This window comes from Aeromicrobium sp. YIM 150415, from assembly GCF_016918125.1.
Lineage (GTDB): Bacteria > Actinomycetota > Actinomycetes > Propionibacteriales > Nocardioidaceae > Aeromicrobium > Aeromicrobium piscarium.
This window is the reverse complement of the sequence record NZ_JAERWM010000027.1, coordinates 1-55,187: the sequence shown is the minus strand read 5'-3', so window position 1 is coordinate 55,187 and position 55,187 is coordinate 1. Positions and strand designations below refer to the sequence as shown.

The following is a 55,187-nucleotide window of genomic DNA, read 5'->3' as shown; positions in this document are numbered from 1 at the left end:
GCGAGCGGGTTCGCTCAGAAGGGCTTGGCGTCGACGATCTCGACCGACAGGCTCTTGCCGTTCGGCGCCTCGTAGGTCGCGGTGTCGCCGACCTTCTTGCCCGAGATCGCCGCGCCGAGCGGCGAGGTGGGCGAGTAGATGTCGAGGTCGACACTGGAGTCCATGCTGAGCAGCTCACGCGAACCGAGCAGGAAGGTCTCGGTATCGGTGTCGCCCTCGAAGCGGATGGTGATCTTCATGCCGGGCTCGACGAGGCCGTCGTCCGCGGGGGCCTCGCCGACCTCGGCGCGACGCAGCATGTCCTCGAGCTGGCGGATGCGGGCCTCGGTCTTGCCCTGCTCCTCACGAGCGGCGTGGTAGCCGCCGTTCTCCTTCAGATCGCCTTCGTCGCGGGCGGCTGCGATCTTGGCCGTGATATCGGTGCGCACCTCGTTCTTGAGATGATCCAGCTCAGCCGACAAGCGGTCGTAGGCCTCCTGAGTGACCCAGATGGTGTCAGACTCGGTGGGCGTCATGATGCCTCCTCCACGTACGGAACCCCGGGTCACCACCCGGGGTTGAATAACCGACTCTACCAGGGATCAGGCCGGTTCACATGTCCGGATGACAGCCGTGGTGGCACGATGCTCGGTGATGATCTCCGCGGTCACCCTCGTGTTGCGGGGGGAGGCGGGCACCTCGACGACGGTCTCGCCGACGATCGCCTTGCTCTCGGCTTGCGCATAGACCTCGCACTCGAGGGCGACGTCCTCGCTGCGGTAGACATTGATCGTGATGGTGGTGAGGTCCTCGCCCTGCACCTCGTAGCCGAAGACCTCCGACTGATAGGGAGGGACATCGTCCCAGGCGGTCCAGGCCGCCCACGCGACACCGAGGCTGATGCCGACGACCGCGACGAGAGGCAGCACCCAGCGCGGCACCGTCCGCTTGCGGCCGTAGCGCTCGGTCAGGTCGGTCATGACTCCATTGTCACAAACGGCCCGCGAGACCGGGCCGCCGCCACCTGCGTGGAAGGATGGACCTCGTGGACGAACGACTTCGACTCATGCACGTGCACGCCCATCCCGACGACGAATCGAGCAAGGGCGCTGCGTCCACGGCCAAGTACGTGGCCGAGGGCGTCGATGTGCACGTCGCGACCTGCACGGGCGGTGAACGCGGTTCCATCCTCAACCCGGGATTCGAGCATCCGGGCATCGTCGAGAACCCCGAGCTCATCACGGAGATCCGTCGCGAGGAGATGGACCGCGCCCGCGAGATCCTCGGTGTGACTCAGGACTGGCTCGGCTTCGTCGACTCCGGCTGGCCCGATGGCGACCCCAAGCCTCCGCTTCCCGAAGGCTGCTTCGCCCTGGTGCCGATCGAGGAGGCGGCCGCGCCTCTCGTGCGCCTCATCCGCTCGTTCCGTCCGCACGTGATGACCACGTACGACGAGAACGGCGGCTACCCGCATCCCGATCACATCAAGTGCCACGAGATCAGCGTCTACGCCTTCGAGGCAGCGGCCGATCCCGAACGCTACCCCGAGCTGGGGGAGCCGTGGCAGGTCAAGAAGCTGTACTACCACTTCGGCTTCTCGCGGGCGCGTACCGAGGCGATCGACGCGGCCATGAAGAAGCACGGTCTGGAATCGCCCTATGCCGAGCGGCTGGCGCGCTCCTTCGACCCCGAGCGGGAGAAGCGGGTCACGACACGGGTGGAGTGCGCCGACTACTTCGACACCCGCGACGCCGCCCTCATCGCTCACGCGACGCAGATCGACCCCAACGGCTTCTGGTTCGCGGTGCCTCGCGAGATCGAGAAGGAGGCCTGGCCCACCGAGGACTACGAGCTCGTGAAGAGCTTCGTGGACTCGCCGCTGCCCGAGGACGACCTCTTCGCCGGCTTGCGCTGATCCCTCGGAGGTGGCGGTAGACCATCAACCTCACCTCGCGGGTCGAGGTACGTGGTCAACCTGATCGTGTCTCGATGACGTTGACCACGTACCGCCGACGAGGCGGAAAGGTTGATGACCTACCGCTCCGGCGGCCAGACGAGGTCGAAACGCTCGAAGACGACCTGCAGCGCGTCGACCTCCTGCTCGGTGAGTGCGCGGTCGGCCGTCCGCCGGAAGAACGCCCGGTGCTCGCGCAGCCAGTAGTCGCGGGAACGGTCGCCCTCGCCCTCGTCCCAGGCGAAGGCGTCGTCGACGCTGTCGAGGCGACCCACCCGGATCTCGCGCGTGCGTAGTACGGCACGTTCGCGCCCCTCGCCGTCGGTCATGATCCAGTGATCGCCCACGGCGGGAACCTCGCCCTCGGCCAGCCCTGCCGTCGCTCGCTTGCGTCCGTCGAGCACCAGCGAGAGCAGCTCGTCGGCCATAGCGGGCGAGTCCCCGAACTGGTCGACCGGGGGCGTCTCATCGGCGAACTCGGGATGAGCGGCGATGTAGTCGGACCAGACGCTCACGGGGTGTCGTCGTCGCGGGGCGGGTCGGTGTCCTCGTCGGTCTTCTCGTTCTCCCACGGCTCGCGAGCGCGCCGGGCCATGCGCACGAACGACCAGAGGAGGAGGCCGACGACGATGAAGAGCCCGATCGTGAAGATTCCCGCCGTCCAGCCGATCGCCTGGTTGCCCTCGGGATCGATCTCCTCGGCGAGCAGCACGGCCGCGGTCAATGCACTGACGTCCACCTGCTCAGCCTAGGCCGTGACCGTCGGTGGCGGGCGGACGGGGCTAACACCCGGCGGGACGGGAGGAGAGCGTTCTCGCCTGCCGAGACGACGTGGGCGGGGGAGCGCTGGGGTCTTCCATGGAGACATGCCCAGACGACGCATCACCGCACCCGCCCTCGACCTTCCCGCGTTGGTGGAGCTCGTCGAGTGTGTCGCCGATGAGGTCCGGGCCGGCGTCCACGAGGTGCACGCCGACCCGGACGAACGGTGGCATGTCCGTGTGCACGCCGACGATCAGGTGGATGTCTGGCTCATCTCCTGGACCCGGGACCAAGGCACTCAGCTGCACGATCACGGCGAATCGTCGGGAGCTTTCACTGTTGTGGAGGGGAGTCTCGACGAGGCGGTCTGGGAGGCCGGGACGCGACGATTGACCGAGACGGCGAGATCGGTGGGAGACTCGGTCGTGTTCGGCGAACGCTATGTTCACGATGTCCGCAATCGTCGTGAGGAGACGGCCGTGAGTGTCCATGCGTATTCACCTCCGCTGCGGCAGATGAGCTACTACGAGGTCCGCCGCCGGAGGTTGGTGACCCTGGCGCATTCGTGGACCGATGACCCGGAGGCGCCTCCTCCCGCGCACCTGCGGAGGGCGTCATGACGCAGTTCGTCTCGGTGGGGGCGCTGTTGGACGAGGCGCGCTCGCGGATCGAGAGACTGAGCCCGGCGGAGGCGCGGGAACGGCAACGGAGCGGCGAGCAGCTGGTCGATATCCGGCCCGCGTGGCAGCGAGAAGCGGATGGAGAGATCCCCGGCGCCCTCATCGTGGAGCGCAATCATCTCGAATGGCGACTGCATCCGGGCTCGGGAGCGTCCCTGGCGATGGCCGATGAGGTCGTCCGATGGATCGTCGTGTGCACCGAGGGGTACACGTCCTCACTCGCCGCGGCCGCGCTGTGCTCGCTCGGCATCGTGGCTGCCGATATCGACGGCGGCCTGCGGGCATGGGAGACGGCCGGTCTGCCGGTGTCGAGCACCGTGACGGCCGTGGAGGAGGTCGTGCCGGACCTCGCGGCCGGCTGAGAGTGCGAGGTCGGCGATCGCGCCTAGGATGGCGCGATGGGAGAGATGGCGTCGAAGGCCGATCGTGCGGGACGCCGAGCTGAGGACAGTCGCGGTCTCGATCACGCGGTCCGCTTCGGGCTCGTGGTCTACGGCATCGTCCACCTGACCTTCGGGTGGCTGGCGGTCCAGCTGGCCTTCGGAGACAGCTCGGGGGAGGCCAGCGGCACCGGCGCGCTGCAGGAGCTGGCGAAGCAGCCGCTGGGAGAGGTGGTCCTGTGGCTGATCGCCGCCGGGATGGTCCTGATGGTGTTCTGGCGCCTCCTCGATGCGGTGATGGGGCACCGTCGCGATGAGGGATTCTCGCTGTGGCGGCGCAGGATCTCCGATATCGGGATGGCGATCGTCTACGGCGTGCTCGCGTATTCGGCGGTCTCGACGGTGCTGGGCTCGTCGTCATCGAGTGAGGACAGCTCGGAGACGCTGACGGCGCGGGTCTTCGAGCTCCCGGGTGGCCAGTGGATCGTCGGAGCGATCGGGCTGGGGATCATCGCTGTCGCCATCGGCCTCGTCTGGCAGGGGTTGAGCGAGTCCTATATGGACCACCTCGATGCCGATGGGCAGCGGGGCCACGACGCGCGCGCCTACCGCATCCTCGGCAAGGTCGGCTACCTCGCCAAGGGAGCGACCATCGCGATCGTCGGCGTGCTCTTCCTCGTCTCGGCGATCCAGCACGAGCCGTCGGAGTCCGGCAGCACCGATCAGGCGCTGCGTCAATTGCTGGAGCAGCCCTTCGGCCCCTACCTGCTGATGGCGATGGCCGCCGGGATCGCCTCCTACGGCCTGTTCTGCTTCGCCCAGGCCAAGCACCTCTCGCGCTAGGGCTCAGCTCAGCCCGTCGAGTTCGTAGTCGGCGATGACGGGGCAGTGGTCGCTGAGGCGGGCATCGTAGGAGTCCTCGCGGGCCGACCAGGCGGCCGAGGCCTGGCGGGCCAGGTTCGGGGACGCCAGGTGGTAGTCGATCCGCCACCCCGAGTCGTTGGTGAAGGCCTGCCCTCGCCACGACCACCACGAGTAGGGGCCGTCCTGGTCCGGATGGAGGCTGCGGACGACGTCGATCATGCGGCGCGGGGAGATGACGCCGTCGAGCCACTCGCGCTCCTCGGGCAGGAATCCCTCCGACTTCTGGTTGGTGCGCCAGTTCTTCAGGTCCTGCTTGGTGTGGGCGATGTTGAAGTCGCCCATGATGAGGAACTCGCGCCCGTCCTGCGCCGCCTCGCGACGTGACGCGGTGATCTGCCGTGCCAGACCACGCAGGAAGCGCATCTTGCGGTCGTACTTGTCCCTGGAGTTCTCCTCGTACGGCCAGGCCGCCCCCTTGGGCAGATAGAGCGAGGCGACCCGCAGCGGCGCGTCGGCGAGGTCGACCTCCACGTAGCGGCCCTCGTCGCGGAAGGCCCCGAGGTCGCGGTTGACGATGCGGGTGACCGGCACCTGCTCGGGGCTGCCGTCGGGGGACACCGTGTGGGCGACATCATCCAGTGCGCGGACGCGCGCGGGAGCCTGGCGGGTGAGGACGGCAACGCCGTTGCGTCCCGCCTTCTGGCCGGCGTCCCACGTCGCGTGATAGGCACCGAAGGCACCGGCGGGAAGGTCCTCGACCTGGCACCGCACCTCCTGTAGGGCGATCACATCGGCCCCCGCATCAGCCCAGAAATCAGTGAATCCGCGCCGGAGCGCGGCGCGGATGCCGTTGACATTGTGAGTACCGATGCGCATGGTGCACCACGATATCGACCGGCACCGACAGGCCGGAGGGCCCGGACCGGTTCGACACCGGACCGGGCCCCCGGGCCCCGATCGTCAGACGGTGATGCCGTGCCTGCGGTGGCGCGCGATCGCGGTGCCCGCGGCGATGGCCGCTGCTGCCACGAGCAACAGGAGCAGTGTGATCGTGGCGCCGGTCATGGGCAGTGAGCCACCCTTGTCGCTCGGAGCCGGGCTCGCGCCGCCGTCGTCCTGTCCGTCGTCGCCACCGGGTCCGGCACCGCCTCCCGCCCCGTCGGTGACGACCACCGGCACCGAGAGCGAGGTGTCGGTCTGCGAGCCGGTGACGGCGACCGCAATCTCGCCCGGTTCGGTGGGCGCGGTGACGGTGTAGTCGACCGAGCCGTCGATGACGTCCTTCTGCCCCAGGTCGGCTTCGCCCGCCGTGGCCTCGGTGGTCCAGTCGGCCTTCAGGTTCTGGACGCTGACCGTGAACTCCTCGCCGGGGGCGACCTCGTCGGCCGAGCTGGTGATCGAGGCATCGGCGCTGAGCGCTGCCAGATCACGATTCAGCTGCAGCGCGCCGATGGAGGTGAAGAAGACATCGGTCTGATCGGTCAAGCCGACGACATTCGCCCCACCGGGGCCGTAGGCGGCGATCCGCACCTGCGAACCGGTGTGCTGCTGCGATCCGCCCGCGGGAGCGGTGCCGTAGGAGACGATCATCGACTGTCCCTCGTCGGTCTGCAGGTGGGCGCTGAGACCCGGGGGAGTGCTGCCGACGATCTGGCTGGTGTGCGCGTGGTCGGCTGTCACGATGACGAGCGTGTCGCCATCGGCCTTCGCGAAGTCCAGTGCTGCCTGGACGGCCTCGTCGAGATCGACCGTCTCGCCGATCTGTCCGCAGGCATCGGCGGCATGATCCTGCTTGTCGATGCTCGCGCCCTCGACCTGCAGGAAGAAGCCGTCACTGTTGTCGAGGAGGTCGACGGCCTTCGAGGTCAGTGACCCCAGGGAGAGGCCGGTGTCCAGCCTCTCGGGGTTCTCGCGGCACTGCTGCGCAGCCTGGTCGCCGCCGCCGATCGTGGCCTGCGGGCCCTGCCAGCGCACCGGGAAGTTCCCGTCGGTGAAGAGTCCGAGCAGTGGCCGGCTCTGATCGGCCGCGGTGACCGCGTCGAGTCCGTCGAGATCGTTCACGAGCTGGTAGCCGCGCTGCTCGGCCTGCGTGAACAGCGTCTCGCCCTCCCATGGTCCGGCCTTGGCGGACTGGGAGAAGCTCGCCGCACCACCGCCGAGCGTGACATCGGGCCGCAGGTTGAGCAGCTGCTCGCTGATGGAGCCGAGGCCACCGGACTCCAGCGCCTCGTCGGCGCACTTCGCGGACGTCTCCTCCGGGCCGTAGCAGCCGCGCTGGGAGATGTGCGACACCTGGGCGCCCGGGGTGGCGTCCTGGATCTCGGCGGTGGAGACATTGCCGGTCTTGCGGCCGTTCGCCTTGGCGATCTCCAAGAGGGTCGACTGGGCCGCGTTGTCGACATCGACACCGAGCCGTCCGTTCACGGTCTTGGTGCCGGTCGACCAGGCGGTCGCGGTCGAGGCGGACTCCGACGCGTAGTTCGGGCTACCGTCCTCGTTGACCGCCCACGTCGTGTAGGAGCCGGTCAACGGCAGCGCATCGATGCCGGCGAAGGTCCCGCCCGCGCCCTCGGCGTAGTTGCGGGCCACCGTGATCTCCGAGTCGCCCATGCCGTCGCCGATGATGAGGATGACGTTCTTGGCGGGCCCGTCGACGATCGAGTCCCTGATCGCCTGCGTCTGATCGCCGCTGAGCCGGGCGGCACCGCCGTTGTGCGTGTGATCCTCGGCCGCGGACGCCGGGGCGACCAGTCCAGAGCCCACGCCGATCGTCAAGGCGCCGACGGCGAGGCCGGCCGACCAGCGCGCTGCGGGAGCGCGTCGTGTTGACATGTGTAGTCCTTTGCTAGAGATCTTGAGCGTCTTCCGGCTCAGCGAATCCCGCGCACGTGACCAGGGTGCGACCCGCAGGTGTCGCACCGGTGACTCGAGCCTGGACAGGTGGCGAATGCGGGTCTGGGCGCACGCCACCTCACCAGTCGCCCGGGAGGATGGAGATATGAATCGTCTCGCTGCCGCCACGAGCCCGTATCTCCAGCAGCACGCTGACAATCCCGTCGACTGGTGGGAGTGGGGGCCGGAGGCGTTGGAGGTGGCGAGGACGCTCGACCGGCCGATCCTGCTGAGCGTCGGGTACGCGGCCTGCCACTGGTGCCACGTCATGGCCCACGAGTCCTTCGAGGACCCTGCCACCGCTGCGTTCATGAACGAGCACTTCGTCAACATCAAGGTCGACCGCGAGGAGCGGCCCGATGTCGACGCCATCTACATGCGCGCCACGCAGGCGATGACGGGCCAGGGCGGCTGGCCGATGACCTGCGTCATGACACCCGACGGTGTGCCCTTCTTCGCCGGCACCTACTTCCCGCCCGAGCCGCGCGGCGGGCATCCAGCCTTCACCCAGGTGCTGCAGGCGCTCACCGATGCCTGGCGGGAGCGTCGCGACGAGATCGAGCAGGCCGGCGAGCAGGTGCGCGAGTACCTCGCCGATACCGGCATCGCCCCGGGCGGCAGCCTCACACCGGACCATCTGAGCGCCGCGGCCACGACCCTCGGAAAGGACTTCGACGAGGAGGCGGCGGGCTTCGGTGCGGCACCCAAGTTCCCGCCGTCGATGGTGCTGGAGTTCCTGCTCCGTCATGCCGAGCGGACCGGCGACGACACCGCCCTGACCATGGTCGACCGCACCTGTGAGGCGATGGCCCGCGGCGGCATGTACGACCAACTCGGCGGCGGCTTCGCCCGCTACAGCGTCGACCGCTACTGGCGGGTGCCGCACTTCGAGAAGATGCTCTACGACAACGCCCTCCTCCTGCGGCTCTACACCCACTGGTGGCGGCAGACGGGCTCGGAGCTCGGGGAGCGCATCGCGCGGGAGACCGCGCGCTTCCTGCTCGACGAACTCCAGACCGCCGAAGGGGGTTTCGCCTCCGCCCTCGATGCCGACAGCGACGGACACGAGGGCACCTACTATGTCTGGAACCCCAACCAGCTCATGCGCACCCTCGGCGCCGCCGACGGTGCCTGGGCGTCGGGGCTCCTCGGCGTGACGGCGGCGGGCACCTTCGAGCGCGGCTTCTCCACCCTGCAACTGCCAGCGGACCCGGACGATCCCGAGCGCTGGGGCAGGGTTCGACGCGCACTGCTGGACGTCCGTTCCGAGCGGACGCGTCCCGCCCGCGACGACAAGATCGTCGCCTCCTGGAACGCCCTGACCATCACCGCGCTCGCCGAGGCCGGTGTGCTGTTCGAGGAGCCCGACCTCACCGACGCCGCGGTCCGGGCCGCCACCCTGCTCTGGGACGTCCACATCGCCGACGGCCGGCTCGTGCGGACGTCACGCGACGGCGTGGCCTCGCGCAACGCGGGCGTGCTGGACGACTATGCGCTGGTGGCCGAGGCCTTCGTCTCCGTCCTCGGCTTCACCGGCGATGCCGTCTGGCTGGAACGCGCGGTCGTACTCGGTGACCGCATCCTGGAGCACTTCGCCGACCCGGAGGGCGGCTGGTTCGACACCGCCGACGACGCCGAGCAGCTGCTCGTGCGCCCCAAGGACATCTCCGACAATGTCACCCCGTCGGGGACCTCGGCCGTCGCCCACGCGATGCTCGCCCTCGCAGCCGTGACGGGGGAGGACCGCTACCGAGACGCTGCCGAGCTGTCGGTCGACGCCGCCGGTCCGCTCGCGCGCCAGGTCCCGCGGTACGCCGGCTGGACGCTCGCTGCCGCCGAGGCGCTGCTGGCGGGTCCGGCCGAGATCGCGGTCGTCGGCGATGACGACGCGCTGCATCGGGCCGCGCTCGGACTCCCCAGCCCAGGGGCGGTGGTGGTGCGTGGCGAGGAGGGACTGCGGGTGCCGCTCTTCGAGGACAAGACGCGCCTCGACGGTGCGACCGCCGTCTACATCTGCCGCGACCACGTCTGTCAGCGCCCCGTCGCGAGTCCCGAAGACCTCTAGACCCCACCCTCCGCCCCTCCGGGCCCCACTTTTGCCGGGTTGTGGCCCCGACACGCCGAAGGCGAAGGGCCACAACCCGGCAAAAGCCGGCCCGGAGGGCGAAACAGGGCTAGCCGTAGACGAGGAGGCTGACGCCGACGTAGTGGACGATGAAGGCGGCGATCGTCAGGGTGTGGAAGACCTCGTGGAATCCGAACCAGCGCGGGAACGGGTCGGGCCACTTGAAACCGTAGACCAGCGCGCCGAGGGTGTAGAGGCCGCCGCCGACGATCATCAGCACTAACACGGCGGTCGGCGCGGCATTGACGAACTCGGGCCAGTAGAGGACGGCCGCCCAGCCCAGCACCAGATACAGCGGCACATAGATCCAGCGCGGCGCGCTCAGCCAGAAGACCTTGAACACGACACCCAGCAGCGCCCCGCCCCAGACCAGCGAGAGCATGATCGCCGCGTGCGTGCCCGAGAGCAGCAGCAGCGAGAACGGCGTGTACGAGCCCGCGATCATGATGAAGATATTCGAATGGTCGATGCGCTTGAGCGCCCGCTGGACGCTCTCGTGCCAGCGGCCGGTGTGGTAGACCGCCGACACCACGAACAGGGCGAGCGAGCTCACCATGAAGACGGCGGCACCCGCCCGCGCCAGCGGATCGTCGGCGATGACCAGCATGACGACGAAGGAGAAGAAGGCCAGCGGCGCGGTCGCCAGGTGCAGCCAGCCCCGCAGCTTGGGCTTGATCACGTCGACACGTGCCTGCAGGCGCTCGGAGACATCGTCCAGCAGCGTGTCGGGGGATCGTCGGGTCACGCTTTGAGGATAGTCCGCCGCGGGGGCAACCCGTCAGCGATGTGTGCGCTCTCACGTGATCGGCCGAGTGAGGAGCGTAGGCTGACCCGCATGGGGATGAGTGACCTGCTGTACGGCGTGTACGAGCGTCGGCTGATGAACGGGCTCGACCCCGCGCGACTCCCGCACCACGTCGGCGCGATCGTCGACGGCAATCGCCGGTGGGCGCGAGGCGCGGGCGCCGGCGTCGATCACGGCTACCAGGCGGGCGCGGAGAAGATCACCGAGTTCCTGGGGTGGTGCGACGAGCTCGGCGTCAAGATCGTGACCCTCTGGGTGCTGAGCACCGACAACCTGCGCCGCTCGCCCGAGGAGCTGTCCGCGCTCCTCGCGGTGATCGAGCAGATGGTCGATTCCCTCGCGGCGTCGCGACGCTGGCACGTGCGGCTCATCGGCAATCTGGACATGCTGCCGCAGGAGTCAGCGGCCCGGCTGAAGGCGTCCGCCGACGCGACCTCCGGCATCACCGGCCTGCACGTCAACGTCTGCGTCGGCTACGGAGGCCGCCAGGAGCTCACCGATGCGATGCGCTCACTGCTGCTCGATCAGGCCGCCAAGGGACGCACGCTCGACGACATCGCCATGACCCTCGACGTCGACGACATCGCCGAGCACCTCTACACCAAGGGCCAGCCCGATCCCGACCTCGTGATCCGCACCTCCGGTGAACAGCGGCTCAGCGGCTTCCTGCTGTGGCAGAGCGTGCACTCGGAGTTCTACTTCTCCGACGCCCTCTGGCCGGCGTTCCGGCGGGTCGACTTCCTGCGCGCCATGCGGTCCTACGCCTCGCGCGAACGTCGCTTCGGCACCTGACCTCGGCCCCGGTCCGGTCATCTGCCCGTCATCGCGAATTGACCTGAGCGTCACCCGCGTCCTGGCGTGTCGGCGCCGAGCCGGCGTTCCTCGGGCGTAGTTTCGAGATGTGCCGAAGCTCGCCCCTGAGACGAAGGTGCCCTTGGTCAGATCGATGATGTGAGGGCCGGGTGCAGGGTGCGTGCGTGGCTCTCGAGGAGACAGCCGTGGCTACACAGAGCATTGCCTCATGCCGGACGTATGTGCTGGACACCAGCGTTCTGCTGGCCGATCCGGCCGCCATGCAGCGGTTCCACGAACACGAGGTGGTCATCCCCGTCGTCGTGATCAGCGAGCTCGAAGGCAAGAGACATCATCCCGAGCTCGGTTACTTCGCCCGGAGCGCCCTGCGTTTCCTGGACGATCTGCGCGTCGAGCACGGCACCCTCGCCTCGCCTCTCCCGATCGGCGAGGAGGGCGGCACGCTGCGCGTCGAGCTGAACCACACGGATGCCGCATCGCTCCCGGCCGGGTTCCGGCTGGGCGACAACGACACCCGCATCCTCGCCGTCGCCCGCAATCTCGCGAACGAGGGGCGCGACGTCACGCTCGTCTCCAAGGATCTTCCGATGCGCGTCAAAGCATCGGCGGTCGGTCTGCGCGCCGAGGAGTACCGGGCGGAGTGGGCACTCGAGTCCGGCTGGACCGGCATGCAGGAGCTCGAGATCGACGCCCTCGACCTCGACGACCTCTACGAGCACGGCACGGTCGATCTCGAGGCCGCGCGTGACCTCCCGTGCCACACCGGACTCGTGCTGTTGTCGGACAAGGGCAGCGGACTCGGGCGCGTCACCGCCGACAAGCAGGTGCAGCTGGTGCGCGGCGACCGCGAGGCCTTCGGCCTGCACGGCCGGTCGGCCGAGCAGCGCGTGGCGCTGGACCTGCTGCTCGACCCGAGTGTCGGCATCGTCTCCCTCGGCGGTCGCGCCGGCACGGGCAAGTCGGCGCTGGCGATCTGCGCCGGTCTCGAGGCCGTCCTCGAACGCGGCCAGCACAAGAAGGTCGTGGTGTTCCGACCCCTCTACGCCGTCGGCGGCCAGGAGCTCGGCTACCTGCCCGGCAGCGAGTCCGAGAAGATGGGCCCCTGGGCGCAGGCGGTCTTCGACACCCTCGGTGCGGTCACCTCGCCGCCGGTCATCGAGGAGATCCTCGACCGCGACATGCTCGAAGTCCTGCCGCTCACCCACATCCGCGGGCGCTCGCTGCACGATGCCTTCGTCATCGTCGACGAGGCGCAGTCGTTGGAGCGCAATGTGCTGCTGACGGTGCTCTCGCGTATCGGCGCCAACTCGAAGGTCGTGCTCACCCACGATGTCGCCCAGCGCGACAACCTGCGCGTCGGCCGGCACGACGGCGTGGTGGCCGTGGTCGAGAAGCTCAAGGGCCATCCGCTGTTCAGTCACGTCACGCTCACGCGTTCCGAGCGCTCGCCGGTCGCGGCGCTGGTGACCGAGATGCTGGAGGATGTCACCCTCTGAGGTCCGGTGTGCTCCTCGCCTCCCCCTGAGCGGTGACTTACGCACCTCTCGCGCCGTTGGGCGGTGACTTACGCACTCCTCACTCGCGCTGAGACGTGCGTGAACCACCGCCGGTCCCCGCGAGAGGTGCGTAAGTCACCGCCCACGGGGGTCAGGCGCAGGGGTCGACTGGCGCGGCGCGATCGGCGTCGCGCATCAGGTAGACGGGCCGGCCGCACAGTTCCCCGACCTCCGCGTACCGCCCGTCGAGGAGGTCGGTCGGACCGGTGAAGCCGTAGTTCGGCCAGCGGTCCGGCTGGGTGGTGAGCACGAGCCAGGTGGGCGGATTCTCACCGCGGATCAGTCCGCCGAGGGTCGACAGATCGGTGTCGCGCACGATCGCGGGCAGCATCCACAGATAGGGGTACGGCGTGTCCAAGCCGCTCGCGTAGGCGATATTCGCGCCATAGGGGAACACGACGATCGAGTCGCCCGGATCGGAGACGGCCGCGATCGCCTCACCCGAACGCTCGCGGGTCAGCTGCGTGGGCCTGTCGGGCAGCTCGATCTGCGTCACCACCCCGGCCACCAGGACGAGGATCAGCCCCGCGGCGATCGCGAGGCGTCCGCGGATCCGATACGTCGCGGCGGCCACGCCGGTCAGCACCGCCACCGGCCCGCACAGCTGGACCAGGTAGTGCAGCCAGGCGCTGCCGCCGGCCGCGACGGAGAACAGGCCGAAGGCCACGACGGCGACCATGCCCCAGACCGCCGCCGTGCCCCGGCGCCACAGCAGTGGCAGCGCGATGACGGTGAGCGGCACGGCCCCGCCGAGCACCAGCGCGAGGCGGAGCGCGGAGCGGCGCTCGATGACCGCCGCGGCCCCCTCGTCGATGGCGCGCGATGCCTCGATCCGGAAGGGATACAGGGCCTCGTACAGCTCGATGGGCGATGTGCCGCGGCTCCACGACCACAGCAGGATGACGGCCAGGGCCGCCGCGGCGCCTCCGACGAAGCCGACCACCAGGAGACGGGACCTGGGCCAGTCGATCTCGCGTCGCAGGAGCGCCACGAGTCCCGCCACCGCGGCGAACACCGCCACATCGACGAAGTTCTGCTTGATCATCATCGCGGTGAGTCCCGCGACACCGGCCAGGGAGGCGCGGATGAGGACCTGCCGGGCCGAGATCTCGGGGGCGAGCGCCGCGACCGCCGCCGAGAGCCCGGCGAGGACGAACGGCGCGGCCAGCAGCTCTCCGTCCACGCGCCCGTTCGCCACCACCGGCGTCGCCACCATGAGGGCCGCCGCCCACGCGGCGGGCACGGCCGCGCCGTGCCCGGCGATCCGGACGGCGACGCGTGCCGCGAACAGCACGGTCAGTGCCGCCGCCAGCACGCCGATCAGGCGGAGGGCGTACAGGCCGCCGGCCTCCTCGGCGAATCGGAAGACGGCGATGAGGACAGGAGGACGGTCGACCCACTGGGCGCCGTACAGCTGGGCGCCCGCTGAGCTCCACCCCCGGCCGACGATCAGGAAACCGGCCTCATCGGGGGTGAGCGGATGGCTCAACCGGGGCAGACGGGTGGCGGCAGCGACGACGATCGCGAGTGCCACGAGCAGCAGGCGCGGGCGGGTCACGCTGTCACGGTAGCGGGAGCGTCCACCTGCCGCCGCTCTGTCGGGCCGCTCGGCTAGCGTTGGATCGCTATGGACCGCCGCCCTGCCTGGATCCTCGGGATCGCCACCACCCTCGTCTACTCGGTGCTCGCGGTGCTGCGCTTTCGGCGATTCACGGTGACCTCGTGGGACAACGCCATCTTCGAGCAGGCTCTCGCGGCCTATGCTCGATTCGAGGCGCCCATCGTCCCGGTCAAGGGGCCGGGCTACCACATCCTCGGCGACCACTTCTCGCCCATCTACGCGGTCCTCGCGCCCGTGTACCGCCTCTTCCCCCACGCGCAGACCCTGCTGGTGGCGCAGGCGGTCCTCTTGGGCATCTCGGTCGCGGTGATCGCGTCCCTCGCCGTGCGCCACCTCGGTTCGCTCATCGGCACGATCATCGGTGTCCTCTACGCCGTCTCCTTCGGCCTCCAGTCGGCGGTGGCGGCGGACTTCCACGAGGTGGCCTTCGCCGTTCCGCTGCTGGCGCTCGCCGGCGCCGCCTTCGTGGAGGCGCGCTACGACCGGGTGATCTGGTGGTCGCTGCCGTTGCTGCTGGTCAAGGAGGATCTGGGGTTCACCGTGGCGGCGATCGGTCTCGCGCTGTGGCTGGCGGGGAAGCGGCGCAAGGGTCTCGGCCTCGGCATCGGGGGTGTGGCGGCGGTCGCGATCGTGGTCGGTCTCGTGATCCCGTCCTTCAACACCGGCGATGCCTACGACTATGTCGGCACGCTGGGCGGAGACGCCGGCATCTGGTCCACGCTGACCGCCGAGCCCGGGCGCAAGCTGCTCACGGTGGCGCTGACCTTCGCGATCACGGGGGCGGCCGCGCTGTTGTCGCCCTGGGCGGTCGTGGTGGTGCCGACCTTCCTGTGGCGGTTCGTCGGCGACAACCCCTTCTACTGGGGCACCGAGTGGCACTATTCCCTGACGCTCATGCCGGTGGTCTTCGTCGCGATGATCGACGTGCTGGCCCGGCGTCCGCGGCTGGTGTGGCCGGCCGTGCTGCTCAGCGCGGCAGCCACCGTCTACACCCTCATCGGATCGCCGCTCACGACCCTCGCCGATCCCGACACCTGGCGGGAGTCGCCGCGGGCGGAGGCGGCCGAGGGCGCGATCAGCCAGCTACCGCGGGGCGCGGCGGTCGAATCCGATCTCGGGTTGCTCACGCATCTGGCGACGGACTACGAGCTGTACTGGCGCGGGACCATCGGCGACGCGGTGCCCGACTACATCGTCTTCGACAGCGCGATCTCGTCCGACGACATCGTCCAGTACGCCCGCAAGGCCCACGGCACCGAGTACACCGTCGTCTACGACGAGGGCGGCTACGTGGTCGCCCGCCGCGGAACCTGACCGAGGGCGGTGAGTAGGCGTCCGTCGACGACAACGGGCGGTGGGTGAGCGTCCATCCTCGGCGAAGAACGGACGCGCACCCCCCCCCCCGGGGGGGGGGGGGGCGCGCCCCCCCCCCCCCCCCCCCCCCCCCCCCCCCCCCCCCCCGCCCGTTGTGGGGCGAGGTGTCAGCTCACGGGTGGGTCATGCTCATGACGTCGAGGGCGCTGTCCAGATCGGCCTCGGAGATGTCCCCGCGCTCGACGTAACCGTCCTCGATGACGACCTCGCGGATCGTCTTGCGCTCCTTGACCGCCTTCTTGGCGATCGCGGCCGCGTTCTCGTAGCCGATGTGCCGGTTGAGGGGCGTCACGACCGATGGGCTCGACTCGGCGTACTCGCGGCAGCGGTCGGCATTCGCGGTGATGCCGTCGATGCAGCGATCGGCGAGGGTGACCGACGAGGTGGCGAGCAGACGCATCGACTCCAGCAGGTTGCGGCCGATGACCGGCAGCATCACGTTGAGCTCGAACGTGCCGGACGCGCCGGCCACGGTGATCGTGGCGTCGTTGCCGATGACCTGCGCGGCGACCATGAGCGTCGCTTCCGGGAGCACGGGGTTGACCTTGCCCGGCATGATGCTGGACCCGGGCTGCAGATCGGGCAGGTTGATCTCGGCGAGACCGGTACGCGGGCCCGAGCCCATCCAGCGCAGGTCATTGCAGATCTTGGTGAGGCTGACGGCGATGGTCTTGAGGGCGCCGCTCATCTCGACCAGGCCGTCGCGAGCGCCCTGCGCCTCGAAGTGGTCCGCGGCCTCGGTGATCGGCAGTCCGGTGGACTCGGCGAGGATCTCGATGACGCGCTGCGGGAAGCCCTGCGGGGTGTTGATGCCGGTACCGACGGCGGTGCCGCCGAGGGGGACCTCGGCGGTGGCGGGGAGCGCCGACTCCACGCGGCGGATGCCCTTGCGGATCTGCGCGGCGTAGCCGGCGAACTCCTGGCCGAGGGTGACCGGAGTGGCGTCCATCAGGTGCGTGCGACCGGACTTGACGACCTCCGCGAACTCGCCGGCCTTGCGCTCCAGCGTGGTGGCGAGGTGGTCGAGACCGGGGATCAGCTGCTTGACGGCGGCCTCGGTCGCGGCGACGTGGATCGAGGTCGGGAAGACGTCGTTGCTGGACTGCGAGGCGTTGACCTTGTCGTTCGGGTGGACCTCGCGGCCGAGGTTCTTGCTCGCGATCGTCGCGATGACCTCGTTGGTGTTCATATTGCTCGACGTGCCCGAGCCGGTCTGGAAGACGTCGATCGGGAACTGATCGTCGTGCTGACCGGCGGCGACCTCGGCGGCCGCGGCCGAGATCGCGTCGGCCTCGTCCTGCTCGATGATGCCGAGCTCGGCATTCGCCTGCGCGCAGGCGGACTTGATCTGCGCCAAGGCGCGGATCTGCGCCGACTCGATCGGCGTGCCGGAGATCGGGAAGTTCTCGACGGCACGCTGGGTCTGCGCCCGCCACAGGGCGTCAGCCGGGACCCGGACCTCGCCCATGGTGTCGTGCTCGATGCGCCATTCGGTGGTGTTGTCGGTCATGTTCGCACCCTATCGTCCGCAGTCATCAGGCCTGGCCCGTGGCGGTACGTCATCAACCGTACCGGCGTCGGAGCGGTGGGCCATCAACCTCATCACTGCTTCATCAGGTTGATGGCCTACCGCCCGGACGAGGATTCGGTTGATGGTCTACCGCTCCCAGGGTGGGTCAGATGATCGCGTCGGTGAGGTGGTTGGGGGTGCCGAAGCGGTGGGCAGTGATGCTGATCGCCTGCTCGTGCAGGAACGGCAGCAGCTCGATGCGCCCGGCCTCGGTGACCTCGTGGTCGTAGACCGCGACATCGGGACGGCCGCCGATCACCGGGTAGACCGAGGCGGCCGACCCGCCCACGAGACGTACCCGCTGGGCCGGGCCGGAGGCGAGGGCACGGAGCCAGGCCTCGTCGGCCAGCACCTCGACGTCCAGGCCGGTGCCCTCGAACAGTGCCGCGTAGCGGCGGTCGGGCAGCGACACGGTCACCGGGGCGTCCACCGAGATCGCCGCAGCGGCGACCCGCACGAGGTCCGCCACGTCACCACCGGTGGCGAAACGGATCACGGCCGGGCAGGGCAGGTAGCGGAAGACGTTGCGCTCCGCGGTCAGCCCGCTCACGTCCTTGCGGATGCCGAACTCCGTCCGCAGCATCGCGGCGTCACTGTGCGTCGCGCGGGTCAGACGCTCGCGGGCGGCGTCGTCGAGTCCGGTGACCTTGGCGGCCTCCTGCACGAAGCGGACCACGTCATCGGCGGGGCTGTCCTGTGCGGTGGCCTCGGACGACGTCCAGTCCCCGAGGGCGACCAGGTAGTTCGGTCCGCCCGCCTTGGCGCCCGGGCCGACCGCCGACTTCTTCCAGCCGCCGAAGGGCTGGCGCCGCACGATCGCTCCGGTGATGCCGCGGTTGACGTAGACATTGCCGGCCTGGACATGGCGCAGCCAGACGTCGATGTCATCGGCGTCGAGGGAGTGGAGGCCCGCAGTCAGTCCGTACTCGACGCGGTTCTGCAGCTCGATCGCCTCGTCGAGGGTGTCGGCGGTCATGATGCCGAGGATCGGGCCGAAGTACTCGGTGAGGTGGTACTCCGAGCCCGGGGCGACACCGTCGCGGACGCCCGGGCTCCACAGCCGGCCGGTCTCGTCGAGCTGCTGGGGACGCACCAGCCAGGTCTCGGTCGAGCCGAGCTTGGTCAGGCCGCGCAGCAGCTTGCCCTCGGCGGGCTCGACGACCGGGCCCATCTGGGCGGTCGGGTCGGACGGCCAGGCGACCTTGAGTGAACGCACGGCATCCAGCAGCTGGCGGCGGAAGCGCGGCGACTTCGCGACCGAGCCGACGAGGATCACCAGCGATGCGGCCGAGCACTTCTGGCCCGCGTGGCCGAAGGCCGAGTAGACGACGTCCTTGACGGCGAGGTCGAGGTCGGCGCTCTCCGCGACGATGATCGAGTTCTTGCCGCTCGTCTCACCGAAGAGCGGCAGATCCGGGCGGAAGCTCCGGAAGAGCTCGGCGGTCTCGAAGGCACCGGTCAGGATCAACCGGTCGACCCGCGGGTCGCTGATGAGCTGACGGCCGAGCTGGTCCTCGCCGACGTTGACGAGGCGCAGCACGTCGCGCGGGACACCGGCCTCCCACAGCGCCTGCACCATGATCGCGCCGCAACGGCGGGCCTGCGGGGCGGGCTTGATGATGACCGACGAGCCGGCCGCGAGGGCGGCGAGAGTCGACCCTGCCGGGATAGCGACGGGGAAGTTCCACGGTGGCACGACCAGGGTCAGGCCGACCGGATGGAACTCCGCACCGTCGACCTCGTCGAGCTGACGGGCGAGCTCGGCATAGTGCAAGGCGAAGTCGATGGCCTCGGAGACCTCAGGATCGGACTGGTCGAGGGTCTTGCCGCACTCGGAGGCCATGACCTCCAGCAGCCGGGCACGGTTCTTCTCGAGGCTGTGCGCGGCGCGCACCAGGATGTCCGCACGTTCGGCCCCGCTCAGCGCGCCCCACGAGGCCGACGCGTCGGCGGCGCCGGTGATCTGGTCGTCGAGATCGCGCGGGTGGGCGATCGTGTGCTCGGCCACGACGTCCTCGCCCAGCACGGAGTCGTCGATGCGGTCGAAGATCCCGCGCGCCCACTCCAGGTTGGCCGGCAGTGACGGGTCGGTGTCGGGCGTGTTGGCGAACTCCGCGGGGAACGGCTCGGGATCGGCACGCCGGTCCTGCGCGCGGTTCGGTAGGGGCGCCTCGGTGAACATCATGCCCAGCGAGGTGCGGAAGCGCTGCTCCTCGCGGCGGAAGAGATCCTCATTGGCCGAGAGCTCGAAGACCGCCGACATGAAGTTCTCCGAGCTGGCGCCTTCCTCGAGACGACGGATGAGGTACGCGATCGCGACGTCGAACTCGCGAGGATGCACGACGGGCGTGTACAGCAGGAGTTCGCCCACGTCGCGGCGGACGGCGGCGGCCTGACCGGGCGCCATGCCGAGCAGCATCTCGAAGTCGACGCCACTGCGGACGCCCCGCTCGCCGGCCAGCAGCCAGGTCCAGGCGAGATCGAAGAGATTGTGTCCGGCGACGCCCACCCGCACGTTGGCGATGTGGTCCGGGTTCAGCGCATAGTCGATGACGCTCTTGTAGCTCGCATCCGACTCGGCCTTGCTCGACCAGGTCGCTAGCGGCCAGCCGTGCAGCGAGGCCTCCACCTGCTCCATCGGCAGGTTCGCGCCCTTGACGACGCGCACCTTGACCGATGCGCCGCCACGAGCGACGCGCTTGGCCGCCCAGTCCTGCACGCGCTGCATCGCGCCGAGCGCGTCCGGGAGATAGGCCTGGAGCACGATGCCGCCCTGCAGCTTCTCGAACTGCGGCATGTCCAGGATGCGGGTGAAGACCTCGATGGTCAGATCGAGATCGTGGTACTCCTCCATGTCGAGGTTGATGAACTTCGGCGTGGGGGCGGCCGCGGCGCGCTCGTAGAGCGGCACGAGGCTCTCGACGATGTGGTCCGCGGCGTCGTCGAAGGCCCACCGATTGTGCGGGGCGACGGTCGAGGAGACCTTGATCGACACGTAGTCGACGTCCTCGCGAGCCAGCAGCGTGTGCGTGCCCTCGAGCCGCTTGGCGGCCTCCTCCTCGCCGAGGACGGCCTCGCCGAGCAGGTTCATGTTGAGGCGCGTGCCGGGCTTGCGGATCTTGGCGATCGCCTGTCCGAGCTGCTCGTCGCGCGCGTCGATGACGAGGTGACCGACCATCTGGCGCAGTACACGGCGCACGATCGGGATGACCAGCTTGGGAGCCACGCGGCCGGCGACGGCCCCGACCTTGACGGCGACCTTGAGGTACCACTGCAGGAAGCCGGGAACGTCGCGAGCGAGCTCCGCGAACTTCTGCGCCGCGATGCGCTCGTCCTCGGGGCGGATGACGCCGTCGATGAAGCCCACGGTGAAGTCGAGTCCCTTGGGGTCCTTCAGCAGGCCGGCGAGCTGGGCGGCGGAGCGGTCGACCGGCTCTTTCTCGGCGGCCTGGAGCCAGGCGCGCACGAGGGCGACGGCGTCGTCGGCGAGCGAGTCGGGAAGCGGGAGGGGAGCGGTCATGACACCAGTATGAGAACCATGACACTTCAGGTAAAGTGACGTTTCCTTATCGATATCGTTCGGTTCATGTGAAGGATTGCCGATGCTCGACGTGCGTCGCCTCACCCTGCTGCGCGAGCTCCACCATCGCGGGACGATCGTGGAGGTCGCCGCGGCGCTCCACCAGTCGCCGTCGTCGGTATCGCAGCAGCTGACGATCCTCGAACGCGAGGTCGGCGTGCCGCTGCTGCGTCGTACGGGCCGACGACTCGCGCTCACCCCGCAGGCCGAGATCCTCGTCGGCCACACCGAGGAGATCGTGGCTCGGCTGGAGCTGGCAGAGACCGAGCTGGAGGAGTCGCTGGACGCCGCCGTCGGCACCGTGAGGATCGGCATCTTCCAGTCCGCGGCGCTGGCTCTCATGCCGCGGATGCTCGTGAGCCTGCGCGACACGCATCCGTTCGTGCGGGTCGAGATGCAGCAGCGAGAGCCGGCGGCCGCGCTCGGGGCGACCTCGATCGGCGATGTCGATCTCGTGGTGGCCGAGCAGTATCCCGGTCACGCCGCGCCGTGGCATGCCGAGCTGGACCGGGTGCCGTTGTTCGCCGACCGCATCCGTCTGGTGACTCCCCGAGTCGGCCCGCTGGCCGAGATCACCACGGTGGACGAGGCGGCCACGGCGCCGTGGACGATGGAGCCCGACGATGTCGCCTCCCGCCACTGGGCCGAGCAACGGTGCCGCGTGGCCGGGTTCGAACCCGATGTGCGCTATGAGACCCCTGATCTCCAGGCTCAGATCGACCTGGTCGAGGCCGGCATCGCCGTTGCGCTCATCCCCGATCTCATGTGGTTGGGACGTGAGGCGGAGGTGCAGCTGCATGACCTCGAGGGGGAGCCGCGCCGCCAGGTCTTCACCGCCACCCGTCCGTCCGTGGCGCAGAGCCCGGCGATCGTCGCCTGCCGCGAGACGCTGGTCAGCGTGGCCGCGAGCCTCGAAGAACCCAATACGACTCCCGGCGTCCCTGCAGCCTGACCGGAACGTCGCGAGCTTCGACGTGCTCGAAGTGCTCCGCGAGGCGGGCGCGCAGCGTGGGGGAATCGGCCATCGACCAGACGCACAGGTGGCCGGTCGGCCGTAACCGGGTCGCGCACTGCTCGATGAAGTCCGTCTCGTAGACCTGCGCATTGGCGTCGTGCACGAGGAAGTCCGGCCCGTTGTCGACATCGAGCACGATCGCATCGAGGCTCGACGGAGGCTGCGCGGTCACGATGTCGCGGACGTCCCCGGTCTCGATCGCGGTTCGTGGATCTGCCGTCAGCTCACGGCCGCCCGGGATGGTGTCGTCGGCGAACCACCCCACGACCTCGGCCTCCACCTCGGCGACGATCACCCGATCGGCGCCCCCGTCGAGCAGCGCTCGGAGCGTGTAGCCGAGCCCCAGACCCCCGACGAGCACGTCATGGGCTCCCAGATCGAGCACCACCTGGGCGAGCAGCCGCTCGGAGCTGGTCTCGGCATCGTCCATCACGAAGACGCCGTTGACGCGAAGCTCCAGGGCGCCGTCCACGCGGCGACGCAGGTGGGCGGTCATGCCCTTCGCGCGGTGCGGTCGATGGCATCGACGACGGCGGGCTGTGCGGCGACGGGGAGATCGTGGCCCATTCCCGCGATCTTCAACAGCTCGGCCTGCGGGAGAGCGCGAGCAGTGGAGGTGCCGCCGGAGGGATGCACCATGCGGTCCTCGGTGCCGTGCACGACCATCGCCGGCACTCGTACCGACCGCAGCGCCTTCCGGCGGTCGCGCTGGGTGAGGATCGCCAGGACGTGGCGGGTGACCCCGGCGGAGGTCCAGCCGCGGTCGTAGGTCAGTTCCGCGGTGGCGCGGACGAGATCGGGGTCGTCGGGAAAGCCGGGGGAGCCGATCGCCAGACTCGCCGCGAGCTGTCCGGCGATGAACTCCTCGCGGCTGGTGGCTCCCGGTCGCAGCATCATCGGGATCAGCCGCGGATCCATCCAGCCGGCGAAGCGCGATCCGGTCGTCGACATGATCGAGGTGAGCGAGGCGGTCCGTCCGGGATGGGCGATCGCGAAGGTCTGGGCCACCATCCCGCCCATCGACGCTCCGACGATGTGCGCCCGGTCGATCTCCAGCCGGTCGAGCAGCCCGGCGGCGTCATCGGCGAGATCGCCGAGTGTGTAGGGGACCTGCCGCTGGATCCCGAGTGCTGCCCGCACGATGTCGAGACGAGTCACCTGCTGCTCGCGGAGTGCGGTCGACCGGCCGGTGTCGCGGTTGTCGTACCGGATGACGCGATATCCGCGGTCGACCAGTTGCTCGCAGAAGCCGTCGGGCCACAGGTGCATCGGCGAGCCGAGCCCCATGATCAGCAGGACCACGGGGGCGTCCTCGTCGCCCCAGCTCTCGAAGCAGAGCGTCAGCCCGGAGTCGAGATGGGCGAACCGCTCACTCGCCGAGGGCGCGATGCTCACTGGTCGTAGTCGACCGCCGAGTAGGCGCGCAGCTTGCTCAGGCGGTGCTCGCTGAAGATCTTGCGGATGGTGCCCGAGCGCGAGCGCATGACGATCGACTCGGTGTAGGCGACGGGCCCGGCGTATCGGACGCCCTGCATCAGCTCGCCGTCGGTGATGCCGGTCGCCACGAAGAAGCAGTCGTCGGCGCTGACCAGGTCGTCCGTGGAGAGCACCCGGTCGAGGTCGTGTCCGGCGTCGAGGGCCTGCTGGCGCTCCTCATCGTCCTTGGGCGTCAGCCGACCCTGGATGACGCCGCCGATGGCCTTCATGGCGCAGGCCGTGATGATGCCCTCGGGGGTACCGCCGATCCCGACGAGCAGATCCACGCCGGTGGCGGGACGGGCCGCCATGATGCCGCCGGCGATATCGCCGTCGGTGATGAACTTGATGCGGGCACCGGTCGACCGGATCTCGTCGACGAGGTGCTGGTGGCGCGGCCGGTCCAGCAGGCAGACGGTCACGTCCGCGACCTGGATGCCCTTGGCCTTGGCGACGATCGCGATGTTCTCCGAGACGGGAAGGCGGATGTCGACCGAGTCGGCCGCCTCGGGACCGGCCACCAGCTTCTCCATGTAGAAGACGGCCGAGGGGTCGTACATGGCGCCGCGCGGCGCCACCGCCATGACGGAGATGGAGTTCGGCATGCTCTTGGCCGTCAGCGTGGTGCCGTCGATCGGGTCGACCGCGACATCGCACTCCGGGCCGTGCCCGTCACCCACGTGCTCGCCGTTGTACAGCATGGGGGCGTTGTCCTTCTCGCCCTCGCCGATCACGACCACGCCGTCCATCGCCACGGTGTTGACGAGACTGCGCATGGCGTTGACCGCGACACCGTCCGCGCCGTTCTTGTCGCCACGGCCCACCCAACGGCCGGCGGCCAGGGCACCGGCCTCGGTCACCCGGACCAGATCGAGGGCGAGATTGCGGTCAGGGGCGTCGGCGGCAGGCGTCAGAGTCTCCACACCGGCATCCTAACGGGGTTCGCGGGGGTCGCTAATGTGGCGGGCGTTCGGGTAACACGATCCAGGAGAACGATGAGCGGCTACGGCGGCGCGAATGCCAAGATGAGCGACGTCCTGCGCAGCGTCCTGCTGTTGACGGCCGGCGTGCTCGTGGTGTTCGTCATCGGCCGGATCTTCTTCACCGTCGAACCGGACCGTCCTGTCTCGGAGGTGGACTACCTCACCGCCGCCGAGGGCGTGGAGCCGACCGCGGGCTTCGATCCGTGGGTGCCTGAGCAGCTGCCGGACGGATGGATGGCCAATTCGGCGAGGATCGACGCCACCACGTGGGAGATGGGGGTCGTCACCGACGACGACGAGTTCGTCGGCATCCGCCAGCTTCTCGACGGCGACGGAGAGGCCCTCGACCGGGCGATCGACGAAGACGCCCGTGAGGAGACCGTGAACGGCGTGGTCTGGCAGGTGGGCGACTCCGGCGATGAGCTCGTCTATGCCACGACCGAGGACGATGTGACGACGGTCGTGAGGTCGACGACCTCGGCCGAGGTGACGCGGGACTATGTCTCGTCGCTGGTGCGGTTCTCCGAGCTCGCCTCGGCGGACGCGAGCCGCTGACGGGCGCCGTCGAGCCACGTCTGACAGATCTCGGCGAGCTCCTCGCCGCGCTCCCACAGCGCCAGGGACTCCTCGAGCGTGGTGCCACCGGTCTCCAGCTTCTGGACGATGCCGATGAGTTCGTCGCGGGCTTGTTCGTAGCTCAGTTCCGGGCCCGTTCCGGGCAGGGCGTCAGTGCTCATGGCGGTGCTCCTCGATGGACTCGACACGGGCCGTGAGCAGCCCGTCGGTGAGGTGGATGGCGAGTTGGTCGCCCGTGCCGACCTGCTCCGTGCTCGTGACCGGGTGGCCGTCGGCGTCCAGCGCCACGGCGTACCCGCGTTGCAGGGTGTTCAAGGGCGAGAGCGCGCGGACACGCGCCAGGTGGTGGCCGATCTCGTCGTGGGCGCGGTCGAGCCGGGCGCCCACTGCGCGGAGGGCCCGCTCGCGATGCTGGTCGACGAGAGCCTGCTGGACATCGACGACCGTGGTGGGGGTGGCGAGCACCGGGCGCGTGCGCAGGGTGGCGAGCGCGTGGGCCTCGCGCTCGATGAGGGTCCGCAGTGCCTGACGGCCACGGGCGCGCATCTGGGTGAGACCGGTCACCTCCTCGCCGACATCCGGCACGATGCGCTTGGCCGCGTCGGTGGGGGTGGAGGCGCGTAGATCGGCGACGAGGTCGAGCAGGGGGACGTCGGGTTCGTGGCCGATGGCGCTCACTACCGGGGTGGTGACGGCATGCACCGCGCGGATCAGGGCCTCGTCGGAGAAGGGCAGCAGATCCTCGACGCTGCCACCGCCGCGGGCGATGACGATGACGTCGATGGCCGGATCCGCGTCGAGGGACCGCAGCTCGGCGACGACCTGGGCGGCGCTCTGCGGTCCCTGCATCAGCGCATGCCGGACATGGAGCGGGGCGGCGGCCCACCGGAGCCGGACGTTCTCGACGACATCGCGCTCGGCGGCGGAGGCCTTGCCGGTGATGAGCCCGATGCCGCCGGGGAGGAGCGGCAGCGGCCGCTTGAGCCGTGGATCGAAGAGCCCCTCGGCGGCGAGGAGCTGTTTGCGGCGTTCGAGCTGGGCGAGCAGTTCACCCTCGCCGGCCGGGCGGATCTCCCGGATCGCCAGCGAGAGCCGGCCGCTGGGCTGGTAGAAGTCGGGTTTGGCGTGCACGACCACCCGGGCGCCCTCGGTGACCGGAGCCGGGGACGCGTCGAGCACGCTGGCGTGGCAGGTCGCCTGGATGCTCATCTGGGCCTCCAGATCACGCAGGGTGAGGAAGCAGACGCCCCGGCGGCGATTGAGCTGGGCGATCTCCGCCTCGACCCATACGGCCCCCAGGCGCCCGATATAGGTGCCGATCAACCCAGAGATCTGCCGCAACGGTGCGGGAGCGTCCGGACTGGTCTCGAGGGCCATGGGGCGACCTTACCCAGGGCGACCGACAGTCCCGGTGGCGGTTTCGCGGGCCGCTACCATGGCGGACATGACGTCCTCGGTCGAACTCGGCATGCCCTCGGTGGGTGGCTCGGTCCTCCTGGCCGATCCTCGCGGCTACTGCGCGGGGGTGGACCGTGCCGTGATCACGGTCGAGAAGGCACTCGACCTGTACGGCGCCCCGGTCTACGTGCGCAAGCAGATCGTGCACAACAAGCACGTGGTGCACAACCTCGCCGCCCGCGGCGCGATCTTCGTCGAGGAGCTCGACGAAGTCCCCGCCGGCTCCACCGTGGTCTTCTCGGCGCACGGCGTGTCGCCGGCCGTCCACGCGCAGGCCGCCGAGCGCGATCTCAAGACCATCGACGCCACGTGCCCTCTGGTCACCAAGGTCCACCACGAGGCGAAGCGCTTCGCCAAGGAGGACTACCGGATCCTGCTGATCGGCCACGCCGGTCACGAGGAGGTCGAGGGCACCGCGGGCGAGGCTCCCGAGCACATCACGCTGGTGGAGCACCCCGATGACGTCGATGCCCTGGAGTTCGAGGAGGGCACCCGGCTGTCGTGGCTCTCGCAGACCACGCTGAGCGTCGACGAGACGATGGAGACGGTGCGCCGCCTGCGCGAGAAGTTCCCGCAGCTGGAGGATCCGCCGAGTGACGACATCTGCTATGCGACGCAGAACCGTCAGGTGGCCGTCAAGGAGATCGCCAAGGACGCCGAGCTGGTGATCGTGGTGGGCTCGGCCAATTCGTCGAACTCGGTACGTCTGGTCGAGGTCGCCCTCGAGGGCGGGGCTCACGCGGCCTATCGGATCGACGACATCAGCGAGATCGACGACGCCTGGCTCGAGGGTGTCAGCACCGTCGGCGTCACGTCCGGCGCGTCGGTGCCCGATGATCTCGTGCAGGACGTGCTGGCCTATCTCGCCGAGCGGGGGATCGGCGATGCCCGGGCCATCCGCACGGCCGAGGAATCGCTGATGTTCGCCCTCCCGCCGGAGCTGCGTCGCGACCTCAAGGCCGCCGGCCAGAGCTGACCGTCCCGATCAGGACGTCGTGTCCTTCTCCGCGTCGTCGTCCTCGGTGTACTGGCGCTGACGCTCTCGTTGCCCGTGGGTCAGCCGGCGCAGGTCCGTCTGCGAGTCGAAGCTCGATCCCAGGCCGCCGGCCACGACGCCCATCGCGGCGCTCAGCCAGGCGATGTCGAGGTAGTTGATGAAGCTCGCCTCCGTGTCGAGGACCATGCTCATGAACTCGGGGTCGATGACGACGAGGCTGGTCAGGAGGATCAGCACCACGAGCGTGGCGTAGAGGACGAGGACGCACAGGAACAGGGTCGCGATCGTCGACAGGTTGTAGAGCAGGACGACGGTCGAGAGACGCTCCTTGACGGGTGTGTCCCAGAGCCGGTTGCTGACGATGAGCCAGAAGACCATCGCGGTCATGGCCAGGAGCCCGATGAACAGCAGCCGCGTGGTCGACAGGTAGTTCGACATCTGCCAGATCGAGTTGTAGAAGATGCCGAAGGCCCCGGTGGCCGAGGCCGCCGCCAGCGCGCTGGAGAGTCGCGGCGCGGTGCGCCAGGGGTCATTGGCCATCGTCATGCCCAGCACGATCCGCAGGCCGCCTAGCCCCCGGCTGGATACGAGCTCGCGGTGGCCAGCGTCGTCGAGTGGCTCCTTCCAGGTGCTCCAGCGCAGGGAGTGGGCGTTCAGGTCGACGTCGTCATCGACCGGCATGAGTCGCTGCGCGCAGGCCATGAAGACGGTGAGGATGCGTCGTTTGGTGGTGACGGCACCCAGCGTCGGACAGGAGATGACGCCGACCTTCTCCTCGGGGAAGATCTCGGCGATCAGTGGTCTCTTGTCGCGGTGCCGGGGGATCTCGGTGAGCAGCAGGACCACGTCGATGTGGTCGTAGCTCTCGGCGATGCGGTGCGCGACCCCGATGTCGAGAGTGTTGTCGGGGCGGATGCGGATGACCTCGGTCTGCGTGTACAGGGAGACCGGAGGGCTGAAGGTGGTCTCCAGCTGCGTCTGCAGATCGTCCTTGATCGAGTTGACGCGACGACTGGGCAGTCCGGGGTCCGCGACGACCAGGACGTTGACACCCCGCGCGGGATCGCCGGTCATGCATCATCTCCTCGGTAGTGGATGGCGAAAGCTGGCTTCCAGCCTTCCAGGAGGAGCGGAGGTCCACCACCGGAGCGCGTCCGGAGGTCAGCGACTCGGGGCAGGGCTGTTGACGATCCGTGCCACGATGACCCCCAGGGCCAGCGCGTGTCCGATCAGCAGAGGCACGCCGAAGGCGATCGTGCCCGACAGCGCACGGCCCAGGATGCCGACATCGTCGGGTGTCCCATCGAGGACGAGCGCGGAGCCGAAGAAGGCCGACACCAGCAGCATCGCCGCCGCGAAGAGCACCGGTGGGGCGACGCCGGCGGCGAACAGCGCATCGGGGCGGACGGCGAGCGGGAGTGTCGCCACGACCAGGACGAAGCCGAGGGAGAACGGGAGCCCGAGCCGATGGTCGAGCAGGTCGAGCGAGATGATGACGGTGAGGGCGATGACGGCCAGCACGACGGCCTGCCGGGCGGTCAGATCGTGACCCGCCAGGGTGCGAGGTGCGCGCAGCAGCGCCGAGGCCATGGTCATGACGTTAACCGATCAGTGAGCTCCGAGGCCGTCATCTGACGGGGTGTCGTGTCGATGAGTCGCGGCGGGTCGAGCGGCGTGTCGCTCACCTGGAGGTCCTGGAGGCGCCGGGCGCTGACCAGGACGCGCGACTCGACCGAGGCGATGGCGTCGTTATAGGAGCGGACCGCTTTGTCGAGCGCGCCGCCGACGCGGTCGAGATGGCCGGCGACGGTACCGAGCCGCTCGTACAGCTCGCGTGCGGCACGGTGGATGTCCCGGGCGTTGTCGGCGAGCTGTTCCTGGGTCCAGGCGAAGGCCACGGTGCGCAGCAGTGCGACGAGGGTGGTGGGGGTGGAGATGATGACGTGCTTGGCCGCGGCGTACTCCAGCAGCGCCGCATCGGCTTCGAGGGCCGCCGACAGGAAGGACTCGCCGGGAACGAAGAGCACGACGAACTCGGGAGCGTGGTCGAACTGGCGCCAGTAGGTCTTGGCGGCGAGCTGGTCGACATGGGTGCGCACTTGTCGTGCGTGGCGTCGCAGGTGAGCAGCGGCCTCGTCGTCGTCCTCGGCCTGTGCGACATCGAGGTAGGCGTCGAGCGGGACCTTGGCGTCGACGACCACCGACTTGCCGCCGGCCAGGTGGACGAGCATGTCGGGCCGCAGCCGACCGTCGTCACCCTCGGTGCTCACCTGGAGGTCGAAATCGCAGCGCTCGACCATGCCGGCGAGCTCGGCCGTGCGTCGCAGGTGCATCTCGCCCCAGCGTCCGCGTACCTGCGGACGACGCAGCGCGGTGGAGAGGGAGGCGGTCTCGCGACGCAGCTGCTCGCTGGTGAAGCGCACGGAGTCGACCTGCTCGCGTAGCTGTGCCTGCCAGGCCGTGCCGTGGGACTCCAGATCGCGAAGCCGTGAGTCGAAGCGCTCGATGCTCCGGGCGACGGGTTCCATCGCCAGGCGGGTGGCATCGGCATCCACGGGCGCCGGCGCGGGAGCCCGGCGAGAGGCCGTGAGCTGGCCCGCGAAGAAGCCGAGGCCGAGGGCCAGGAGAGCGACGATCAGCAGGGGGAAGGCGTCCATGCCTCCACTGTGACCTCACCCACCGACAAAACCGCGCATGTCACCCGCCGCACCCGGTGGCGGTAGGCCATCAACGCTACGCGTGCGGTGGCGGTAGGCGATCAACGTTAAACGTCGTCGATTCGGTTGATGGCGTACCTCGACCGACCGACGTGTGGCTGGTTCGGTTGATGGTCCACCGCCACAAGGCGGTGAGGAGGGACGGGCCTCAGCGTCCGGAGCCGCCGGCGACCTCGTAGGACCAGAGCTCGCTCTGGGTGCCGACCGGCTTCGTGGCCTCGCCGCCCTCGCGCTCGCTCTCCGAGCGATGCCCGTGGCCGAACGCGGCCGAGTTCATCCAGGCCTGGAACGACTCCTCGTCGCGCCAACGGGTGACGACGAGCCACTGCTCGCGGTCGTCGGTGGGCTTGAGGAGCTCGAAGCCTTCGAAGCCTTCCTGTCCGTCGACGGCACCGGCACGCTTGGCGAAGCGGTGGGCGAGCTCGTCGCCGCTCTCCTTGGGCACAGTGATGGCATTGATCTTGATGACGCTCATGACGCCATCCTCGCACCCCCGTTCCCGGGCGGTGAGTATGCGTCCTTTCCCCGCAGCCGGCGGTGCGACAGCGTCCGTTTGGTTGATTCACACGGACGGACAGTCACCGGTGGCCCGGCCGGTGGGCGAGGAGGACGAGATCGTCATCGGACTCCTCGTACTCGACGTCCAGGTCGGCGTCTTCGCCGATGCGGAGGGCCTCTGTGCGCTGTTCGGGGGCGATCAGGGTGACGAAAAGACCGCCTGGCGTGAGCCAGGACGCGGTCTCCTGGGCGACCGCTCGCCAGGGGTCGAGACCGTCCGGCCCGCCGTCGACCGAGACCTCGGGCTCGTGCGCGCGGAAGTCGGCGTGGATCCGGTGGAGTTGCCCGGTCGGCACGTGGGGCAGATAGGCCACCGCGAGGTCGACGCGACCGCGCCAGGAGGACGGCAGAGGCGACCACCAGGACCCCTCGGCCACCTCGAATCCGTAACGGCGTGCCGTCCGCCGAGCGGACGACATGGCTACGGGGTCGACTTCGGTGCCGATGATGTGGGCGGCGAGCCGGGTCGCGAGGATCGCCGCGAGTGTGCCGGCACCACAGCCGAGGTCGACGACAATGCGAGCATCGGGACGGCGTGCCGCAGCGATCTCGGCGATGGCGGTGGCTCGCGCGCGCGGCACGAAGACCCCGGGTCCGAGATCGACCCGCACATCACCGATAGCGGCGAAGCCGAGGACCTGCTCCAATGGGCTCCCCTCGATGCGCCGCGCGACCGCTGTCTCCAGCGCCTCGCCGCTGAAGGCCGTCCGTAAGGCGTCGGCCTCGTCCTCGGCGAAGACGCAGCCTGCGGCGCGTAGACGCTCCACCAGCTCATCCGTCACCCTCGTAGGGTACGAGCCATGGACGCGACGATCAGGACCGAACGCCTCGTGCTGCGCCGGATGGATCTCGATGACACCGACTTCCTCTTCGATCTGTTCTCGCGTCCGGAGGTGGCACGGTGGAGCGGGGTGGGGAAGCCGATGACCGAGCGTGCGCAGGCCGTCGAGCGCATCGAGGCGCAACCCGGTCGCGCTGGTGATCATCCCGCCTGCGGGGTCTTCGGAGTCGAGGTCGGCGAGGAGCTCGTGGGTATGGCGTTGCTCGTGCCGCTGCCGTCGAGCGGGGGAGGTGCGCGTGACGATGTCGAGATCGGCTGGCACTTCCATCCCGATGCGTGGGGCCACGGGTACGCGACGGAGGCCGCTCGTGCGCTCGTCGCCCGCGGCTTCTCGGCGGGATTCGAGGAGCTGTACGCGGTCACCGATCCGGACAACGAGCGTTCGCAGGCGGTCTGCCGACGCCTCGGCATGACCGACCTCGGGCTCCGCGACGACTGGTACGACACCATGACCCGGGCGTTCGTGCTCGCCGCGGCATCCGGGCGGGGGAGCGACCAGTAGGCTAGTGCCCCGTGGCACTCACCATCGGCATCGTCGGGCTCCCCAACGCGGGCAAGTCGACCCTCTTCAACGCTCTGACCAAGAACGACGTCCTCGCGGCGAACTACCCGTTCGCGACGATCGAGCCCAATGTGGGCGTGGTCGGCGTCCCGGACTCGCGGCTGGAGAAGCTCGCCGAGATCTTCGGTTCCGCCAAGATCCTGCCCGCTACCGTGCAGTTCGTCGACATCGCCGGCATCGTGCGCGGCGCCTCCGAGGGCGAGGGGATGGGGAACGCGTTCCTGTCCCACATCCGCGAGTCCGATGCCATCTGCCAGGTGACCCGCGTGTTCCGCGACGAGGACGTCACGCATGTGGACGGCGAGGTCAATCCGTCCAGCGATATCGGCACGATCTCGACCGAGCTGATCCTCGCCGATCTGCAGACGGTCGAGAAGGCGATCACGCGCCTCGAGAAGGAGTCGCGCAAGGACAAGTCCCTCGTGGCGCAGCTCGATGAGGCCCGTAAGGCTCAGGAGGTCCTCGAGGCCGGCAATGGCGTCTTCTCGGCCGGACTCGACTTGGAACTGCTGCGCGACCTGCACCTGATGACCGCCAAGCGGTTCCTCTATGTCTTCAACTGCGATGCCGACGAGCTCGCCGATGAGGACCTGAAGGCCAAGATGCGCGACATCGTCGCCCCGGCCGAGGCGATCTTCCTCGACGCGCTCGCCGAGTCCGAGCTCGCGGGTCTCGGCGACGACGAGGAGGCCGAGGAGATGCGTGCCGAGCTGCTCGCCGAGATGGGCGTGACCGAGCCCGGCCTCGACGCCCTCGCGCGCGTCGGCTTCGACACCCTCGGACTGCAGACCTATCTGACCGCCGGGCCCAAGGAGGCTCGTGCCTGGACCATTCGCAAGGGCGCGACCGCTCCCGAGGCGGCCGGTGTGATCCACACCGACTTCCAGCGCGGCTTCATCAAGGCCGAGATCGTGTCCTTCGAGGACCTCGTCGAGGCGGGCTCGATGAACGCGGCGAAGGCCGCCGGCAAGGTCCGCATGGAGGGCAAGGACTACATCATGTCCGACGGCGACGTGGTGGAGTTCCGGTTTAACGTGTAGAAACTGTCAAAAATACCTACTGACCTGCGAGGACAGCGTAAGGTCTTAAGGCTGCGATATGTGAGTCACGTGCCTGTCTGACATTTGCTTTGGTCTTGGTCTTGGTCTCGGTCTCGGTCTCGCGTCTGGGTATCCGCATTCGGCGTCGCGGCAAGCGCGCAAGCCGGTTGGACCCGGTGCAAAAGTTTAGGGCCTATTATGTTATGCGGCGCGTTGCTGGCGAATTGATCGATCGGCGAGCCGTGCGACGGCGATGAGGTATGCCACGAGCCGAACGTAACGGGCAGCTCGCGACAGTTGGTCCCCGTGCGCTCGCGGTAGCGGATTGCGTCGATGACTTTACGAGAGTGCGTGCGGGGCCCTCCGCGGCGAGGCGCGTCCTGTGGCAGCGGGAGCGGCCGCACGAGTGGTTCGCGCCGCTGGTGCTGCCGTCCTCGACATCGGGTATGCCGCGGGCGAGCATGATGGCGTTGAGTCGGATGACGCTCTCGGGGCAGCGATGGGTGCTTGGCTGATAGGGGCGTCCGTCGCCTGTAGAGGTCGCGGTCGTCTGGCCGCAGGCCATCCTGATGCACCAGATGTAAGTGGTAGATCTGTCGCCGCTGTACAGGATTGCGAAGTGCTGTTCCTTCCGCTTGTCGCTCAGACTGTCGGTCCCGTCGGGAAGACTTTCGTCATGACGAAGGGGCCCGCAATTGAAATCGAAGAGGGCGCAGATTCGCGATGTAGGGGAGCTACTTGAGCGAGGGCGATTCAGGCGCGACCGCAGAGAGGGTGCGAACATGACAGGCAAGAAGAGCACGGCGAAGCTCCATCACTATGTGCCGCAGGGGTACCTTCGGGGCTTCGCGACGGGCCAGGAGCGCATCAGGGTCGTGCCCCTCGACCGCTCCCGGCTGCCATACACGCCGAACGTGAAGAATGTGGCTGCGCAGAACCACTTCCACACGGTCGGTGAGTTCGAGGAGCCGGATGCGTTCGAGAAGGTGCTGAGCGAGGTCGAGGGTCAGGCCCTAGGCATCATCAGGGGCTTCGCCAACGGCGAGTTCCCTCCCTCCGAAGAAGACAGGTTGGCTTTCGCCCACTACACGGCGTTGCAGAGCGTGCGCGGGCCGGACACAAGGAGGACGACCGAGCACCTCCGCGCGACCATGGTCCGGCTGGAAGTGGGTGCCGGTGGTCGCAAAAACGTCGGAGCCTGGATTCGTGACAATCTCGGATTCGACCCGACGCCGGAGCAAGAGGATCGAATCTGGGACGAGGCCACCCAGACCGGTGGGCCGCCGATCGGATTCTCCAACCTGGCTCACATCCAGAACGCAGTCGAGACTGCGATCGAGCTGACGCCCTACCTTGCGACTCGCCCCTGGGCACTCGTTCGCTTCGACCGACGCTCCCTTATCACATCGGATGCTCCGGTCAGTCTGGTGCGCCGACCGGACGACGAGCCGTGGGAGGGAGTAGGTTTCGCGACGGCATGGGGCGTCACGTTCCCGCTCACGCGCAAGTTGGGGCTGCTCATGAGCGATCCCATGGCAATGTTGGAGGGTATCGGAGCGGACGATCCGCGTGTCCAGCAGCTTCGCGAGATGGTGCTTGCCGGCCGGATCGACCGAATCCAGTCCGGGACCACAGCAATGGAGAAACTGTTCAACCTGCATACCGCGGAGTCGGCCAGGGAGTACGTCTTTCACCACCCCGAGGACGAGCGGTACGTCCCTGCCGATCTGCACGAACCAGACCTGGTCAACATCAAACCGATGGGAGGACTCGTCGACATGGACTTCGACGGTGAGCCACTGTTCGCGCCGCATGGGCAACGAGGGCCAGGCATGACGTTCGGAAGCGGCACGGGCTGATACCCGCCGCAGTCGCACCGCCCACGAACAGACTGCCCTACGTGCGGGCATGTGGTGGAGTGGAGGTTCGCGCTCTAACGTCTGCCGACAGCCGAGATGTCAGTGGTCCGAGGCGATGACTTGCCAGGCTGTCCTCGTCGTTGGATGGTGGCTGTGGACCGCGTCTGCTACATTGGTATCAATCGACCCCCTCCTAAGCCTCTCGTAGAAGCTCAAATGGGAGGGGCCTCTTTCTTCCGGGGTACCGCATGAAGCCATCGTTGTCCCGGGATGATCAGGTGGCCCTCATGATCAGCCGGGGCCTGGCCGTCCCCGATGCCACCGAGTGCGCCCGGTTCCTCGCAGCGGCGAACTACTACCGGTTCTCCGGCTACGCCCGGTACTTCCAGAAGGCTCCTCACCTCGGCGACGACGGCTTCCGGCCGGGCTGCACGTTCGAGGAGATCCGTGCCGTCTACGACGCCGACGAGGCGCTGCGCACCGCGCTCGTCCGGCCACTGGCCCGCGTCGAGCTCATGCTCCGATCGCACACCGCCCGGGTCATCGCCGACGAGCACGGGCCGTACGGCCGGTACCTCGAGGCCGACTTCTACACCGACGTCGGTGATCGCGAGCCGACCGTCGAGTCGTGCCTGCGCGACATCGAGCGCAGCCGGGACCGCCACATCCTGCGCTACCGGGGCGCTGGCGGCGACAGCGCTGACTTCAGCGAACTGCCGGTGTGGTCGGCGGTCGAGGCCTGGTCGTTCGGCACGCTGTCTAAGGCGATCGAGCGAGGAGCCGGCGGCACGCTGGCCGACTCCGTTGCCACGAGCATCGGCGTCGCCAAGGCAGGCTTCGCCTATCGGGTGAAGGCCCTGGTCTACCTGCGCAACCGGTGCGCCCACCACAGCCGGCTGTGGCACCACTCCGTCATCGACGCCGGCCCGACGCCGAACAACGTGAGGAAGAAGGCGAAGAGAGAGGCCGGGCAGTTCGAGCCTCGGTCTGTGCTCGACGTCATCGCCTCCCTCGACGACATGACCGCCCGCGGCGGTGTCGCCGGCCCTCTGCTCCCGAAGCTCGCGGCCGAGCACGACCGGGCCTCGGAGTTCATGCAGGGCCTGGCCAAGCCGCAGAGTCCTCGCGACCACGCATGACACGCCGAGATGATCTGCTGAAGCGCTCGTGCGCGAATCATGTGTCATGCTGAAGTTGCTGTCCCTGCCGAATCCGCGGCTCTGGACGCGGATTCAGGAGGTCCACGATGATTCCACTCTCACCCGCCGAGGCGCTCGGCAGTCACGCATCCGGGGTCCGCGATGTGCTCGTCGAGGTCGTTCGCTCTGTGCACGGCAGGTTTGCCGAGGCACACCTGGTGTCGGAGTCGCGGTACGCGATTGACTTCGGCAGCCAGTGGCGCGATCTGCTCGCCGATGCCAACGAGGCACTGGTTGACCGGGGCTTCCAGTCGCACAAGCTTCGGCCGGCCGGATACAAGCTCCCCGTCGTCAATGACTGCTTGATCTACGTCTGGCGCATCCCGGACTCCGCTGACCCCGGTGACTTCGCGTCGAGTCCGACGAAGAAGAACGGCTTCTCTGCTCAGCCGCCCGACCCCACCTTGTTCGATCCCGTCATCGGAGACGAGCCAGTCGAGCCGGAGCAGCCCGGGCTCGAGCGCGTGGTGCGAGCCGCCGGTGAGGTGATGCCGGTGGTGCTCGTTATCGTCCACTCCTCTCCCCGGCAGCTGCAGTCGATCGAATGGGCCGTCGCTGAGCTCGACGAGACGACCGGCAAGGTCAAGCGCCACGGCCAGGAAGCCATGTGGGAGCCGGAGCTCGTCGAGGCCGACGCGGCATCGGCTGGCGAGTCGTTCGACAGCGGCACCCCGGTGCCGCCTGGTATCGAGCCGCGAGAGCAGGAAGGCATAGACCCGGATGCGTGATGACACTCCGAGCCTGTTCGACGTCTCGGGCTCTGGGCAGACGCACGGACGCTTCGAGCCGGCGCGGCTGACCCAGGCCCGCGTCCGCCGCTCTGTGACCAAGACCGATCTGGCCGCTGAGGTGGGCGTCTCCGCCGCCGCAATCGGTCAGTACGAGGCCGGCGTCAACTCACCGCGCCCCGATGTCCTCGACCGCCTGGCAAAGGCGCTCGACGTCCGTCCTGGATTCTTCGGCGTCGGACGCCCCCTGGCGCGCATCGACATGGTCAACGCTCACTTCCGGAGTCTGCGGACGGCCAAGGTGAGCGACCGTCAGAAGGCGTTGGCCACGGTCGCGCTGGTGTGGGAGCTGACGTTCGCGCTCGAACGGCACGTGAAGCTCCCTGAGGTCGACCTCCCTGAGGTCCATCCCGGCACCGCTCCCGCAGAAGCGGCCGCTCTGCTGCGCCGTCACTGGGGTCTGCCCGATGGTCCGGTCAAGCACCTGGTCGCCACGGCCGAGTCCCGAGGCATTGTGGTCGCCGTGCGACCTCTCGCCGAGATCGACACCGTCGATGCCTTCTCCGTCGTCATCGTCGACCGACCGATCATCATCACGACCCCGCGTCGGACTGAGAACGTGTTCAAGCATCGGTTCTCGATCGCGCACGAGGTCGGGCACCTGCTGCTGCATGCCGATACCGGCGAGCACAGTGCTGCCATCGAGAAGGAAGCGGACGAGTTCGCCGCGGCCTTCCTCACTCCGGCTGCGTCCATGGACGCAGCCCTACCGCAGCGGCTCGATCTCGCTGTCCTCGACCGCCTCGGCAGGACATGGGGGGTCTCACCGACCTCCCTGATCCGTCGGATGGTCGAGCGCGGGCGCACCACCGAGTCCTCGGCACGGCGTGCCTACCAGCGGCTGTCGGCTGTCTACGACTCCAAGGCCGACCCGACCAGCGCCTATCCGGGCGAGGTGCCAACGCTGCTGAGGAAGGCCGCTGACCTCGCCGGTGACCACGGCGCGCCCGTGCCGGCGCTTGCCGAAGCGTTGAAGATCAGCCCCTACCTGGTGCGCGACCTGCTGGGCGATGCCGACGAGCGCCCAGTGCTCCGCCTCGTCGGCAGTGACTGACCCTCCGGTCCCGCCGGATGGGGGCTGACTTGCCCAGGCCCGACTTTGCCTCTCATCACCAACCAACGAAGGACCTTCATCGATGGCCTATCCCACCCTTGCGCTCCACCTGCTCATCTCGGCACCGGGAGACGTGCCCGTCCAGGACATGGCGACCATCCGCAAGACGATCAGCCAGTGGAACCTCAACCTCGGCCGCGTCGTCGGCCTCACCGTGCTGCCCGTGTCCTGGACCGAGCACGCGGTCGCCGAGTTCGGGGACCGCCCTCAGGCCATCCTCAACGACCAGATCGTTGAGGAGGCGGACTTCGCTGTCGCTCTCTTCTACGATCGCCTGGGCACTCCGACCGGTGAGGCAGATTCGGGTACGGCCGAAGAGATCAAGGTCCTCGTCGAGGCTGGCAAGTCGGTGGCGGTACTGGTGAATACGTCCGCCAGACCGCCTCTCGGTGGTTCAGCCCTTGAAGAGCGGAAGCGCCTGACCGAGTACCTGACTGACCTGCGTAAGACCGCCCTCGTCTTCGAGTATGCCAACGAGGGCGACCTCATTAGCCACCTCAACAACTTCCTGAGCAGGGCTACTGCGCAGTTCCAACAGTCCGTCGAAGCCTCTAAGGATGAGGAACCGGCAGGGCTGGACCCCTCGGAAGGCGTGTGGCCGCGAGCCGAGGTTCGCGAGAGCGTGAAGACGGACAACAAGGGTCGGCTGAAGACCCAGCGGCACTGGTCGCTCGTGCTTCACAACACCTCGCGGGGACCGGCGTCCGACGTGGACTTCCAGTTCCTGGACCTGCCGGAGAATGCGATGTTCCGCGTGCATCGCGAGGAGGGTCCGCTCGGAACCATCCCGCCAGGTCAGGAAGCACGGTTCCCTCTGCTGCTCGCCATGGGGTCGCCAGACGCAGTCGATTGCGTGGTCACGTGGACCGACGCCTCGGGAAACGCCAGGGAGACGAGGGCAACAGTCCGAACCTGACGTTCCTAACCGACGGCGACGTGGTGGAGTTCCGGTTTAACGTCTAGCGTTAATGACGGACTCCGTTATACACTGGTCTCGTGATCAGGTCGTTCGGCAGCAAGGAGACCGAGCGGCTGTGGCGTCGTGAACGCGTGCGCTCGATCGATCCGAGGATCCATCGTGTCGCGTTGCGCAAGCTTCGTCAGGTGGGATCTGCGGAGGTGCTCGAGGATCTCCGGATCCCGCCTGGGAACCGGCTCGAAGCGCTCAAGGGCGACCGGGCTGGCCAGCACAGCATCAGGATCAACGACCAGTGGCGGATCTGTTTCGTATGGGCAGACGCCGGACCGGAGGAGGTGGAGATCGTTGACTACCACTGACAGGATCGAGCCGATCCACCCTGGTGAGGTCCTCATGGAGGACTTCATCGAGGGCTTCGGCATCACGCAGAACAAGCTCGCCGTCTCGATCGGGGTTCCGCCCCGGCGGATCAACGAGATCGTGCACGGAAAGCGGGGGATCTCAGCCGACACCGCGCTGCGTCTCGCGAAGTACTTCGGGACCTCGGCGGAGTTCTGGATCAACCTGCAGAGCCACTACGAGCTGGATCGCGCGGAGGACCTCGCGGGCGAGCAGATCACAGCGATCAGGCCTCTTCAGTCGGCATGAGCGGCGCGGACTCGACGCTCGTCGGTTCCGAGGGCTCTCGGCTGATCATCATCCGTGGCAACTCCGGCAGCGGGAAGTCGGGCCTGGCCAAAGCCATCCGGGCCGCTCGGCCACGGGGCATCGCGATCGTCGGGCACGACGTGCTGCGTCGCGAGATCCTTCACGTCCGTGATCATCCGGAAGCTCTGAGCGTCCCCTACATGGAACTGTCCGCGCGATTCGCGCTCGAGCATGGTCTTCACGTGGTCATCGAGGGCATTCTGCACTCCGAGATCTACGGCGAGATGCTCGTGCGTCTGCGGTCCGATCATCGCGGTGTGACTCGCTCCTACTGCTACGAACTCGCACTGGATGAGACGTTGCGGCGGCATCGCACCAAGGCTCTGGCCGAGGAGGTATCGGTCGACACAGTGGCCTCCTGGTATCGCAACGCTGACCGCGTGCGTGGACTCGACGAGGTTGTTCTCGACGAGGCAGTCAGTGCCCGTGAGGCACTGGAGCGGGTTCTCGCGGACGTCGGGTGGAGTGCGCCCGCTGCCGCTGAGGCGGCATCGTCCAGTTTCTTGTGATGGTCTTCGGTGCCGGAACTCGGTTGAATTTCGGTTCAATGTCTAGGTTCCAGTGGGCGTCCTCGCCGATCTCGGCGTCACCCTCTTGGGAATTCGGGCGCGTAGGCGGCGGTCCATGCCGCCAGCAACTGCAGCCGTTCCGCGGTGGGGGAATTGGGTTCGGCGATGTATGTCGACAGCGTGATGGACGGCGCGGAGTCGAGGGTGAGTTCCTCGAAACCGAGGATCAGCTCTCCGACCTCGTGGTGGTGGAGGATCTTCGTCCCGGAGCGGTGGACGCCGACGTCGTGGGCGGCCCACCGGGCGCTGAAGTCGTTGCTGCGGGTGGACAGTTCGCCGACGAGTTGAGTGAGCTGCTTGTCGTGCGGCGTTGCTCCGGCGTGGGCGCGGAGCATCTTCACGCAGGTGGTGGCGGCGGCGTCGAGGTCGCCGTAGAACCTGGCCGCGGCGGGGTCGAGGAAGACGAAGGACGCCAGGTTCGGGGCTGAGGTGGCCGAGCGGCGGGTCGGGCTGCTGTAGACGACATCGAACAGCGCCCTGCCGAGGGCGTTCGCGGCCAGGACGTCGAGACGCCGGCTCAGGGCGATGACAGGCGAGGCGCTCATGGAGTCGATGAGCAGCTGCACCCGCTGGGGCACGGTCGTCGCGGCTCGCGACGTGCGACGGGGGCGGGCGGGCCGCTGGGCTGAGCGGGCGAGGTCGTAGAGGTAGGCGGTCTCGTCCTCGTCCAGCCGCAGTGCCCGGGCGAGGGCGTGGAGGACCTCGTCGGAGACGCCGGTCAGGTCGCCCTTCTCGATCCGGGTGTAGTAGTCCACCGAGACGCCGGAGAGCATCGCGACCTCCTCGCGGCGTAGACCCGGGACGCGACGCACACCGCTGCCTCGGGGGATACCCGCTTCCTCGGGGGTGATCTTTGCACGCCGGGTGGCCAGGAACTCCCGCACGTTCTCGTTCTTCGGCGTCATGAACTCAACGTTAGGCGGGCCCCGGGCTCGGAGCCAGGTTCGGCCAGGGCCCCGGACGAAGGGGGTTCCAGCGCAACCTTCCTCCTGCCGCTCGGGGCGCGCAGAGTTGAAATCGTCCGGGGCAGTCAGGAAACGGCCCGGCGCTCGACGGACATGAACAGGACGAATCAGGAGGCACCATGACCGGACGTACCGAGCAGGTAAGGTTCCGGTCCCCGGGGATGGCCTGGGACCTCGCAGGGGTCCTCCACCTCCCCGCGGACTTCGATGAGGATGGATCATATCCGGCGATCGTGAGCGTGCACCCGATCGGCAGTTGCAAGGAGCAGACCGCCGGCAACGTGTACGCGAAGGCGCTGGCCGAGGCCGGGCACGTCGTGCTGGTGTTCGACGCCAGCTTCCAGGGCGAAAGCGGCGGGCAGCCGCGCCTTGTGGAGGACCCGGCCCAGCGTGTCGAGGACATCCGGGTCGCGATCGACCACCTCGTGACCCTGCCGTATGTCGACGCCGACCGCATCGGTGGTATCGGGGTCTGCGGAGGCGGCGGCTACGTCATCAGCGCGACCATGACGGATCGCCGGATCAAGGCCGTCACGAGTATCACCGGCGTGAACTTCGGCCGACTGAGCCGTGAGTCCTTCAGCCAGTACGCCCCCATCGCCGTGCTCGAGCAGATGGCGGCGCAACGCACCACCGAGGCCCGCGGCGAGGACGCGCGTGTCGATGACTTCCTGCCCGAATCCGTCGAGGCGGGCAAGAAGGCAGGCGTCGATGACATCGACATGCTCGAGGCCACCGACTACTACAAGACCGATCGCGGCCGGACACCCGGCGGCGCGACCAGCGCGACGTTCTCGCGACGAGCGGCGGCGGTCGGCTGGGACGCTTTCTTCGACGCCGAGCTGCTGCTGACCCGGCCGCTGCTCGTCGTGATCGGCGACAAGCCCGGCGGGTTCGGGGCGTACCGCGACGGGCAGGAGATCTACGGCCGTGCCGCCTCGGAGGACAAGCGGCTGTTGGTGCTGCCGGACACGTCCCACTACGACCTGTACGACCAGCCCGAGCCCACGGGCAAGGCCATCGAAGCCGCCGCTGAGTTCTTCGGCACCCACCTGTGACCACGGCGCACACCGAGACACCAGACCACATCGCAGATCGATCCCAGGAGAGAAACATGAGCGAGAACATCGAGATCAAGACCCTCAACGGCTACGGAACCACCCTGGCCGCCGTGATCAACTTCCCTCCGGACTTCGACGCCTCGAAGCAGTACGCGGCGATCGTCGTCTCCCACCCGGGCGGCGGCGTGAAGGAGCAGACCGCAGGCCTGTACGCGGGCAAGCTGGCCGAGCCCGGCTTCGTCACCGTCGCCTACGACGCCTCGTTCCAGGGCGCGAGCACGGGCCAGCCACGTCAGCTGGAGAACCCGCACATCCGCACCGAGGACGTCAGCGCCGTCGTGGACTACCTGACCACGCTCGACTACGTGGACAACGACCGGATCGGGGCGATGGGTATCTGCGCCGGGGCCGGATACACCGCCAACGCCGCGATCGACGACCCGCGAATCAAGGCCGTCGGCACAGTGAGCATGGTCAACATCGGCCAGATGTTCCGCAACGGCTGGACCAATGACGTCGCCGATCCCGATGCCGCCCCGCTGCTGAAGATGGGCGCGGACGCCCGCACCACCGACGCCCAGGGCAAGGACAACCAGTTCCCGCTGGCCCCGATGAAGGAAGACGACGCGCCGAACGAGGAGCTGCGCCAGGCGTGGGAGTACTACCACACCCCGCGCTGCGAACACCCGAACGCCCCGGGTTACATGACAGCACGCAGCTTGTCCCAGATCATCGCCTACGACGCGTTCCACAAGGCCGAGGCGTTCCTCACCCAGCCACTGCTGATCATCGCGGGCAGCGACGCCGGATCGAAGTGGATGAGCGACGACCTCTACGAACGCGCTGCGAGCCAGGACAAGTCCTTCCACGTCGTCGAAGGCGCAAACCACATGCAGATGTACGACGGGCAGAAGGAAGTAGCCGAGGCCGTGAGTAAGCTCGGCCCCTTCTTCGCCGACAAGCTCTGAACCAACCACCGAGAACTGCCCGGCCCGGCGCCACGATGCTGAGCCGGCAGCCGCCTTCAACGAAAGGACTACCCCATGGCCGCGTGGACCAAGGACGAGCTGGACCGCATCAACGCCGAGACGTACTTCACCGTCGGGGCCACTCTTCCCGACGGAACCACCCCGAAGACCGTCGACATCTGGTCGGTGCCCGTCGGTGACCGGATCTTCATCCGCTCCTTCAACGGCACGCAGGGCAAGTGGTACGGCCCCGCCGTGGAGACCGGCCGCGGCCGGATCTCGGCCGGAGGCATCGAGAAGGACGTACGGTTCGTGCCGGTCGATCCCGACGACGAGGAGACGAATCAGGCCGTCGACGCCTCGTTCCTGAAGAAGTACGCCGACAGTGAGTACTCGGTGACGATGTCGACCGAGCCGGTACGCCGCAACACCCTCGAGGTCGTCCCCGAGGACTGACCCGGACGACGAGGATGGTCCTGGGAGCCGTCGCGCGAGGGCTCCCAGGACTTTTTCCTGCACAGAAGGCTTCGCCATGACGACGTGCGTCGCGGTCGACAGGCCCCTCCTGCCGGGCGACGCTCATCTACGCGACCGGCAAGATGTCGAACTCGTCGACTACCACTGAGACCGACCTGATCGAGCCGATCCATCCGGGAGAGCCTGATGGAGGACTTCAACGAGGGCTTCGGGATAACGCAGAACAAGCCTGCTGTGTCCATCGAGGTGCCGCCGCGCCGGATCAACGAGATCGTGACCCGGTTGGCGGGGGATCACCGCTGACACGGCGATCCGTCTGGCGCGCTACTCCGGCACCTCCGAGGAGTTCTGTATGAACCTGCAGTCGAACGACGAGCTGCGGATTGAGCGACGGGCACTGCACGACCGGGTTGACGCGATCGAGCCGTAGCCGCCTGCGTGAGGAGCCTCGGCGGAGGTGATCTGTGTCGTGAAACTTGCCGGCACGAATGCCATGCCGTCCGACGGAAAGCGGGAAGGCAAGTGATCGATACGGTTTGGCCGGGACCGTCGTTGTGGTCACGGGGGCGAGCGGCATCGGGGGCTGCGGTCAGTCGTGCCATTGCTGACCGGGGCGCAAGGCGATCTCGCCGCTACTCGCACGGGGTAATGCGGATCAGGGGTGGAACGGTGACCCTGCGGCGCCGCTGTGCTGCCCGTAGCGCTCGTGCGCGGCGAGGAGTACCGGGTGGAGCTTGCGGGGGCTGAGCTCGAGGTGCTTCCACAGGTAGCGCTGTCGCTGATGGGGGCTGGTCATGCCGTGCCGAGCGGCGGCTTCCTCGGTGAGTCGAAAGGTCACGAAGCGCGGGGCTCCGGGCTTCAGCCGCTGCAATTCGATCCGCTCGATATCGGTCCAGGCGACGACGGTAGCCGGCAGGAGCTGACCGCGCTGCGACAGCGCGAGGCCTTCCCGGCTGAGCACCAGGGACTCCGACCTCCGCAACCGCAGGACGGCGCCCACGGGGGCGAGTGTGAGGCATCCGAGCGCCGCGATGCCGACCGCCCATACACGCAGATTCGCCGCGATGGCCTGCCGGCCGCTCTGCGGTTCGGAGGAGCTGTCGATGATGACCACGAGGAGGAGAGCCAGCAACGCACCGATCGTCATCGCGACGATGAGGGTGAGCAGAACCCGCCCACGCGAGGTGGGGATCGTGACGCGCTCGCCACGGTCCAGGGCCGCGAGCGTTTCCTCGGCAGCACGTTTATTCGTCATCTCAGACCATCCTAGGCCGAGCGCACGTCGAGCCTTGCCGACGTCCCTAGTTGATGTCGAACTGCTCGATGAGGTCGTCGGTGTCGACCGACACGCTGTCCTCGGGGCCGGCGATATCGGCCGAGGTCACGACCTCGTTCGCCTGGTCCGGCGGGTAGGCGCGCATCCTCACGGAGGCGAGCCTCACATTCGGTTGCGGCAGGTAGGCGCGGATCAACGCCTCGTGGATGCGCTCGAGGGCCTGCTCGGTCTGCGCGCGAGTCGTCGTGGCGACGGAGATGTTCCCGGATATCGACGTTCCCTGTGAGAACCCGTCCTGATACTGGACTTTGCCCGCCACGTACTCGGGCAGATCCTCCACGGCCGCTTGCAACGCCCGTTGCACCGCCTCCACGTTGCTGCGCCCGCCGAAACACCCAGTGAGCGCGAGCCCCAGGGCACCGACACCGGCCGCTAGCACGGTGCGTCGCTTGACGTCACTCGTCGAGTGCATGGGGGAACCTCCGTCAGCGTGAATGTCTCGCCGTCATGGGGCTCAAGACTACGACGGCTGTTCCACAACTCCGGCATCCGCCCCGGCTCGCGGTCGCTCCGGGGAGAAGGACACCAGGCTCCGGCGGGCGCGATGGGCGCGATCGTAATAACCGACCGGATCCGCGAACGAAACGTCGCAGCACGACGAACCGGCCCCCCGAATTCCGCTGTACTGCGGCCGACACCGTCGGTGAGAGACACCGACGCCGTGCTCGATACGTGTGCAGGGTCTCGCCCGGCGCGTGCGGCGCGCTGGCCACGTGACCGCAGTACAGCTGAGCCGCGGTGCGGCGCTTCAACGAAGGCCGTCCTCGGGTGCCGAGGTCGGCTGCGTCCAGCGAAAGCGCTCGACGAAGGCGTCCAAGCCCGGGACTCTCGTCAGGGTCATGAAGACGGCGCACCCGACCGCGCCGCCGACGGTGTTGAAGATGAAGTCGTTGACATCGGCGATGTGGCCCCCTGCGACGAGCTTCTGCGCCGCGAGTTGCGATAGCTCGATCGTGAAGCTGACCGCCACCACCCACGCCAGGACCTTCCACCACGAGGGATGCGCGAGAAGCAGCGGGATCAGTATCCCGAGAGGAAGGAACACGAGGACATTCGTCAGGGCGTCGGCGAACTCGTAGTCGTGGAAGGGGACGAGTGCGAGGCCCGGTGTCCACGGTTCATCCGCGCGGGGCATTCCCAGATAGACGGGAAACAGGGTATTGGCCAGGATGCCGCCGGCGTAGACGGCCAACGCCCCGGCGACCGAGGCGCGGGGCACGGAGAGCAGCTGTCTCGTGTGCAGGTGCCAGAGCAGGACAGCGAAGAGCAGCAGTCCGATGGGGATCACGACGGGCAGCGCTGGAACGCGATCGAAGGGGCCGGTCATCGCCGATGATCGTAGCCCCTCGCGATGGCCGGCATCGACATCTCGCTTGACGTGGCCCACGTCACGTGTGTACGGTCACAACCGCTAGACGGTTTTAGAAACCGTAGAACGGTTTATGGAGGGTCAATGTCGGAACCTGGAGTGCGCGTGCTCGGTCGAGCCTGCGCCGTACTCGACTGCTTCACCGAGGCGGAGCCGTGCTTGGGCGTGGCGGACATCCGTCAGCGAACGGGCCTGCCGGCCACGACGGTCGCCCGCATCGTCACGACGCTCGTGCAAGAGGGACTATTGGTCCGCGAAGGCGATGACTATCGCGTCGGCCTGAGGGTCCTGGTCTGGAGCGCCCCCGCCCGGGCGGGCTCGAGCCTTCTCGGCGTCGCGCGCCCCTTCGTGGAGCAGCTGCGGGACGTCACCGGTGAGAGCGCCGGGTTGTATGTCCGCCAGGACCACACCCGTGTCCTCGTGGAGGCCGCGTCGTCCCACCACTCGGTCATCTACCGCGGCTACGTCGGGCAGGTCCTGCCGCTGCACGCGGGTGCCGCGGGCAAGTGCTTCATGGCCTTCGACGATCAGGCGCTCACCGCCGCGGCCACCGCGGGATTCGAGCGGTACACGGACTCGACGGTCGTCGAGCGCGATCGCCTGGACGAGCAGCTCGCCCTGGTGCGCGAACGCGGCTGGGCCTACAGCGAGAGCGAGCGCGAGGTCGGCCTGAACTCGGTCGGCGCGCCGATCATCGGATTCGGCGGGCGACCGGAGGCCGTGCTGGCGATCGGCGGTCCGTCGACCCGGCTCGATCAGGCGGCCGCCGAGCGCGTCGGCCCGATCGTCGCCGCGACGGCGAACGCGATCGCGGCCCGCATGGGGCACGTTCCCGCAGAGGAGCGTGTCGATGTCTGACGCCCAGGTGCTGTCGGACCTGCTGCGCGCCGATCGGCTGCTCGTGGCCCCCGGCGTCTACGACGGACTGTCGGCGGCGGTCGCCGCTCGAGCGGGAGTCGAGGCCGCCTATGTCTCCGGGGCTGCCGTCTCGGCCTCGGAGGGACTACCCGATATCGGCCTGACGACCGTCACGGAGATCGCCCGCGCGATCGCCGTGGCACGCCGCCACCTCACCGGCGTACCGATCATCGCGGACGGCGATACCGGCTTCGGCGACGAGACCAACACCTTCCGCACGGTGCAGACCTATGAAATCGCCGGCGCCGCCGCGGTGCAGCTGGAGGACCAGGTCTTCCCGAAGCGGTGCGGTCACCTCGACGACAAGGCGCTCGTCGAGGCCGACGAGTTCTGCCTCAAGATCGAGGCCGCCACGGCCGCCCGCTCCACGGCGCTGATCGTCGCGCGGACCGATGCCGTCGCGGTCGAGGGGATCGACGCGGCCCTCCGGCGCGCCCGGGGCTATGCCGAGGCCGGAGCCGACGTGATCTTCGTCGAGGCTCCTCAGACGATCGAGCAGATCGCCGACATCCCCGCCGCCGTCGACGTTCCCGTCATCTTCAATGTCGTGCCCGGGGGCAAGTCACCCGATGTCTCACGAGAACAGCTCGAGGAGTTCGGCTATGCCGGCGCCATCCTTCCGGCCGCGACCGTCGGCGCCGCCTTCGCGGCGATGACCGCGGCGATGGCCGATATCGCCGGTGGCCGGCTGTCGTCGGGCCCCGCGGTCGCTCCGCGGGTCCTGTTCGAGGCCGTCGGTCTCGACGCGTGGCTCGGACGCCGCGCCAGCGAGGAGCCCGCGCATGCCTGACACCATCATCGAGAAGATCCTCGCCCGCTCGTCGGGTTCGTCCGAGGTCCGCCCCGGACAGATCGTCACCAGCGATGTCGATATGACCGTCGTCATCGACGTGCAGTTCGCCCACGACCGGCTCGGCGACGTGCGTGCCGTCCACGACCCCGACAAGATCGCGGTCGTCCTCGACCACGCCGTCCCCGCGCCGACGCCGCGCGACGCCGAGCACGGCAGCAAGGCACGCGACTTCGTGGCCAAGCACGACATCGACCGCTTCTACGACGTGGGGCGTCACGGCATCGTGCACCAGGTCATCGCCGAGCAGGGCCTCGTCCTCCCCGGCACGGTGGTCTGCTGCACCGACTCGCACACCTGCGCGGGCGGCGCGCTCAACTCGGCCGCCCGTGGTCTCGGACCGCTGGAGATCCTCCAGATGATCTGCACCGGCCAGACCTGGTATCGCGTCCCGCCCTCCATCCGCTACGAGCTCACGGGCACCAAGCCGGCGCATGTCAACGGGAAGGACATCTTCCTCGCCATCGCGGGCGCCTACGGCGATGCCACGGACCACGCCCTGGAGTTCGGCGGACCGGGGCTCGCCTCGGTGCCGATGTCGGACCGTCGCACCATCGCCACGCAGGGCGCGGAGATCGGAGCGGACTTCACGCTGTTCCCCTACGACGACCTGACCGAGGCGTTCCTGGCGGAGGTCGCGCCGGGCGCGACGTACGTGCCGGGCAACGCCGACGCGGGCGCTGAGTACGCCGACGTGCGCACGATCGATCTCTCGACGATCGAGCCGATGGTCGCGCTGCCGGGAACGGTCATCAACAACGCGGTCCCGTTGAGCCGGCTCGAATCCGTCACGATCGACCAGGCGTTCATCGGATCCTGCGCCAACGGCCAGCTCGCCGACCTCGAGGTCGCCGCTCGCATCGTCTCGGGACGGCGGGTGGCGCCGGGGGTGCGGCTGATCGTGACACCGGCCTCGCAGCAGGTGTACCTCGACGCCGTCAGGCTCGGCTACGTCGCCACCCTCGTGGAGGCGGGAGCGGTGGTGACCAACTCGACGTGCGGTGCCTGCTTCGGCTACCACATGGGCGTGCTCGCGCCGGGCGAGGTCTGCGTCACCTCCAGCACCCGCAACTTCCGCGGCCGTATGGGCAGCACCGAGGCGCAGGTCTTCATGGCGTCGCCGGCCACCGTGGCCGCATCGGCGTTGATCGGACGCATCGCGAGCCCCGACGAGCTGGCGGAGGTCGCCGCATGACATCGACACTTCGCGTCCGCGGTCGTGCCTGGGTCTTCGGCGACGAGATCAACACCGACGACATGTACCCGGGCTTCGCGATGAAGCTGCCGGTGCCCGAGGCGGCACAGCACATGTTCGACGCCACGCGCCCGGGCTGGCCCCGGCTCGTGGAGCCCGGCGACATCGTCGTCGCCGGACGCAACTTCGGCCTCGGGTCGAGCCGCGCCTGCGCCGAGCTGTTCGTCCACCTCGGGATCTCGTGCCTGATCGCCGAGCAGTACAACTCGCTCTTCCATCGCAACGCCCTCAACTACGGCCTACCGGCGCTCGTCGTCCCGACGGCCCGGCAGTTGATCGACGAGGGCGATGTCCTGGCCGTCGATGCGGCGGCGGGCCTGCTGCGTAACGAGACCCGCGGGGTCGACCACCAGGTCGAGCCGCTGCCGGAGTTCGTCACGGAACTGATCGAGGGCGGCGGACTCATCAGCCGTCTGGAAGCCGGGGGATACCTGGATCGCGTCGACGCGACCAGCACCACAGGAGGAAAGTCATGAAGTCCAGCAATATCCTGATCGCCGGTGCGGTCGCCTCGGCGCTGTCGTTGAGCGCGTGCGGCGGCGGTGGCGACGCCAGCGAGGTCACCTCATTCGACATCGCCGTCAGCAATGCCTCCGAGCCGTATTCGATCCCGTGGCTGGTCGGCAAGGACCAAGGATTCTTCGAGGACCGCGGCGTGACGATCGGCGATATCGTGCCCGGCAAGGGTGGCGGCACGACGGTCCGCAACATGCTCAGCGGCGATCTGCCGATCGCCGACGTCGGGTTCACCTCCGTGCTGGAGTCCAGCGAGGCCGGGGCGCCCCTGACAGTGGTCGGCGGTGCCACACAGAGTGTCTACGGGCTCGACTTCTATGCCCTCGATGCGAACGCCGAGGTTAATTCCATCGAGGACATCGGCACCTGGGCTTACACCAATCCCCAGTCGGTGACGCAGGCGCTCACCTTCATGCTCCCGCAGGTCGCCGGGGTCGAGAAGACCGTCGAGCGCACCTCATCGGGTGGCGTCGGCGAGGGGGTCGCGCTGCTGGAGGCCGGTGACGTCGATGTCGCGGTGGTGCCGCCGTCGGTCGTCGCCAAGAGCGACAAGTTCCGTGTGGTGGTCTCCAGCGCCGACTACCTCGAGAAGTTCCAGCAGAGCGTCATCGCCACGACACCCGAGTTCGCGGAGCAGAACCCGGAGACGGTCGAGGCCGTGGTGGCCGGGTATGCCGAGGCCGTCGAGTTCATCCGCGAGAATCCCCAGGAGGCCGCCGATCTGTACGCCGAGTACATCGAGATCGATCCTGCCGCGGCGAAGGCGATCGTCGACCATGCGCTCGACTACGACAACTGGGGAGCCGGGTTCGATGCCGAGGCCATCGAACAGGCGGTGGAGGCCCAGCGCATCGCGATGGATTCCGAGGAGCTCGAGTTCTGCGATCTGTTCCAGGACGACTTCCTGCCCGCCGGTGTCTCGGACACCCTGCCCTCCGAGTGCGGGTGACTCGCCGATGAGTACCCAGACCGTCCAGGAGGACGTGCCCATGAGCAGCACTACGACGCCCATCGTGTGGGCGACCCAGGTCGAACAGCACTTCGGTCCGGTCCACGCCCTCGGCCCGGTCGATCTGCGGATCGAACGAGGAGAGTTCGTCTCGATCGTCGGTCCCAGCGGATGCGGGAAGTCCACTTTGCTGGAGATCGTCGGCGCGTTACAGGATCCTGCTTCGGGCACGGTCGAGATCGACGGCGCCCCGGTGGACGGCCCCCGTCGGCGGACCGCGATCGTGTTCCAGGAGTCGGCAACGCTTCCGTGGCGGACCGTCCTCGACAATGTCGCCTTCGCGCTCGAGGTGCGAGGGATCGGACGCAAGGAACGCCGCGACACGGCGCGCGAGCTCGTCCAGATCGTCGGCCTGGCCGGCTTCGAGGACCACTATCCCGCGCAGCTGTCCGGCGGCATGCGGCAACGCGTGGCCATGGCGCGCGCGATGTCGACGGAGCCGGACCTGATCCTGGCCGACGAGCCGTTCGGTGCTCTCGACGAGCAGACCCGCATGCTGATGGCAGAGGAGCTGCTCCGTGTGGTCGACACGATCGGCTGCGGCGTCCTGTTCATCACGCACAGCATCCAGGAGGCCGTGCTGTTGTCGGATCGTGTCCTGGTGATGGGCCGCAGGCCGGGCACCTTCATCGACGAGGTGCCGATCGACCTGCCTCGCCCGAGGTCCCACGTGGCGCTGTCGGAACAGTCGGCGACCGAGGCGCAGGAGCGGATCTGGGCGCAGATCCGCAGTGAGGCCGAAGTCGCGATGCGGAGCGAGCGGTGACGGCGCGTTCGGTCGTCCCCGCCTATGTGCGCCCCACGCCGGCACGGGTGGCGGGACTGCCCGCTCGGGCGTGGACGCTCGTGCTCCTCGTCGTGATGGTGGCGTCGCTGGAGCTCTACGCTCGATCCGGCGCGGTGTCCCGCCTCGATCTCATCCCCGTGAGCGAGATGGCGACGCGATCCATCGAGCTGCTCGGCGACCGTGACTTCGTCGTCGACGCCCTGCTCCGTAGCGCGCTCCTGATCTGCGTGAGCTTCGTGGCCTCGGCCCTCGTGGGCGTGGGCGTCGCCTATGCGATGTCGCGCTATCGATGGATCCACCGGGCGATGAAGCCCTATGTGAACGTGTTCTACGCGCTGCCGATCTTCGCGCTCTACCCCGTTATGGTCGTGATGTTCGGGACGGGGATGGTGCCGATCATCCTGCTGGCGACGCTCTTCAGCGTGGTGATCGTCATCTCCAACTCCCTGGTCGGGTTCGAGTCCACGCCCCCGATCGTCACCAAACTCGCGCGATCGCTGGAGATGACGCCGGCTCAGCAGCTGCGCAAGATCCTCCTGCCATCGGCACTGCCCGACATCCTGGCGGGCCTCAAGCTCGGTCTCGGCTATGCCATCATCGCCGTCCTCGCCACGGAGTTCATCCTGGCCACGACCGGGCTGGGTCAGGTCGTCAACCGGGCCTACAACAACTTCAACACCGTCGACATGTACGCGGGCATCGTCTTCGTGAGCGTCTTCGCCCTCCTGGCGAATCTCGCACTGAGCGCCGCCCTGAGCTCGTTCGACTGGAGGCGCCGATGAACGCCCGTAGCGCACGTGAGAGCCGCCGGGGCGCCAGCGCCGACCGGCGCCCCGGGTCTCCTGCCTGGGTCCCGCCCCTCGTCCTCGCCGGACTCATCGTGATCGCCTGGGCGGTCTCGTCGGCGCTGGCGGACAGTGCGGTGTACCCCAGCCCGGCCGAGGCGCTGGAGAGTCTGTGGTCCGATCTGTCGAGCTCGCGATTCCTCGGGAGCGTCGTCGACACGGCCCGGGTACTGCTCCTGTCCTACGGGGCGGCCGTCGTCATCGGGTCGGTCGCCGGGATGATGCTGGGCCTCAGCGCCTTCTGGTCCGGTGCCGCGCTGCCTCTGGTCTACGCGCTCAACAGCATCCCGAAGATCGTGCTCTACCCGATCTTCCTGCTCTTCCTGGGTATCGGCGATATGAGCCGCGGGTCCTTCGCCTTCGTCTCCGGCGTCCTGCCGATGTTCCTGATCATGGTCGAGGCGACCGCCGGGGTCAGCCGGCTCCACCTGAAGATGTCCGCGAGCCTGGGCATGTCGCGGTGGTCGCTGATCCGACGCATCGTGGTGCCGAGTGTCCTGCCGTCGCTCGCGGCCGGCATGCGATTGTGCTTCGGGCTGACCCTGATCGGGCTGCTGCTGGCCGAGATGTTCTCCGGATCCTCCGGTCTGGGCTATGAGCTGCTGCGCAACCTGTCGCTGGCCCGCGTGGAGAACATCATGGGCCAGGTCCTTCTCATCGGGGTGCTCGCCCTGGTTCCCACTCTCGCGCTACAGCAGCTGGAGCTGCGTATCCGCCGACGTTACGAGGTGACGCCATGACGACCTACTCGCCCGCAGAACAGCCGACCGATGCCGCCGGGGTCACCGGTCGGTTGGCTACCTGGGTGGCCGGGCTCCAGCACGATGACGTGCCCCAGCCTGTCCGTGAGCGTGCCCGCCACCTCGTCCTGGACGGATTGATCTGTGCGCTGGTCGGTGCCCGGCTGCCCTGGTCCGAGCGCGCGGTCGATGCGGTCGTGGCGCTCGAGGGGAAAGGTGACGTCCCCGTCATCGGGTGGGGTCTGACCACCTCGGGTCCGGCGGCGTGCCTGCTCAACGGGACCTTCATCCAAGGCTTCGAGCTGGACGACTATCACGTCCGTGCACCGCTGCACAGCAACTCCCTGGTGGTGCCGAGCGCGCTCAGCACGATCTCGGCGCTCGGCCGGACCGTGTCGGGGAAGGAGACGCTCACCGCTCTCATCGCGGGGTACGAGGTGGGGCCGCGCGTGGGGCTGGCTCTGCACGGTGCCGAGATGTTGTCCCGGGGGTGGCACTCGGGCGCGGTCTTCGGCACGCATGCGAGCGCTGCGACCTCGGCGCGCCTGCGTCGGCTCGATCCAGCGAGGATCGAGGACGCTCTCGGCCTCGCCGGCACACAGTCCGCCGGGTTGATGGCGGCGCAGTACGAGGCGATGTCCAAGCGCATGCACCACGGATTCTCCTCCCGCAACGGCCTGTACGCCGCGGCGCTCGCCGAGGCCGGCTACACGGGCATCAAGCGCGTGTACGAGCGCGAATACGGCGGATTCCTCGCCACCTTCGGTGAAGGCCACGATCCGCGGGCCGACCTGATCGTCGATGCTCTCGGCGGTGAGTGGGCGCTCCTGGACACGGGCGTGAAGGCGTATGCGGCCATGGCCGCCACGCACGCGCCCATCGACTGCGCCCTGGAAGCTCGTTCTCGGGGGATCGCGGGCGGCGATGTCGAGTCCATCTCCGTCGAGGTCTCGCACGCGGCGTACCACCACGGCTGGTGGCGTCCCGAGCGGCCGTTGGAGACGATCGGCGCCCAGATGAACATCGGCTATGCCGTCTGCGTCGCGCTTCTCGACGGCCAGGTGCTCGCCGAGCAGTTCACGCATGACCGGGTTGGTGCCGACGATGTCTGGAGCCTCCTCGATCGCGTGGACGTCCATCACTGCCCGGCGTTCGACGGTCCCGAGGATCGTTTCCGCACGCGGATGGTCATCGCGTTGCGCTCGGGCGAGTCCGTCGAGATCGAGGTGGCCGGCCCGCTCGGCGGTCCGACGCGTCCGTTGTCGAATGCCGACGTGGTCGCCAAGGCTCGCCGCCTCGCTGCCTCCATCGACATCGTCGACCGGTGGGCGCGTATCGAGGACCTGGTGCTCGGTCTCGACTCGCTGTCGGACGTGTCGGTGCTCATCGCCGAGCTCACTGCACCCGTTCCCGCACTCCCCATCGCTCTGTGACGGAAAGGCTCCTCATGTCCAACCTCGCCAGCCTGCTCGATGAGACCACCGCGAAGTATCCTGACCGTGTTGCGATCGTTTTCGGCGATACGCGTTTGACGTATGCGCAGGTCGACGGCGCGGCGAATCAGGTCGCGAATCTGTTGGTGTCGCGCGGTATTGAGCCGGGTGACAAGGTCGCGATCTCGATCCCGAATCTGCCGTACTTCACGATCGTGTATTTCGGCATTCTGAAGGCTGGTGCCACGGTGGTGCCGCTCAACATCCTGCTGACCGCGCGTGAGGTCGCCTATCACCTCGACGACTCCGATGCGAAGGCGTATT

Annotated in this window: 59 protein-coding genes; 34 read left to right on the top strand and 25 right to left on the bottom strand. The window is 68.4% G+C overall.

What is annotated here, in order from left to right; all coding sequences use genetic code 11:
* Nucleotides 1-14: 14 nt before the first annotated feature.
* Together greA and JL108_RS16735 are read right to left on the bottom strand one after the other, a co-directional pair.
* Nucleotides 15-515 (bottom strand): transcription elongation factor GreA, encoded by a 501-nt coding sequence (greA, locus tag JL108_RS16740; protein ID WP_143914188.1) that lies wholly within the window; start codon nucleotides 513-515, stop codon nucleotides 15-17.
* Between the two features lie 66 nt (nucleotides 516-581).
* Nucleotides 582-959, bottom strand: coding sequence for a DUF4307 domain-containing protein (locus JL108_RS16735; protein WP_205199288.1), 378 nt, complete (start codon nucleotides 957-959; stop codon nucleotides 582-584).
* A gap of 56 nt (nucleotides 960-1,015) precedes the next feature.
* Between JL108_RS16735 and mca the strand changes: the two genes are divergently transcribed.
* On the top strand, nucleotides 1,016-1,894 hold the full coding sequence (gene mca, locus JL108_RS16730) for a mycothiol conjugate amidase Mca (protein WP_205199287.1): 879 nt from the start codon (nucleotides 1,016-1,018) through the stop codon (nucleotides 1,892-1,894).
* A gap of 119 nt (nucleotides 1,895-2,013) precedes the next feature.
* Here the strand turns inward: mca and JL108_RS16725 are convergent, their stop codons facing one another.
* Nucleotides 2,014-2,448, bottom strand: coding sequence for an ASCH domain-containing protein (locus JL108_RS16725; RefSeq protein WP_205199286.1), 435 nt, complete (start codon nucleotides 2,446-2,448; stop codon nucleotides 2,014-2,016).
* Entirely contained in the window at nucleotides 2,445-2,672 is a 228-nt protein-coding gene (locus JL108_RS16720; RefSeq protein ID WP_143914191.1) for a hypothetical protein, read from the bottom strand. Before JL108_RS16720 ends, JL108_RS16725 begins: the two co-directional genes overlap by 4 nt.
* 127 nt (nucleotides 2,673-2,799) lie before the next feature.
* Between JL108_RS16720 and JL108_RS16715 the strand changes: the two genes are divergently transcribed.
* Genes JL108_RS16715 through JL108_RS16705 form a run of 3 tightly spaced genes read left to right on the top strand, consistent with a single transcriptional unit; the run spans nucleotide 2,800 to nucleotide 4,598 of the window.
* The gene (locus JL108_RS16715) at nucleotides 2,800-3,315 is read left to right on the top strand and encodes a cysteine dioxygenase family protein (protein WP_205199285.1); all 516 of its coding nucleotides are present in this window, start codon (nucleotides 2,800-2,802) and stop codon (nucleotides 3,313-3,315) included.
* Entirely contained in the window at nucleotides 3,312-3,737 is a 426-nt protein-coding gene (locus JL108_RS16710) for a rhodanese-like domain-containing protein (protein ID WP_205199284.1), read from the top strand. The genes JL108_RS16715 and JL108_RS16710 overlap by 4 nt, the downstream gene beginning before the upstream one ends.
* Before the next feature lie 36 nt (nucleotides 3,738-3,773).
* A complete protein-coding gene (locus tag JL108_RS16705) occupies nucleotides 3,774-4,598 on the top strand; it encodes a DUF1206 domain-containing protein (protein ID WP_205199283.1) in 825 nt (274 codons plus the stop codon).
* 3 nt (nucleotides 4,599-4,601) lie between these two features.
* Here the strand turns inward: JL108_RS16705 and JL108_RS16700 are convergent, their stop codons facing one another.
* The gene (locus JL108_RS16700; protein WP_205199282.1) at nucleotides 4,602-5,495 is read right to left on the bottom strand and encodes an exodeoxyribonuclease III; all 894 of its coding nucleotides are present in this window, start codon (nucleotides 5,493-5,495) and stop codon (nucleotides 4,602-4,604) included.
* Nucleotides 5,496-5,579: 84 nt separating this feature from the next.
* Nucleotides 5,580-7,451, bottom strand: coding sequence for an alkaline phosphatase (gene phoA, locus JL108_RS16695; RefSeq protein WP_205199281.1), 1,872 nt, complete (start codon nucleotides 7,449-7,451; stop codon nucleotides 5,580-5,582).
* 166 nt (nucleotides 7,452-7,617) lie between these two features.
* Between phoA and JL108_RS16690 the strand changes: the two genes are divergently transcribed.
* Entirely contained in the window at nucleotides 7,618-9,576 is a 1,959-nt protein-coding gene (locus JL108_RS16690; RefSeq protein ID WP_205199280.1) for a thioredoxin domain-containing protein, read from the top strand.
* A gap of 109 nt (nucleotides 9,577-9,685) precedes the next feature.
* On the opposite strand, the gene JL108_RS16685 is transcribed toward JL108_RS16690, so the two are convergent.
* Nucleotides 9,686-10,381, bottom strand: coding sequence for a hemolysin III family protein (locus tag JL108_RS16685; protein ID WP_307837302.1), 696 nt, complete (start codon nucleotides 10,379-10,381; stop codon nucleotides 9,686-9,688).
* Between the two features lie 39 nt (nucleotides 10,382-10,420).
* On the opposite strand from JL108_RS16685, the gene JL108_RS16680 reads away from it, so the two are divergent.
* Together JL108_RS16680 and JL108_RS16675 are read left to right on the top strand one after the other, a co-directional pair.
* The gene (locus tag JL108_RS16680; RefSeq protein WP_275888705.1) at nucleotides 10,421-11,233 is read left to right on the top strand and encodes an isoprenyl transferase; all 813 of its coding nucleotides are present in this window, start codon (nucleotides 10,421-10,423) and stop codon (nucleotides 11,231-11,233) included.
* A 206-nt stretch (nucleotides 11,234-11,439) separates the two neighbouring features.
* Nucleotides 11,440-12,750 (top strand): PhoH family protein, encoded by a 1,311-nt coding sequence (locus tag JL108_RS16675; RefSeq protein ID WP_307837301.1) that lies wholly within the window; start codon nucleotides 11,440-11,442, stop codon nucleotides 12,748-12,750.
* A 151-nt stretch (nucleotides 12,751-12,901) separates the two neighbouring features.
* Here the strand turns inward: JL108_RS16675 and JL108_RS16670 are convergent, their stop codons facing one another.
* Nucleotides 12,902-14,368: a hypothetical protein gene (locus JL108_RS16670; RefSeq protein WP_205199278.1), complete on the bottom strand. Its 1,467-nt coding sequence runs from the start codon at nucleotides 14,366-14,368 to the stop codon at nucleotides 12,902-12,904.
* A gap of 69 nt (nucleotides 14,369-14,437) precedes the next feature.
* Between JL108_RS16670 and JL108_RS16665 the strand changes: the two genes are divergently transcribed.
* Nucleotides 14,438-15,745, top strand: coding sequence for a DUF2079 domain-containing protein (locus tag JL108_RS16665; protein WP_205199277.1), 1,308 nt, complete (start codon nucleotides 14,438-14,440; stop codon nucleotides 15,743-15,745).
* Between the two features lie 172 nt (nucleotides 15,746-15,917).
* Here the strand turns inward: JL108_RS16665 and JL108_RS16660 are convergent, their stop codons facing one another.
* Nucleotides 15,918-17,315, bottom strand: a complete 1,398-nt coding sequence (locus JL108_RS16660; protein ID WP_205199276.1) for a class II fumarate hydratase — start codon at nucleotides 17,313-17,315, stop codon at nucleotides 15,918-15,920.
* A 166-nt stretch (nucleotides 17,316-17,481) separates the two neighbouring features.
* Nucleotides 17,482-20,895 (bottom strand): bifunctional proline dehydrogenase/L-glutamate gamma-semialdehyde dehydrogenase, encoded by a 3,414-nt coding sequence (locus JL108_RS16655; protein WP_205199275.1) that lies wholly within the window; start codon nucleotides 20,893-20,895, stop codon nucleotides 17,482-17,484.
* Between the two features lie 82 nt (nucleotides 20,896-20,977).
* Here JL108_RS16655 and JL108_RS16650 point away from each other — a divergent pair, with 82 nt between their 5' ends.
* Nucleotides 20,978-21,907, top strand: a complete 930-nt coding sequence (locus tag JL108_RS16650; protein WP_205199274.1) for a LysR family transcriptional regulator — start codon at nucleotides 20,978-20,980, stop codon at nucleotides 21,905-21,907.
* Here JL108_RS16650 and JL108_RS16645 read toward each other — a convergent pair.
* Genes JL108_RS16645 through glpX form a run of 3 tightly spaced genes read right to left on the bottom strand, consistent with a single transcriptional unit; the run spans nucleotide 21,849 to nucleotide 24,369 of the window.
* Entirely contained in the window at nucleotides 21,849-22,466 is a 618-nt protein-coding gene (locus JL108_RS16645; RefSeq protein WP_205199273.1) for a hypothetical protein, read from the bottom strand. The genes JL108_RS16650 and JL108_RS16645 overlap by 59 nt on opposite strands.
* Nucleotides 22,463-23,365: an alpha/beta fold hydrolase gene (locus JL108_RS16640; protein WP_205199272.1), complete on the bottom strand. Its 903-nt coding sequence runs from the start codon at nucleotides 23,363-23,365 to the stop codon at nucleotides 22,463-22,465. The genes JL108_RS16645 and JL108_RS16640 overlap by 4 nt, the downstream gene beginning before the upstream one ends.
* Nucleotides 23,362-24,369, bottom strand: a complete 1,008-nt coding sequence (glpX, locus tag JL108_RS16635; protein ID WP_374190856.1) for a class II fructose-bisphosphatase — start codon at nucleotides 24,367-24,369, stop codon at nucleotides 23,362-23,364. The genes JL108_RS16640 and glpX overlap by 4 nt, the downstream gene beginning before the upstream one ends.
* A gap of 72 nt (nucleotides 24,370-24,441) precedes the next feature.
* Here glpX and JL108_RS16630 point away from each other — a divergent pair, with 72 nt between their 5' ends.
* Nucleotides 24,442-24,984: a DUF4245 family protein gene (locus JL108_RS16630; protein WP_205199271.1), complete on the top strand. Its 543-nt coding sequence runs from the start codon at nucleotides 24,442-24,444 to the stop codon at nucleotides 24,982-24,984.
* On the opposite strand, the gene JL108_RS16625 is transcribed toward JL108_RS16630, so the two are convergent.
* Both JL108_RS16625 and xseA read right to left on the bottom strand, forming a co-directional pair.
* The gene (locus JL108_RS16625; protein WP_143914210.1) at nucleotides 24,927-25,166 is read right to left on the bottom strand and encodes an exodeoxyribonuclease VII small subunit; all 240 of its coding nucleotides are present in this window, start codon (nucleotides 25,164-25,166) and stop codon (nucleotides 24,927-24,929) included. The two genes, JL108_RS16630 and JL108_RS16625, sit on opposite strands and share 58 nt — an antisense overlap.
* Entirely contained in the window at nucleotides 25,156-26,382 is a 1,227-nt protein-coding gene (gene xseA / locus JL108_RS16620) for an exodeoxyribonuclease VII large subunit (RefSeq protein WP_205199270.1), read from the bottom strand. Before xseA ends, JL108_RS16625 begins: the two co-directional genes overlap by 11 nt.
* Before the next feature lie 67 nt (nucleotides 26,383-26,449).
* Here xseA and JL108_RS16615 point away from each other — a divergent pair, with 67 nt between their 5' ends.
* A complete protein-coding gene (locus JL108_RS16615; RefSeq protein ID WP_143914212.1) occupies nucleotides 26,450-27,439 on the top strand; it encodes a 4-hydroxy-3-methylbut-2-enyl diphosphate reductase in 990 nt (329 codons plus the stop codon).
* A 9-nt stretch (nucleotides 27,440-27,448) separates the two neighbouring features.
* Here the strand turns inward: JL108_RS16615 and JL108_RS16610 are convergent, their stop codons facing one another.
* The 5 genes from JL108_RS16610 to JL108_RS16590 form a co-directional block, all read right to left on the bottom strand.
* Nucleotides 27,449-28,534 (bottom strand): hypothetical protein, encoded by a 1,086-nt coding sequence (locus JL108_RS16610; protein ID WP_143914213.1) that lies wholly within the window; start codon nucleotides 28,532-28,534, stop codon nucleotides 27,449-27,451.
* Between the two features lie 87 nt (nucleotides 28,535-28,621).
* Nucleotides 28,622-29,056 (bottom strand): DUF6542 domain-containing protein, encoded by a 435-nt coding sequence (locus tag JL108_RS16605; protein WP_205199269.1) that lies wholly within the window; start codon nucleotides 29,054-29,056, stop codon nucleotides 28,622-28,624.
* Complete coding sequence (locus tag JL108_RS16600) at nucleotides 29,053-30,117, bottom strand: DNA recombination protein RmuC (RefSeq protein WP_205199268.1); 1,065 nt, start codon at nucleotides 30,115-30,117, stop codon at nucleotides 29,053-29,055. The genes JL108_RS16605 and JL108_RS16600 overlap by 4 nt, the downstream gene beginning before the upstream one ends.
* Nucleotides 30,118-30,325: 208 nt before the next feature.
* Nucleotides 30,326-30,652: an antibiotic biosynthesis monooxygenase gene (locus JL108_RS16595; protein ID WP_143914216.1), complete on the bottom strand. Its 327-nt coding sequence runs from the start codon at nucleotides 30,650-30,652 to the stop codon at nucleotides 30,326-30,328.
* Between the two features lie 103 nt (nucleotides 30,653-30,755).
* Nucleotides 30,756-31,517 (bottom strand): methyltransferase domain-containing protein, encoded by a 762-nt coding sequence (locus tag JL108_RS16590; protein WP_205199267.1) that lies wholly within the window; start codon nucleotides 31,515-31,517, stop codon nucleotides 30,756-30,758.
* Nucleotides 31,518-31,535: 18 nt separating this feature from the next.
* Here JL108_RS16590 and JL108_RS16585 point away from each other — a divergent pair, with 18 nt between their 5' ends.
* Both JL108_RS16585 and ychF read left to right on the top strand, forming a co-directional pair.
* Nucleotides 31,536-32,078, top strand: a complete 543-nt coding sequence (locus tag JL108_RS16585; protein WP_205199266.1) for a GNAT family N-acetyltransferase — start codon at nucleotides 31,536-31,538, stop codon at nucleotides 32,076-32,078.
* Between the two features lie 11 nt (nucleotides 32,079-32,089).
* Nucleotides 32,090-33,178, top strand: a complete 1,089-nt coding sequence (ychF, locus tag JL108_RS16580) for a redox-regulated ATPase YchF (RefSeq protein WP_205199265.1) — start codon at nucleotides 32,090-32,092, stop codon at nucleotides 33,176-33,178.
* 65 nt (nucleotides 33,179-33,243) lie between these two features.
* Here the strand turns inward: ychF and JL108_RS20630 are convergent, their stop codons facing one another.
* Complete coding sequence (locus JL108_RS20630; RefSeq protein ID WP_374190855.1) at nucleotides 33,244-33,582, bottom strand: transposase; 339 nt, start codon at nucleotides 33,580-33,582, stop codon at nucleotides 33,244-33,246.
* Nucleotides 33,583-33,960: 378 nt separating this feature from the next.
* Here JL108_RS20630 and JL108_RS16575 point away from each other — a divergent pair, with 378 nt between their 5' ends.
* The 8 genes from JL108_RS16575 (at nucleotide 33,961) to JL108_RS16540 (ending at nucleotide 40,274) form a co-directional block, all read left to right on the top strand.
* Complete coding sequence (locus JL108_RS16575; protein WP_205199264.1) at nucleotides 33,961-35,037, top strand: DUF4238 domain-containing protein; 1,077 nt, start codon at nucleotides 33,961-33,963, stop codon at nucleotides 35,035-35,037.
* A 287-nt stretch (nucleotides 35,038-35,324) separates the two neighbouring features.
* Entirely contained in the window at nucleotides 35,325-36,176 is an 852-nt protein-coding gene (locus JL108_RS16570) for an Abi family protein (RefSeq protein WP_205199263.1), read from the top strand.
* Between the two features lie 164 nt (nucleotides 36,177-36,340).
* Nucleotides 36,341-36,964 carry a hypothetical protein gene (locus tag JL108_RS16565; RefSeq protein WP_307837300.1) on the top strand — a complete coding sequence of 208 codons (624 nt, stop codon included), beginning with the start codon at nucleotides 36,341-36,343 and terminating at the stop codon, nucleotides 36,962-36,964.
* Nucleotides 36,957-38,078 (top strand): ImmA/IrrE family metallo-endopeptidase, encoded by a 1,122-nt coding sequence (locus JL108_RS16560; RefSeq protein WP_205199261.1) that lies wholly within the window; start codon nucleotides 36,957-36,959, stop codon nucleotides 38,076-38,078. Before JL108_RS16565 ends, JL108_RS16560 begins: the two co-directional genes overlap by 8 nt.
* An 82-nt stretch (nucleotides 38,079-38,160) precedes the next feature.
* On the top strand, nucleotides 38,161-39,054 hold the full coding sequence (locus JL108_RS16555) for a hypothetical protein (protein ID WP_205199260.1): 894 nt from the start codon (nucleotides 38,161-38,163) through the stop codon (nucleotides 39,052-39,054).
* A gap of 80 nt (nucleotides 39,055-39,134) precedes the next feature.
* Nucleotides 39,135-39,416, top strand: a complete 282-nt coding sequence (locus JL108_RS16550; protein ID WP_205199259.1) for a type II toxin-antitoxin system RelE/ParE family toxin — start codon at nucleotides 39,135-39,137, stop codon at nucleotides 39,414-39,416.
* Nucleotides 39,403-39,705, top strand: a complete 303-nt coding sequence (locus tag JL108_RS16545; protein ID WP_275888704.1) for a HigA family addiction module antitoxin — start codon at nucleotides 39,403-39,405, stop codon at nucleotides 39,703-39,705. The genes JL108_RS16550 and JL108_RS16545 overlap by 14 nt, the downstream gene beginning before the upstream one ends.
* On the top strand, nucleotides 39,702-40,274 hold the full coding sequence (locus tag JL108_RS16540) for a kinase (protein WP_205199258.1): 573 nt from the start codon (nucleotides 39,702-39,704) through the stop codon (nucleotides 40,272-40,274). The genes JL108_RS16545 and JL108_RS16540 overlap by 4 nt, the downstream gene beginning before the upstream one ends.
* A 77-nt stretch (nucleotides 40,275-40,351) precedes the next feature.
* Here the strand turns inward: JL108_RS16540 and JL108_RS16535 are convergent, their stop codons facing one another.
* Complete coding sequence (locus JL108_RS16535; RefSeq protein WP_205199257.1) at nucleotides 40,352-41,239, bottom strand: helix-turn-helix domain-containing protein; 888 nt, start codon at nucleotides 41,237-41,239, stop codon at nucleotides 40,352-40,354.
* 179 nt (nucleotides 41,240-41,418) lie between these two features.
* On the opposite strand from JL108_RS16535, the gene JL108_RS16530 reads away from it, so the two are divergent.
* The 3 genes from JL108_RS16530 (at nucleotide 41,419) to JL108_RS16520 (ending at nucleotide 43,784) form a co-directional block, all read left to right on the top strand.
* Entirely contained in the window at nucleotides 41,419-42,357 is a 939-nt protein-coding gene (locus JL108_RS16530; protein ID WP_205199256.1) for an alpha/beta hydrolase, read from the top strand.
* 56 nt (nucleotides 42,358-42,413) lie between these two features.
* Nucleotides 42,414-43,328 (top strand): alpha/beta hydrolase, encoded by a 915-nt coding sequence (locus JL108_RS16525; RefSeq protein WP_205199255.1) that lies wholly within the window; start codon nucleotides 42,414-42,416, stop codon nucleotides 43,326-43,328.
* Nucleotides 43,329-43,403: 75 nt separating this feature from the next.
* Nucleotides 43,404-43,784 (top strand): DUF2255 family protein, encoded by a 381-nt coding sequence (locus JL108_RS16520; RefSeq protein WP_205199254.1) that lies wholly within the window; start codon nucleotides 43,404-43,406, stop codon nucleotides 43,782-43,784.
* A 676-nt stretch (nucleotides 43,785-44,460) separates the two neighbouring features.
* On the opposite strand, the gene JL108_RS16510 is transcribed toward JL108_RS16520, so the two are convergent.
* The 3 genes from JL108_RS16510 to JL108_RS16500 form a co-directional block, all read right to left on the bottom strand.
* On the bottom strand, nucleotides 44,461-45,060 hold the full coding sequence (locus JL108_RS16510) for a hypothetical protein (RefSeq protein WP_205199253.1): 600 nt from the start codon (nucleotides 45,058-45,060) through the stop codon (nucleotides 44,461-44,463).
* A gap of 46 nt (nucleotides 45,061-45,106) precedes the next feature.
* The gene (locus JL108_RS16505) at nucleotides 45,107-45,553 is read right to left on the bottom strand and encodes a hypothetical protein (protein WP_205199252.1); all 447 of its coding nucleotides are present in this window, start codon (nucleotides 45,551-45,553) and stop codon (nucleotides 45,107-45,109) included.
* A gap of 336 nt (nucleotides 45,554-45,889) precedes the next feature.
* A complete protein-coding gene (locus JL108_RS16500; RefSeq protein ID WP_205199251.1) occupies nucleotides 45,890-46,468 on the bottom strand; it encodes a VanZ family protein in 579 nt (192 codons plus the stop codon).
* A 126-nt stretch (nucleotides 46,469-46,594) separates the two neighbouring features.
* Between JL108_RS16500 and JL108_RS16495 the strand changes: the two genes are divergently transcribed.
* From JL108_RS16495 to JL108_RS16450, 10 genes are all read left to right on the top strand, one after another.
* Nucleotides 46,595-47,368, top strand: coding sequence for an IclR family transcriptional regulator (locus tag JL108_RS16495; protein ID WP_205199250.1), 774 nt, complete (start codon nucleotides 46,595-46,597; stop codon nucleotides 47,366-47,368).
* Nucleotides 47,361-48,218, top strand: coding sequence for an oxaloacetate decarboxylase (locus JL108_RS16490; protein ID WP_205199249.1), 858 nt, complete (start codon nucleotides 47,361-47,363; stop codon nucleotides 48,216-48,218). The genes JL108_RS16495 and JL108_RS16490 overlap by 8 nt, the downstream gene beginning before the upstream one ends.
* Complete coding sequence (locus JL108_RS16485) at nucleotides 48,211-49,473, top strand: aconitase/3-isopropylmalate dehydratase large subunit family protein (RefSeq protein WP_205199248.1); 1,263 nt, start codon at nucleotides 48,211-48,213, stop codon at nucleotides 49,471-49,473. Before JL108_RS16490 ends, JL108_RS16485 begins: the two co-directional genes overlap by 8 nt.
* Nucleotides 49,470-50,009, top strand: coding sequence for a 3-isopropylmalate dehydratase (locus tag JL108_RS16480; protein WP_205199247.1), 540 nt, complete (start codon nucleotides 49,470-49,472; stop codon nucleotides 50,007-50,009). The genes JL108_RS16485 and JL108_RS16480 overlap by 4 nt, the downstream gene beginning before the upstream one ends.
* Nucleotides 50,006-50,998 (top strand): ABC transporter substrate-binding protein, encoded by a 993-nt coding sequence (locus JL108_RS16475; protein ID WP_205199246.1) that lies wholly within the window; start codon nucleotides 50,006-50,008, stop codon nucleotides 50,996-50,998. The genes JL108_RS16480 and JL108_RS16475 overlap by 4 nt, the downstream gene beginning before the upstream one ends.
* Before the next feature lie 7 nt (nucleotides 50,999-51,005).
* Nucleotides 51,006-51,824: an ABC transporter ATP-binding protein gene (locus JL108_RS16470; protein ID WP_240191404.1), complete on the top strand. Its 819-nt coding sequence runs from the start codon at nucleotides 51,006-51,008 to the stop codon at nucleotides 51,822-51,824.
* The gene (locus tag JL108_RS16465) at nucleotides 51,821-52,627 is read left to right on the top strand and encodes an ABC transporter permease (RefSeq protein ID WP_307837299.1); all 807 of its coding nucleotides are present in this window, start codon (nucleotides 51,821-51,823) and stop codon (nucleotides 52,625-52,627) included. The genes JL108_RS16470 and JL108_RS16465 overlap by 4 nt, the downstream gene beginning before the upstream one ends.
* Entirely contained in the window at nucleotides 52,624-53,430 is an 807-nt protein-coding gene (locus JL108_RS16460) for an ABC transporter permease (RefSeq protein WP_143914233.1), read from the top strand. Before JL108_RS16465 ends, JL108_RS16460 begins: the two co-directional genes overlap by 4 nt.
* Nucleotides 53,427-54,863 carry an MmgE/PrpD family protein gene (locus tag JL108_RS16455; protein ID WP_205199245.1) on the top strand — a complete coding sequence of 479 codons (1,437 nt, stop codon included), beginning with the start codon at nucleotides 53,427-53,429 and terminating at the stop codon, nucleotides 54,861-54,863. The genes JL108_RS16460 and JL108_RS16455 overlap by 4 nt, the downstream gene beginning before the upstream one ends.
* Before the next feature lie 14 nt (nucleotides 54,864-54,877).
* Nucleotides 54,878-55,187 (top strand): AMP-binding protein (locus JL108_RS16450; protein ID WP_205199244.1); only part of this gene is annotated, 310 nt, incomplete at its 3' end.

Coding starts and splice junctions, on each gene's coding strand:
- greA (WP_143914188.1), bottom strand. CDS start 515: ATGACGCCCACCGAGTCTGACACCATCTGGGTCACTCAGGAGGCCTAC.
- JL108_RS16735 (WP_205199288.1), bottom strand. CDS start 959: ATGACCGACCTGACCGAGCGCTACGGCCGCAAGCGGACGGTGCCGCGC.
- mca (WP_205199287.1), top strand. CDS start 1,016: ATGGACCTCGTGGACGAACGACTTCGACTCATGCACGTGCACGCCCAT.
- JL108_RS16715 (WP_205199285.1), top strand. CDS start 2,800: ATGCCCAGACGACGCATCACCGCACCCGCCCTCGACCTTCCCGCGTTG.
- JL108_RS16710 (WP_205199284.1), top strand. CDS start 3,312: ATGACGCAGTTCGTCTCGGTGGGGGCGCTGTTGGACGAGGCGCGCTCG.
- JL108_RS16705 (WP_205199283.1), top strand. CDS start 3,774: ATGGGAGAGATGGCGTCGAAGGCCGATCGTGCGGGACGCCGAGCTGAG.
- JL108_RS16700 (WP_205199282.1), bottom strand. CDS start 5,495: ATGCGCATCGGTACTCACAATGTCAACGGCATCCGCGCCGCGCTCCGG.
- phoA (WP_205199281.1), bottom strand. CDS start 7,451: ATGTCAACACGACGCGCTCCCGCAGCGCGCTGGTCGGCCGGCCTCGCC.
- JL108_RS16690 (WP_205199280.1), top strand. CDS start 7,618: ATGAATCGTCTCGCTGCCGCCACGAGCCCGTATCTCCAGCAGCACGCT.
- JL108_RS16680 (WP_275888705.1), top strand. CDS start 10,421: ATGTGTGCGCTCTCACGTGATCGGCCGAGTGAGGAGCGTAGGCTGACC.
- JL108_RS16665 (WP_205199277.1), top strand. CDS start 14,438: ATGGACCGCCGCCCTGCCTGGATCCTCGGGATCGCCACCACCCTCGTC.
- JL108_RS16660 (WP_205199276.1), bottom strand. CDS start 17,315: ATGACCGACAACACCACCGAATGGCGCATCGAGCACGACACCATGGGC.
- JL108_RS16655 (WP_205199275.1), bottom strand. CDS start 20,895: ATGACCGCTCCCCTCCCGCTTCCCGACTCGCTCGCCGACGACGCCGTC.
- JL108_RS16650 (WP_205199274.1), top strand. CDS start 20,978: ATGCTCGACGTGCGTCGCCTCACCCTGCTGCGCGAGCTCCACCATCGC.
- JL108_RS16645 (WP_205199273.1), bottom strand. CDS start 22,466: ATGACCGCCCACCTGCGTCGCCGCGTGGACGGCGCCCTGGAGCTTCGC.
- JL108_RS16630 (WP_205199271.1), top strand. CDS start 24,442: ATGAGCGGCTACGGCGGCGCGAATGCCAAGATGAGCGACGTCCTGCGC.
- JL108_RS16625 (WP_143914210.1), bottom strand. CDS start 25,166: ATGAGCACTGACGCCCTGCCCGGAACGGGCCCGGAACTGAGCTACGAA.
- xseA (WP_205199270.1), bottom strand. CDS start 26,382: ATGGCCCTCGAGACCAGTCCGGACGCTCCCGCACCGTTGCGGCAGATC.
- JL108_RS16615 (WP_143914212.1), top strand. CDS start 26,450: ATGACGTCCTCGGTCGAACTCGGCATGCCCTCGGTGGGTGGCTCGGTC.
- JL108_RS16610 (WP_143914213.1), bottom strand. CDS start 28,534: ATGACCGGCGATCCCGCGCGGGGTGTCAACGTCCTGGTCGTCGCGGAC.
- JL108_RS16605 (WP_205199269.1), bottom strand. CDS start 29,056: ATGACCATGGCCTCGGCGCTGCTGCGCGCACCTCGCACCCTGGCGGGT.
- JL108_RS16600 (WP_205199268.1), bottom strand. CDS start 30,117: ATGGACGCCTTCCCCCTGCTGATCGTCGCTCTCCTGGCCCTCGGCCTC.
- JL108_RS16595 (WP_143914216.1), bottom strand. CDS start 30,652: ATGAGCGTCATCAAGATCAATGCCATCACTGTGCCCAAGGAGAGCGGC.
- JL108_RS16585 (WP_205199266.1), top strand. CDS start 31,536: ATGGACGCGACGATCAGGACCGAACGCCTCGTGCTGCGCCGGATGGAT.
- JL108_RS16575 (WP_205199264.1), top strand. CDS start 33,961: ATGACAGGCAAGAAGAGCACGGCGAAGCTCCATCACTATGTGCCGCAG.
- JL108_RS16570 (WP_205199263.1), top strand. CDS start 35,325: ATGATCAGCCGGGGCCTGGCCGTCCCCGATGCCACCGAGTGCGCCCGG.
- JL108_RS16560 (WP_205199261.1), top strand. CDS start 36,957: ATGCGTGATGACACTCCGAGCCTGTTCGACGTCTCGGGCTCTGGGCAG.
- JL108_RS16555 (WP_205199260.1), top strand. CDS start 38,161: ATGGCCTATCCCACCCTTGCGCTCCACCTGCTCATCTCGGCACCGGGA.
- JL108_RS16540 (WP_205199258.1), top strand. CDS start 39,702: ATGAGCGGCGCGGACTCGACGCTCGTCGGTTCCGAGGGCTCTCGGCTG.
- JL108_RS16535 (WP_205199257.1), bottom strand. CDS start 41,239: ATGACGCCGAAGAACGAGAACGTGCGGGAGTTCCTGGCCACCCGGCGT.
- JL108_RS16530 (WP_205199256.1), top strand. CDS start 41,419: ATGACCGGACGTACCGAGCAGGTAAGGTTCCGGTCCCCGGGGATGGCC.
- JL108_RS16525 (WP_205199255.1), top strand. CDS start 42,414: ATGAGCGAGAACATCGAGATCAAGACCCTCAACGGCTACGGAACCACC.
- JL108_RS16520 (WP_205199254.1), top strand. CDS start 43,404: ATGGCCGCGTGGACCAAGGACGAGCTGGACCGCATCAACGCCGAGACG.
- JL108_RS16510 (WP_205199253.1), bottom strand. CDS start 45,060: ATGACGAATAAACGTGCTGCCGAGGAAACGCTCGCGGCCCTGGACCGT.
- JL108_RS16505 (WP_205199252.1), bottom strand. CDS start 45,553: ATGCACTCGACGAGTGACGTCAAGCGACGCACCGTGCTAGCGGCCGGT.
- JL108_RS16500 (WP_205199251.1), bottom strand. CDS start 46,468: ATGACCGGCCCCTTCGATCGCGTTCCAGCGCTGCCCGTCGTGATCCCC.
- JL108_RS16495 (WP_205199250.1), top strand. CDS start 46,595: ATGTCGGAACCTGGAGTGCGCGTGCTCGGTCGAGCCTGCGCCGTACTC.
- JL108_RS16490 (WP_205199249.1), top strand. CDS start 47,361: ATGTCTGACGCCCAGGTGCTGTCGGACCTGCTGCGCGCCGATCGGCTG.
- JL108_RS16485 (WP_205199248.1), top strand. CDS start 48,211: ATGCCTGACACCATCATCGAGAAGATCCTCGCCCGCTCGTCGGGTTCG.
- JL108_RS16480 (WP_205199247.1), top strand. CDS start 49,470: ATGACATCGACACTTCGCGTCCGCGGTCGTGCCTGGGTCTTCGGCGAC.
- JL108_RS16475 (WP_205199246.1), top strand. CDS start 50,006: ATGAAGTCCAGCAATATCCTGATCGCCGGTGCGGTCGCCTCGGCGCTG.
- JL108_RS16470 (WP_240191404.1), top strand. CDS start 51,006: ATGAGTACCCAGACCGTCCAGGAGGACGTGCCCATGAGCAGCACTACG.
- JL108_RS16460 (WP_143914233.1), top strand. CDS start 52,624: ATGAACGCCCGTAGCGCACGTGAGAGCCGCCGGGGCGCCAGCGCCGAC.
- JL108_RS16455 (WP_205199245.1), top strand. CDS start 53,427: ATGACGACCTACTCGCCCGCAGAACAGCCGACCGATGCCGCCGGGGTC.